Below are 49,968 nucleotides of genomic sequence, written 5' to 3'. Positions count from 1 at the left end.
CCTCGCCCATTGCGCCTCGGTCAGCTCATATCGCTTCGCCGCCATCATCTGCTCCGTGTCGAATCACGGAACTCTATGAATCAGCGATCAAACCACTTGGGAATCCTGAATGTCGATCGGCCCTAGGATTCGATGGAGATGGCGGCTGCCGTTTCGCGCAGTGGTGCGACGAAACCGGCGACGGCTTCGTCGAGCGACAGCGCCGATCGGATCCAGATGATCGAGATGCAGCCGAACACGATTTCACCGCGGACGATCGGCACGGCAATCGAGGCCGTCTTCGGATTGTATTCGCCTTCGCTGCGGATCGCGTAACCACGCGCGGCGGTCTCGGCGATCATCCGGTCGAGGCGGCCCTGGTCGAGGAAGGGACGGTCGTCGGCTTCGTCGATCCGTCGCAGATGGCTGACGATGAGGTCGCGCTCGCGCGCCGGGCAGGCGGCGAGATAGGCGCGGCCCGCGGAGGTCCGCAGCATCGGCAGACGCTTGCCGATCATGCCGCGGTCGATCGAGAGCGGGCTGCGGGAATGGGTGGTCTCCTGCACCACCATCGCCGCGTTCTCGTAAGTGCAGAGATCGACCGGCCAGACCAGGGTCTTGCTGAGTTCGGCAAGATATGGCGCCGCCGCCTGGCAGATCACCACGCCGGGATCATAGCCGTCGCCGAGGCTCAGCGCCCGCCGGGTGACGCGAAAGCGGTCGTCGCTGGCGCTGCGCGCGACATAGCCGAGTTCCTCCAGCGTTTCGAGCAGGCGGTAGACGGTCGGGCGGGGCAGGTCGAGCGCGCGGGCGACGTCGCCGGCGCGGATGCCGCCGGAGCGGTTGACCTCCTGGAGTACGTCCAGCCCGCGCTTGAAGGCGCGGACGCCCTCCGACTGCCGCGGCTGTCCGTTCCGCGTCCGCTCCTTGGACACTTCGCATTTCCTCCCTTGTGGCAGATCGCGGCGCGACTATCGTCCTTGCGAACGCGAAGCGATTGCGGGACGCCACCGTAGGATCGTGCGCGGCCGGTATCAAGTTCGCCGCATTGCGGCACACGCGATGCCTTCGGGAGGAATTCGATGGAAATCACCGCGCTTGGCTATATCGGAATCAATTCGTCCGCGATCGACCAATGGAGCCGGATGGCGACCGGGCTGCTCGGCCTGCAGCAGGTCGATCGTGGCGGCAAGATGCGCGCGTTTCGTATGGACGATCGCAAGCAGCGGCTGATCGTGGACGGCAGCAGCGATGACGGCCTGGCGGTGATGGGGTGGGAAGTCCCTTCGACCGTCGAACTCGACCAGTTGGCCGGGCGGTTGGAAGGCCATGGCGTCAGGGTGACGCGTGGCCCACGCGCACTTGCCGATGAACGACATGTCACCGAGCTGATCATTTTCGCCGATCCCGCCGGCAACCGGCTGGAGGCCTTCTGCAAGCCGGAGCTTGCGACCGAGCCGTTCAGGCCGGGCCGTCCGATCTCGGGTTTTCGCACCGGCGCGCTCGGCATGGGGCATGTCGTGCTCAATGTCGAGGATGTCGAGCCGCTGTTGCCGTTCTATCGCGACGTGCTCGGCTTCCACGTCTCCGATTTCGGGCTGAAGCCCTACGGGCTCTATTTCTTCCACGTCAACGGCCGCCACCACTCCTTCGCGATGGTCGGTTCGGGGCGCAGGGCGATGCATCATTTCATGGTCGAGCTCGGCAGCCTCGATGATGTCGGGCAGGGCTACGACCTCGCGCAGCTGGACGACGGCCGCATTGCCTACACGCTGGGCCGTCACACCAACGATCACATGACCTCGTTCTATGTGAACACGCCGTCCGGCTTCTTCATCGAATATGGCTGGGGCGGGCGCGTGATCGATCCCGAGACCTGGCAGCCGCACGAGACCTTTGACGGCCCGTCGCTGTGGGGCCATGAGCGGCTGAACATGCCGGAGGAGCAGCGCAAGCGACTGCGCGACATGCGGCTGGATGCTGCGGCGCGCGGCGTGCGCGTGGCCGATCCGCGCGTGCCGCCGCTCAACTGCGCATGGCTGGATTCCGTGGTCGCGCGCGAATGATCCGCGGCCACGCGCCTCAGGCCTCGCCGAGATCGACCTCGGTCAACAGCCCCTGGCGCAGCGCCAGCCGGACCAGCTCGATGTCGGAGCCGACATCGAGCTTGTCCTTGATGAGGGAATGCAGGTTCGCCACCGTCTTCGGGCTGACATGCAGCGTTGCGGCGATCTCCTCCGTCGTCTTCTCCGCGAGCAGCAGCCGCAGCACCTCGAACTCGCGCGCGGTGAGGACATCGGCGGCGGAGGCTTCGCCGCCGAGCCGGCTCAGCGCGAGCTCATGGTCGATGTCGGGACTGATCGCGATCTTGCCGGCGAGGACGTCCATCACCGCGCGCACAAGGGTCTCAGGCGGGCTGGTCTTGGTGACGTAACCCCTGGCGCCGGCGCGGATCGCCTGCACGGCGAAGCCGGCGTTCTGGTGCATGGTGAAGACGAGGATTCTCGCGCCCTTGTCCCATTGCCTGATGCGCCTGACGGCCTCGATGCCGCCGACGCCGGGCATGCTCAGATCCATGATGACGAGATCGGGCGCCTCGGATTTGAAGAGACGGTAGGCCTCCGCGCCGTCGGCCGCCTCGGCGATGACGCGCAGGCCCGGCTGCTTCTGGAGCACGGAGCGGTAGCCCTCGCGGACCACGGAATGGTCGTCGACCAGCAAGATGGTCGCATCGGCCGCGCTCATGCCGCCTGCTCCAGCACCTGCCGATCGGCGGCCGTGAGCGGGATGACGACGCGCAGTGCGGTACCGCCATTCGGTCCGGTCTCGAAGCTGAGCCGGCCGCGCAGGGCCGCGACGCGCTCGCGCATGCCGAGCAGGCCCATGCCGGATTTGACGGCCGCATCGTTGGGCCGGCCATCGTCCTCGATGGCGAGCGCGATCTCGTTTGCGGCCATCGTCAGATGCAGGCTGACCCTCGTGGCGCCGGCGTGCTTGGCTGCGTTGGTCAGCGCCTCCTGCACGATGCGATAGAGATTGGCGCTGATGGAAGCGGGCAGGTTCTCGACCGCGCCCTCGAAGCGGATGTCGAAGCGGGTCTGGCCGCGGCTGCGGCCGTTCCACCCCGATACCAGGCCTTCGAGGCTCGCAACGAGGCCGAGTTCGTCGACATCGGGCGGCCGCAACCGGAACAGCGCACCGCGCAGCGTCTCCATCATGCCGGTCGCGGTCCGGGCAATGCTGTCGCACTCTCCCAGCAGTTCGGGGCAGTCCTGCGCCGCAGTCTGGCGGGCGGATGCGGCGAGCGCGCGGATCGCGGCCAGCGACTGGCCGAACTCGTCGTGCAGCTCGCGCGCGAGATGGCGGCGCTCCTCGTCCTGGAGCGCGATCAGTTTTCGCGTCAGCTCGCTGCGTTCGGCCAGCGCGGTGTCGAGGCTCTCGGCGAGATGGTTGAAGACGTCGCGGATGGCGGACAGCTCGGCCAGATCGAACGGCGGCAGCCGTGCCGTGAGATCGTTGGCGGCGATGCGCTCCAGGCCGGCGCGGATCATGTGCGTCGGGCGCAGCGCGCGCGCCAGCGCGGCATAGACCAGAGCGCATAACAGCGGCAGCGCGATCGCAAGCGCGATCATCAGGCGGCCGGCCTCGTGCCAGGCCTCGGCCGTCTGCACGGCCGGATCGACCCAGACCACGGCGTCGCCGAGCTTCGCTCCGCGTGCGATCACGGGCCGTACCGCCTCGCGGCCGGGGTCGAACAGGCTGCGATAGAACGCCGCGAACACCTGCGGCGGCGGGTTTGCCGGAGTAGGCGCGCCGCTGCAGAATCGCTGGAGCATGTCGCCGTTCACGCCGCGGACTGCCAGACACAGGCCGGGCGTCATCACGTACGCCGAAACGGGGTCGAGGTTCGGAAAGTCCGAGCGCGGGCTAGCCACCCACTGGACCTTGCCCTGCTGCAGCTCCAGCGACTTCGCCACGATGGCGGCGACACTGTCGATGCGCGCATGTGCCTCGCGGTCAGCGGTCACCAGGAAATAGGCGGAGATCGCGGCGAAGCAGGCGGCCGATATTGCGGCGACGCGCAACGTCAGACGGACCTTGAGATCGAATCTCGGGCGGTTCCACATCGGGGCACCTGGCGCGAACGGAATTGTCGCTCGCGCATTAAACGGCAGATCGCGGGCGGCGGAAAGCCGCTACGGGCCACCGCAGTGCAACGTCGTGAAATTTTCCCGGCACTCGCCGGGACGGGTGCTGCTGCATGGCTTGATATGGCCATCCAGATTTGGGGGCTCCTCCATGACATGAGGCCGGCTGATGCCCCGCTGCCGCTCGATCCTTTCTGCTCTTCTCCTCTTTCTATTCTCGGCATTTCATGCGCCGGCCGGTGCCGAGCCCGCCGTCGGCGTAGCCATGGACGACTTCAGCTATACCGATACGTCGGCCGAGCCGGCCAACCAGACCGCTGCCCACGAGCGGCGGCTGTCGGCGTTCATGGCCGCGCTCAGACGGGACATTGGCGCGGACCGGCGCTACCGCCTGGTGACGTCGGCTCAGGACGGCGCGGCATTCAAGGTCATCGGCGGCATCCAGAAGACGAGCACGCTGGTGCAGTGGGCCAAGGTCGCCGTGATCGACGTTGGCGCCAGGAAGATGGTGATGGACAAGCTCTACACCTTCCGCGGCGACAATGATGAATCATGGGAGCGCGCCGAGATCTTCGTGTCGCGCGAGGTGATGGCGGCGCTCGGAACGCCTGCGCCGATCGCGCTGGCAGTGTTCGATTTCGAGCTCGAGGACACGACCGCCGCTTTGGCGGGCGCTTCAGCCAGCTCGGACGCGTCATACCTCGCCGAGGTCACCGCCAGTGTGCGCGAGGCGCTGGGCCAATCCGGCCGCTACCGCATCGTGGACGTCGGTGGCGCAAGCGGCGAGACGGCGAAGCCCCTGCGGGACTGCAACGGCTGCGAGGCAGCGATGGCGCAAAAGCTCGGTGCGGATCAGTCGCTGATCGGCGTGGTGCGGCGGGTCAGCCGCACCGAATACACGCTCGGCTTCCAGGTTCGCGACGCCAGGACCGGCGCGGTGCTGGCGCGCGCCGACAGCGGCCTGCGCCTGGGCGCAGACTATTCCTGGAAGCGCGGAGCCGTACGGCTGGTCAGCGACCGGCTGATCGAGAGCCAGCAGGCCGCCGACGCGCCTAAAAGGTAAGCTGCACCTTCATCGACTGCGAGCGGTCGCTGGCGAGCTCGAAGGCGGCGACCGCGTTCTCGAACGGCATGGTCGCCGTGATCAGCGGCTTGACGTCGATCAGGCCTTCGCCCATCAGCCGCACCGCGAGCTCGAACTCGGGGTCGAAGCGGAAGGTACCGCGGAGCTGCAACTCCTTGGCGACGATGGCGTTGATCGGCAGCGTCATCTCGCCGCCGAGGCCGAGCTGCACCAGCGTTGCGCCGGGCCGCAGCACGTCCAGCGCGGTGCGAAGCGCAGCCTGATTGCCGGAGGCTTCGAACAGCGTGTCGAACACGCCCTTGCCGGCGCGCCACGGGTCGAGCGCTGTGGGGTTCGTTGCGACGTTGATGGCGTGACTGGCGCCGAGCTTCCGGGCGACCGCGAGCGGCGCCTCGGCAACGTCGGTCACCACGATCTCGGCGGCGCCGCCGAAACGGGACACAAGAATCATCAGCGCGCCGATCGGGCCGCAGCCGGTGATGAGCACACGCTTGCCGAGCAGGGGGCCGGCCTGCCTGCCGGCATGCAGGCACACCGCGAGCGGTTCAGCGACCGCAGCTTCCGCCAGCGAAAGCTTGTCGGCGATCGGCACGGCCTGCGTCGCGTCGACCGTGATGAATTCGCGAAAACCGCCCTGCACATGCGGAAAGCGCATCGCGCTGCCGAGGAAGCGCATGTCGAGGCACTGGTTGCGCATGCCCTCCTGGCAATGCAGGCACTGGCCGCACGGCCTGCTCGGATTGACCGCAACCCGCGTGCCTGCCTTCACGCCGGTGACGCCGTCACCGACATCGGCGACCACGCCGGCGATCTCGTGGCCCAGCGCCATCGGCTGCTGGATGCGGACGACGCCGAAGCCACCGTGATGGTAGTAATGCAGGTCGGAGCCGCAGATGCCGCCATTGGCGATCTTGACGCGGACTTCGCCCGGGCCGGGCGCGGCGTCCGGATAGAGGTCGATCCGCAGGTCCTTCGGTGCGTGAATGACGACGGCGCGCATGGCTGCTGTTCCCCTGTTCGCGATCACATCGCGGCGATCATGCCGCCATCGACATAGATGATCTGGCCGTTGACGTAAGTGGAGGCGTCGGAGGCGAGGAAGATCGCCGCGCCCACCAGCTCGTCCGGCTTGCCCCAGCGCTTCGAGGGGACGCGGCCCATCAGCCAGTTGTTGAAATCGGTGTTGTTGACCAGCGCTTCGTTCATGTCGGTCAGCATGTAGCCAGGGCCGATCGCGTTGGCCTGGATGCCGTGCTGAGCCCATTCCACCGCCATCGAGCGGGTGAGATTCTTGATGCCGCCCTTGGCTGCGGTGTAGGGGGCGATGGTCGGGCGGGCGAGCTCGCTGCCGAGCGAGCCGATATTGATGATCTTGCCGTGCTTGCGCGGGATCATCCGCTTGGCCGCCTCGCGGCCGATCACGAAGGCGCTGGTGAGGTTGGTCTCGATCACCTTGCGCCACTCGTCGGTGGTGAATTCCACCAGCGGCTTGCGGTGCTGGATGCCGGCATTGTTGACGACGATGTCGACGGCGATGCCCTTCTTGTCGAAGTCGTTGAACGCCGCGACGATGGCGGGCTCGTCGGTGACGTTGAACGCTGCGCCTTCGGCCTGATGCCCGGCGGCGCGAAATTCGGCCACGGCCTGCTCGACGCGCTTGGGATCGACGCCGTTGACGATGATCCTGGCGCCGGCCTTCGCCATGCCCTCGGCGATGGCGCGGCCGAGGCCCCGGGAGGAGCCGGTCACCAGCGCGGTGCGGCCGGAGAGATCGAAAAGGGAGGTGCTCATCTCGGGAAATCCTCAAGCGTTGGAGCGGCGCACGATCAGATCGGAGCGCTCGAATACGGCGGGCAGAAGGTCGACGCCAAGGCCGGGACCCTCCATCGGGAAGACGTAGCCGTCCTTGATGACGGGCATCGTGGTGACGAGCTCGTTGTACCAGCCCTTGTAGAAGGCGCGTACCGATTCCTGGATCAGCGTGTTGGGCTGGCTGAACGACATGTGGATGGCCGCGATGAAGCCGATCGGGCCGATGCAGTCGTGCGGCGCGAACGGCCGGTGATAGGTCTCCGCCATTGCGGCGATCTTGCGGCCCTCGGTGAGGCCGCCGGTCCAGCACAGATCTGCCATCACCACATGCATGGCGTCGCGGTCGAGCATGTCCTTGTAGGGGAAGCGCGAACCCAGCGTCTCGCTGGCGCAGACCCAGACGTCGGTCGAGCGGGCATATTCGGCCAGCGCCTGCGGCGAGTTCATGCGGATCGGATCTTCGTACCAGGTCGGCTTGTAAGGCTCGAGCGCGCGCGCGATCTGCTTGGCGGTCGGCAGGTTCCACAGCGAGTGGAGCTCGACCATGATCTCCATCTTGTCGCCGACCGCTTTGCGGATCTTCTCGAACGGCTCGATCGCCTGCTTCATCTGGGCGGCGGTGATGTAGAGGCCCTTGTTCTCCTGCGCCGCCGGATCGAACGGCCAGATCTTCATCGCGGAGATGCCGCTCTCCAGCAGGCTTTCGGCCAGCGCATCGGCGTGGTTCATGAAGCCATCGAGGTCTTCATAGGGGCCCTTGGAGGCCCCGAGATTCCAGTTCGCGACCGGGCTGATGTTGGTCGAGCGGACATATTGCGTGCCGGCGCAGGTGTTGTAGATGCGCTGCTTGTCGCGGCAGAGGCCGCCGAGCATCTGGTGCACCGGCTGATTGCAGACCTTGCCGAACAGATCCCACAGCGCGATGTCGATCGCGGAGGCTGCGCGATACTCGACGCCGGTGGAGGACTGCGCCATCGGCAGGTTCAGCATGTCGCGATGGATGGCTTCGATGTGCAGGGGATTGCGGCCGAGCAGGCGGCCGGCAAACGTGTCGTGGATCTGCGCCTCGACCGCGCCTGCGCCATAGAAGGTCTCGCCGAGACCGATCATGCCCGTGTCGGTGTGGACGCGCACCCAGATGACGTTGGAGAATTCCTCGGTGCGCAGTGTCTCGATCGACGTGATCTTCACGGCAATTGCCTCCCATCACAGGCGCATTGCGCCGGCTTGTTTTCATTTCGCGCTGCAACATGTTGCAGGTCGTGCGGAAGTCTTACGCCCGCTTGTAATATATCACAACATGTTTTAAGGGTGCCACAAACAAAGCGCCACCCTGCAACGAGAGCGCGGGCTGACGGGAGAGGACAACATGGCACGGCGCAAGCGAGCGCTCGAGGTGGTGAGAAACGATGACGACGGCGAGGGCAAGCCCTCGCGGCGCAATCGGCTCAACTTCTTCGAGCTAGCCTATCAGAAGATCGAAGAGCTCCTCGTTCATTGCGAGCTCAAGCCCGGTCAGTTCATGACCATGCTGGAGTTGCAGCAGATCACCGGCTTCGGCCGCACGCCTGTGCATCACGCCGTCAATCGTCTCTCCGCCGACACGCTCATCATCATCCGCCCGCGCCACGGCCTGCACATCGCGCCGATCGATCTGGCGCGCGAGCGCATGCTGCTCGGCCTGCGCCGCGACATGGAGCGTTTCGTGATCCGCCTCGCGGCCGATCGCGCCAGCCTCTCGCATCGCAATCAGGCGCTGCATATCGAGCGTCTGCTGCGCGAGCGCCGCGCCAGCCTCACGCTCGACGAATTCAATCATATCGACCGCCGCATCGACGCGCTGGTGCTGGAGGCGGCCGGCGAGCCGTTCCTGGTGCACACGCTGCGGCCGCTGCACACGCTGTACCGCCGCATCGGCTACATCCATCACCGCTTCATGCCGGGCCAGGCGGATCTGTCAGGCACGATCGATCACCATCTCGCCATTCTCAATGCCGTCGCCAGCCGCCGCGTCGACGAGGCAGTGAAGGCGAGCGATGCACTGATCGACTACATGGGCGAAATGTTCACAGGCATGGAGGCGGGGATCGACCCGCGCCTGCTCGATTGCAGCATCGAGCCGCTGCTCGGCACGTAGAGAGTTTTTGAAGAGAGGACCAGAGATGTCAACGATGGCGATGCCACAACCGACCGTGAACGAAGCCGCGGTCCGCTACCTCATCACGAACTACAGTCCCAAGGGCAACAAGGTCGGCTGGCTGATGATGGCCTCGATCCTGGTCGAAGCCTGGGACCTCTATTCGATCGCCTTCGTGCTGATCTTCATCAAGGAGCAGTACAATCCCACGGCCCTGATGCTCGGCCTTGCCGCAGCGGGCACGCAAGGTGGCGCCCTGATCGGCGCGATCCTCGGCGGCTGGCTGTCCGACAAGATCGGACGCCGCGTCATGTTCCTGGTGACGATGGTGATGTTCATCGTGCTGGCGCTGGCGCAGGCCTTCGTGCCTGACGTCACCTGGCTCATCGTGATCCGCTTCCTGCTCGGCATTCCGCTCGGCTCCGACATCTCGACCGGCTACACCTACATCATGGAATCCATGGCGAAGGGCGAGCGCGAGGTCATGGGCAACCGCTGGCAGTTCATGTTCGCCGTCGGCGAGGTCATGACCATCGGCGTCATCGTGATCTTCCTCTTGATCGACATGCAGCACGAGATGCTGTGGCGCGTGACACTCGGGCTCGGCGCGGTGCCGGCGCTGATCATCCTTCTCATGCGCCACGACGTGCCGGAGACGGCGGTGTGGCTGGTGCAGAAGGGGCGCTATCGCGAGGCCAAGCGGGTCGCGCGCGAGATGTTCAACGACAATCTCGACATGCTGCCGGACCAGGATGTGGTGGTTCCGAAGACCAGCACGCGTGCGTTCCTCGCCGACCTCAAGAAGGATCCGATCCGCTGGCGCGCCACGGTCTACGGCTGGATCGCTTGTTTCACCCAGGCGAGCGAGTTCTCGACCTTCGCGTTCTACCTGCCGGTGCTGTTCGTGATGGTCGGCGTATCGAGCGTGCTCGGCATCAATCTGGTGACGATGGCGCTGTTCTCCTTCGCCGCGCTGTCCGGCTGGGTCGGCCCGCTGCTGACGCCGAAGATCGGTCACCGCGGCATCGCGATCGCCGGCTTCTCGATTGTGATGGCCTCGCTGCTGGTCGCAGCCTTCGCGCTCTACACCGACAACAAGATCCTGCTGCCGTTCGCGGCCGCCGCGATGCTGTGGGGCCATTATTGGGATGCGTCGAACTGCATGACGATCCCGACCATGGTCGCCAAGCCCCAATATCGCGGCACCGCCAGCGGCTTCGCCTACATGTTCGTGAAGCTGCCGTCGTTCCTGGCGATCTTCCTGTTTCCGACGGTGTTCGCCGCGATCGGGCAGGCGAACGCCACGCTGATGGTCGCGATCTTCCCGCTGATCGGATTGCTCGCCGCAATCTTCATCCTGCCGGAAGTCTATGGCTACGAGAACGACTGACGATGCGTGACCCGGTCGCGGCCGTCATGGCCGCGACCGAGGCCTCCTTGGGACGAGCCGCGCCGGCGGCTACGGGCTCAGGAAGGTCGGGTCGATTCCGACGCCATGACCGAGCAGGCCGATCGCCTGCAGCTGGGCGGCGTGGAGGTCGATCTGAACGATGGCGAACAGGACGAGCAGCGCCACTGCGGAATAGACCAGCAGGGGATGGGACGTCTCGGCCCGGTTCTGGTTCGGCGTGGTGAAGCCCTGAATCGCGCGGCGCAGGGAGAAGCCCCGCGGCAATGCTCTCGATTGAATCTGCATGATGAACCTTCCTTGCCGCGCCATATCCGTCTGACCTGCGCGACAATGGAATTCTAGCCGTGGCGTCGCCGGCGGCATTGATGCACCGCAAATAACTGCGCTTGATCTCGAAGGCTGGCTCGGCAGTCGCTACCTGATCGCCGCCGCCAGCGCCGCGATCAAAGCGGGCGGCGTCACCAGCAGGCCGAGCTTGAGGAACGGCCAGGCGCTGACCTCGATCTTCTCCCGCCGGAGCGCGACGAGCCAGAGGATGGTGGCGAGCGAGCCTGTTACCGACAGATTGGGTCCGAGGGTGACGCCGATCAGGATCGCGCTGACGACGGGGGCGGGCAAATGATCGCTCGCGGCGACCGAGCCGGCGACGAGGCCCACGGGGAGGTTGTTGGCGATGTTGTCGGCGATGGCGGTGGCAATGCCGACGCTCCAGGCAGCTTTCGGGACCGACTGCGCCACCGCCTCGTGCAGCAACGCGCTGAGCCGCCCGATCACGCCGGTCTTCACCAATGCTTCCACCATGACGAAGAGCCCGCCGACCAGCGGCAGCACGCTCCAGGACACGCCGCGCAGCACCGGCCAAGGCGATTGTCGGCTGAGTAACAGCACGATCGCGGCCGTTACGCCGCCGCAGATGAAGGTCGGCAGGCCCAGTGGCTTGTCCAGCGCTGACGCCGTGACCAGCACGATTGCGATCGCGACGATGCCTATGGCCGTCAGCTTGCCGCCACGGCCGAGCTTTGGATGCGGCACGCGGTGCGCAATCGTCTCTTCCTTCAGCGCGCGGTGCTGGGTCAGGCGCAGCACCACGTAAGTGAGCAGGATCGAGGCCGCCGAGGGCAGGGCGAACAGGCGCAGCCATTCGGTGAGCTCGGGCATGCGCGCGCCGAACACGACGAGATTGGCGGGATTGGAGATCGGCAGGACGAAGCTAGCGGCATTCGCAATGAAGGCGCAGACGAAGAGATAAGGCAGCGGCTTTGCGCCGGCCGCACGCGTCGCGGCATAGACGGCGGGCGTCAGCACGATCGCGGTGGCATCGTTGGAGAGCAGCACGGTGACGAGCGTGCCGACGAGATAGATCAGCAGGAACAGCCGCTGCGGCGAGCCGGCCGCGTATTCCACCGCAAGCGCGGCGAGATAGTCGAACAGGCCTTCGAGCCGCGCCAGCTCCGCAATCAGCATCATGCCGATCAGGAAGAGATAGACGTCGACGCCTTTCCCGATGCCTGTGAGCGCATCCTGCCACGGCAGCAGGCCGAGCAGGACGAGGGCGCTCGCACCGATCACGGCCCAGATCGCCTCCGGCAGCCGAAAAGGGCGGATGATGACGCCTGCGGTGGTGGCGACGATGATGCTCCAGGCCCAGAGGGCGTCAGACGGCACGGTCGGCAAGGTGATCTCCAGAAACCGCCCCTGACTACCGTTCCCCGGATCAATCCGCCAGCCTCAAAACTTGACCGCCAGCAGCACCGCGCCGGCGCCGATCATGGCGATGCCGAGCCAGCCTTGGCCCGTCGGACGCTCGCCGAGGAAAGCGAAGGCGAAGAGGGCGACGAGGACGACGCTGAGCTTGTCGATCGGCGCCACCAGCGTGGCGGGTCCGAGCTTCAGCGCCCGGAAATAGCAGAGCCAGGAGGCACCGGTCGCAAGTCCCGACAGCACCAGAAACAGCCAGGTTCTCGACGAGACCGCCGACGGCACCGCGAACTGGCCGGTGAAGAACAGCAGCACCGAGAAGGCGAGCAGCACAACGATTGTGCGGATGAACGTCGCCAGATCCGGATTGATGTTCTCGACGCCGACCTTGGCGAAGATCGCGGTCAACGCGGCAAAGCAGGCGGACAGCAGCGCCCAGGTCTGCCAGGCGGAGAGGAGGGCGGGTTTCATGGGATCCACGTTCCGCTGTCGTCCCGGCGAAGGCCGGGACCCATACTCCGTGGAGAAGTGTGGCTTGAGATGGTCATTGGCAGCCTTCGTCACACATGCATTTGTGGTTATGGGTCCCGGCCCCCCGCGCGCCCTTGCGCGCTAGGCCGGGACGACGCCGTGAGTGCTGCCTGCACTCACCTTACCACCGACAACTTCTCCGTGATCGCCTTGCGCAGAATGCGCGACAGTGCCTCCACCGAATACGGCTTCTGGATCAGCTCGAATCCACGATGCGCGTTTTCGGCGAGCACGTTGCTGTAGCCGGAGGTGAGCACGACGGGCAGACCCGGGTAGCGCTCGCGGATGATGCCGGCGAGCTCGACGCCGTTCATGCCGGGCATGATCACGTCGGAGAACACGAGGTCGACGGCGAATTCGTTCTCGCCGAGGATGGCGAGGGCCGCATTGGCGTCGGCGACGCGGCGGACGACATAGCCGAGATCTTCCAGGAGCTCGGTCGAGAAGCGGCCGACCTCGTCATCGTCCTCGACCACCAGCACGCGATAGCCGCGCCCGGTGGCCGCGGCCTCATAGGTCAGCGCCGCGGCTTCCTTGTCCGTCGCCGGGCTTTGTGCCTGCGGCAGATAGATGGTGAAGGTGGCGCCTTTGCCTTGCGTGCTCGTCACCGCGACGTCGCCCTCGGACTGCTGTGCAAAACCAAAGGCCTGGCTGAGACCGAGGCCAGTGCCCTTGCCCACCTCCTTGGTGGTGAAGAACGGCTCGAAGATCAAGTCGAGATGCTCCGGCGCGATGCCGCTGCCGGTGTCGGTGACCGAAATGGCGACATAGTCGCCGCCGCGTGCCGATTGTGCGCGCAGGCCGGGGATGCCGTGGACCTTGCGCACGGCGATGGTGAGGCGGCCTTCGCCGTCCATGGCATCGCGGGCGTTGATGGCGAGGTTGATCAGCGCGGTCTCGAACTGGGCGACGTCGGCTACCGTGAAACAGTCGGCGTCGTGGACCTCCACCGCGATCTCGATGCGGGCTCCGACCAGCGGCCGGACCAGTTGGGCCACACCTTCGACCTGGCTGCCGACGTTGAAGATCTGCGGCTTCAGCGGCTGGCGCCGCGCGAACGCCAGCAGCTGCGCGGTCAGTTTCGACGCGCGCTCGACGGTGTCGGAGATGGCGTCGACATAGCGGCGGCGGCGTTCTTCCGGCAGCTCGCGGCGGCGCAGGAAGTCGGTGGCCGAGCGGATGATGGTGAGGAGGTTGTTGAAGTCGTGTGCAACGCCGCCGGTAAGCTGGCCGATCGCCTCCATCTTCTGCGACTGCCGCAGCGCTTCTTCGCCGCGGCGACGCTCGGTGATGTCGACGGCCTCGGGCACCGCGCCGGTGATGTTGCCGTGACGGTCGAGCACGGGGCGCATGCCGAACTCGAAATCGCGCTCGCCGACGGGAAGGCGCAGGCGCATCTCCAGCCGCACCGCTTCGCCCTCGAGCACGGTGTGAAAGGCCTCGCGCACCAGTGCGCCCATGCCTTCCGTCGCGCTGAACCACGGCGTCTCCCACAACGGCTTTCCGATCACGTCCGAAGAGCTCGCCCTGATGCCGTCGAGTGCAGTCTTGTTGGCGTAGAGCAGCTCGCCGCTGAGATTGACCAGGCCCTGATACTGGTTGCTGGTCTCCAGGATCGCGCGTAGCCGCGCCTCGTTGGATTCGAGCTCGGCGGTGCGCTGGGCGATGCGTTCTTCCAGCGTCTCGTTGAGCCGCCGGAGCTCGATCTCGGCCTGCTTGGCCACGGTGATGTCGTGGGCAACGCCGATGAATCCGATATGCTTGCCGGTCGGGTCCCAGCGCGGCTGCGATTCCGAGCGCAGCCAGCGCCATTCGCCGCTGGCGTTCTTGTAGCGCGCTTCCAGCACGAACGGTTTTAGCGATGCTTCACCCTGGACGGACTGCTGGAGCACATGCGGCAGGTCGTCCGGATGCAGCACCTTGCGCCAGTCGAAGTCGATGGCCTGATCGTAGGGCAGGCCGACGAAGTCGACGTAGGCCTGGTTGGCGAAGGAACGCTTGCGGTCGAGCTTGGTCACCCAGATCGGCACCGGCGCGCTGTCGGCGATCAGCCGGAAGCGTTCCTCGCTCTCGCGCAGCGTTTCGCGGGCAAGCATCTGGTCGGTGATGTCGAAGTCGGCGCCCACGAGCCGGAGCGCGCGGCCATCCTTGTCGCGCTCGATCTTGGCGACGACGCGGATCCAGCGGGTCTCGCGGTCGTTCGATCGTAGGATGCGGTATTCGTCGGAATAGTCGTAGCTCTCGCTCTTCAGGGTGTCGAAGAGCTGCTTGACCGTCCGCTGGCGATCCTCCGGGTGAATCCTGGCGACCCAATCCTCATAGGTTTCGCCGGTCGCTTCGGGGGGCAGGCCGTGCACCAGCAGATATTCGGGCGAACGGCGGTTCTTGAAGCCTTCGCGGAGGTCGACTTCGAGACCGCCGACCTTGCCGATGCGCTGAATGCGCGCGAGCTCGGCCTCGCGCTCCTGAAGCGCACGATAGGCGTTGTCGCGCTCGCGCGCGACATCTTCGAGGTGTTGGCGCAACCTTTCGGCGGCGATGGTCTCGGGCAAGGGATCGTTCAAGGCGTCGGCCGTCGTGATGCGTGAGCGCACATGCCAATCTGATATTCACACAGACGGAGCGCGATAGCCATCACTCAGAAGGCAATTTGCAGGGAAAGACGGACTGTGCGGGTATCAACGAAACGCCGGGTCTGGCAATTTGTTCCGGATATTGGAACGATGATCCTGCGGACGCGTCTTTGCGAAGCACCGGACATTCTTTCATAAAGCTCCCTTTCCGAAGAGGCTAAACCTTGAAGCTCTTTGTCTGCCAGGCCTGCGGCAACGTCCTCTATTTCGAGAACCGCGCCTGCGAACGCTGCGGCCATCGGGTCGCCTTCCTGCCGGAGAAGGAGACGATGTCGGCGCTCGAGCCCGCTGGCGAGGCTCAAGGTGAGGCCTGGACGTGGACCTGGACTTCGCTCGCCGGCAAGGGCGAGGGGCGCATGCTGTGCCGCAATGCCGAGTACGATTCCTGCAACTGGCTGACGGACTCAGACGACACCACCGGCTATTGCCGCGCCTGCCGCCACAACGGCATCGTGCCGGACCTGTCGGATCCGGCGCAGCTCGCCGGCTGGCGCGAGCTGGAGGTGGCGAAACACCGGCTGTTCTATTCGCTGATCCGCTGGAAGCTGCCGCTCCAGACCCGTCAGGACGATCCCGAGCATGGCCTGATCTTCAACTTCCTCGCCGACGATCCGAACAGCGGGCAGAGGATCATGACCGGCCATGACAACGGCCTGATCACGATCGCGCTCACCGAGGCCGACGACATCGAGCGCGAACGGCGCAGGCTGGAGATGGGCGAGCCCTACCGGACGCTGCTCGGGCATTTCCGCCACGAGGTCGGGCATTATTTCTGGGACGTGCTGGTGCACGATGGCGGCAAGCTCGATGAATTCCGCGCGGTATTCGGCGACGATTCCATCGATTACGGTCAAGCCTTGCAGCGCCACTATGCCGAGGGCGCGCCGGCGGACTGGCAGCAGAACTACGTCTCGGCGTATGCGACCATGCACCCCTGGGAAGACTTCGCCGAGACCTGGGCGCACTATCTCCACATCGTCGATACCCTGGAGATGGCCGCCGAGTTCGGCATGGAGGTGCGACCCAAGGTCGACCGCGACGGGGAGTTGACGGCGCGCATCCGTTTCAACCCCTACGAGGCCAGGGATGTGGAGGCGCTGGTCAGCGCATGGCTGCCCTTCACCTTCGCCATGAACAGCGTCAACCGCGCCATGGGCGTGCGTGACCTCTATCCCTTCATCCTGTCGCCGGCGGTGGTCGCCAAGCTGGGCTTCATTCACGACCTGGTCCGGGGCGTTGCCAGGGACGTGGCCAAGAAGGGGGCCGAGGACACTGCCAAGGCCGGGAAGCCGTAGGGCCACCCGAGGGGGCGGCAGGTCCTTTCGGTCTTGCGCTGGTACGCCAGGAGCGCGGATTTAGACCGTTGCCTCCGGCCTATTTTGATGTACCACGGGACCCACACGGCCCGTCCCATAGGCCCCAACGGCCAGGGAAGGGTCCCGCCCAAGGTCGAGACTCAAGAAAAGCATGTTCAAACGCATTCTGATCGCCAATCGCGGCGAAATCGCCTGCCGGGTCATCAAGACTGCCCGCCGTATGGGAATCCAGACGGTTGCGGTCTATTCCGAGGCCGACCGCGACGCCCTCCATGTCGAGATGGCCGATGAGGCCGTGCTGATCGGCCCGCCCGCCGCGGCCGAGAGCTATCTGGTGATCGAGAAGATCGTCGAGGCCTGCCGCAAGACGGGCGCCGAGGCCGTGCATCCCGGCTACGGCTTCCTGTCCGAGCGCGAGGCGTTTCCGCGCGCGCTGGAGGCCGCGGGCATCGTCTTCATCGGCCCCAACCCCGGCGCGATCGCCGCGATGGGCGACAAGATCGAATCGAAGAAGGCCGCCGCGAAAGCAAAAGTCTCGACCGTGCCCGGCTATCTCGGCGTCATCGAGGACGACAAGCACGCGGTCAGGATCGCCGACGAGATCGGCTATCCCGTGATGATCAAGGCCTCCGCCGGCGGCGGCGGCAAGGGCATGCGCATCGCGCATTCGAAGTCCGAGGTCGCCGAGGGCTTCAACCTCGCCAAGGCCGAGGCCAAGGCCTCGTTCGGCGACGACCGCGTCTTCGTCGAAAAGTTCATCGTCGATCCCCGCCACATCGAGATTCAGGTGCTGGGCGACAAGCACGGCAACGTCATTTATCTCGGCGAGCGCGAATGCTCGATCCAGCGCCGCAACCAGAAGGTCATCGAGGAGGCACCGTCGCCGCTGCTCGACGAGGCCACCCGCCGCAAGATGGGCGAGCAGGCGGTCGCGCTGGCCAAGGCCGTGAACTACGATTCCGCCGGCACCGTCGAATTCGTCGCCGGCCAGGACAAGAGCTTCTACTTCCTGGAGATGAACACGCGTCTCCAGGTCGAGCATCCCGTGACCGAGCTCGTCACCGGCGTCGATCTCGTCGAGCAGATGCTCCGCGTCGCCGCCGGCGAGAAGCTCGCGATCAGCCAGAAGGACGTCGCGCTCACCGGCTGGGCGGTGGAGTCGCGGCTCTACGCCGAAGACCCGTTCCGCAACTTCCTGCCCTCGATCGGGCGACTGGTGAAGTACCGCCCGCCGGCTGAAGTGAGCAAGGACGGCATCACCGTCCGCAACGACACCGGCGTGCAGGAAGGTGGCGAGATCTCGATCCATTACGATCCGATGATCGCCAAGCTAGTCACCCACGCGCCCTCGCGCGCGGCGGCGATCGAAGCGCAGGCGACCGCGCTGGACTCGTTCTATGTCGACGGTATCAGGCACAACATCCCGTTCCTGTCGGCGCTGATGCATCATCCGCGCTGGCGCGAAGGTAATCTCTCGACCGGCTTCATCGCGGAAGAATTTCCCAAGGGCTTTGCGGTGCGCGTGCCGGAAGGCGAGGTCGCGCGGCGGATCGCCGCTGTCGGCGCCGCCATCGACCACGTGCTCGGTGAGCGCAAGCGGCAGATCTCCGGCCAGCTCGGCGGCCGCATCGTGCAGCGCGAGCGCCGCCGCGCGGTCTGGCTCGACCGCCAGGAGATCCAGCTCGAGGTTGGACGCGAGGGCGATGCGATCGCGATCCGCTTCGTCGACGCCGAGGGCAAGGCCGGCAATGCGCATCTGCTGCAGTCGCCGTGGAAGCCGGGCGATCCCGTCTGGCAGGGCACCGTCGACGGCCACTTCGTCGCGGTGCAGGCTCGGCCGGTTCCCAACGGTATCCGCCTCGCGCATCAGGGCGTCGAGGTGCCGGTCTATGTCTGGACCGAGGCGGAAGCGGCCTCGGCGCGGCTGATGCCGGTGACGACGGCCTCCGACACCGGCAAGAAGCTGCTTTGTCCGATGCCCGGGCTCATCGTCTCGATCGCGGTGACCGAGGGGCAGGAGGTCAAGGCCGGCGAAACGCTCGCGGTCGTCGAAGCCATGAAGATGCAGAACGTGCTGCGCGCGGAGCAGGACGGCACCGTGAAGAAGGTCCACGCCAGCGCTGGCGCAACGCTGGCGGTGGACGCGCTGATTTTGGAGTTTGCGTAACGGTGCAACGCTCTCAATGTCGTCCTGGACAAGTGAGCCTTGGCAACGCGTAGCGTTGTCGAGGACGAACGCCGATCCAGGACCCATTACCCCAGGGAGCAGTTGCTGGCGGAGGTCGTAGCCATCACCTTCTGCGACGATGTACAGTCGGGGTAATGGGTCCTGGCTTTCGCCAGGACGACGACGGGATGCATTCGAACTGATCGAGACAGCAGCATGGCCTTTCGTTCCCGCCGCGAGAAACTGCGTTCGATCCTGTCGGGCGGGACTTGCGTCCATCCCGGCTCGGTCTACGACGCGATCTCGATCCGCATTGCCGAGGATCTCGGCTTTCCGCTCGGCATGTTCGGCGGCTCGGTCGCCTCGCTCGCCGTGCTCGGCGACCCTGATGTCACGCTGATCACGCTCACCGAGCTCGCCGAGCAGATGCGGCGGATGTCGCGCGCGGCGGCGCTTCCCGTGCTGGTCGATGCCGATCACGGCTATGGCAATGCGCTCAACGTGAGGCGCACGGTGCAGGAGCTGGAGACCGCGGGCGCCGCGGGCCTCACCATCGAGGACACGCTGCTGCCGGCCGCCTTCGGCGAGGCGAAGACGCAGCTGATCTCGCTGGAAGAGGGCGTCGGCAAGATGAAGGCGGCGCTTGACGGCCGCAGCGATCCCTCGCTCGTCATCATGGGCCGCACGGGAGCCACCTCGATCACCTCGATCGAGGATGCGATCCGCCGCGCCAGGGCGTATGAAGCCACCGGCGTCGATGCGCTGTTCTTCACCGGCATCAAGTCGCGCGCCGAGCTCGAGGCCGTCGCATCGGCGACGCGCCTGCCGATCGTGCTCGGCGGGGCGCCGGAGGAGCTGAGCGCGCCGGACTATCTCGCCACCCAGCGCGTGCGCATCGCGCTCCAGGGCCACGCACCGATCGCGGCCGCGACGCAGGCCGTCCACGACACGCTGAAGGCGCTGCGCGAGGGCACGGCGCCGAAAGCGCTTGGAGGTCTGGCATCGTCGGACCTGACCAGCCGCGTCATGCGCGAGGCCGAGGTCAAGGCGCGCAGCGGCGACTTTCTCGGGCTGAAAAAATGAGCCGCGCGATCCTCCAGGTCATGATCCGAGGGCGTGTGCAGGGCGTCGGCTATCGGGCCTGGGTCGAGTACCAGGCGACGGCGAGCGGTCTCGAAGGCTGGGTCCGCAACCGCCGCGACGGCAGCGTCGAAGCGCTGTTCGCGGGAGCGCCGAAGCACGTCGCCGACATGGTCGCACTGTGCCGCCACGGCCCGCCGTCCTCGCGCGTCGACAGCGTGACGAGCGAGACCGCCACCGCCGACGAGTTGGACCTGCGCAGGGCAGGGGAGGCGTTCTCGGTGTTGCCGACGGTGTGAAGGCCAACTGTCGTTCCGGGCGAGCGGTGCGCTCCCTCACCCCGTTCTTACGGGGCCGCGACGAGCTTCGCTCGCACTGTGAGGGCTGGGGTGAGGGGCCTCTCTCCACATGTGAGATGGCCGCGGGACCTGTACCCCCTCACCCGGAATCCGCGCTTTGCGCGTATTCCGACCTCCCCCGCAAGCGGGGAGAGGTGAGGAGCCGATCCTCACCTTGGCAGCTTCGAAATCGCCTCGCTCAGCTCGTGGATCTCGTAGGGCTTGCGCAGGATCGGGAAATCGCCGCGCACGCCGGCGGCAACGTCGCTGTAGCCGGTGGCGAGCAGGATCGGCAGGCCGGGGCGGATCTGGCGCAGGTGATGGGCAAGGCTGAGCCCGTCCATCTTGCCGGGCATGACGATGTCCGAGAACACGAAGTCGACGCCGTTCTTCTCGATCTCGCGCAATGCGGCCTCGGCGTCGGCGACCCGGCGGACGCGGTAGCCGAGCTGCTCCAGAAGGCCGATGCTGACGATCGCAACGTCGGGATTGTCCTCGACCAGCAGCACCGTGCCGCTGCCGCGGAACGACGGTTCTCCGGTCGCCTCGCGCGATGGTGTGTCTGCCGCGCGCGGCAGGAGGATGGTGAACGTCGTTGCCTTGCCGAGCTCGCTCGCGACCCTCACGGTGCCGCCGGCCTGATGGGCGAAGCCATGCACCTGGGAGAGGCCGAGGCCGGTGCCCTTGCCGATCGGCTTGGTCGTGAAGAACGGTTCGAAGACCTTGTCGAGAACGTCGCTGGGAATGCCGAGCCCGGTGTCCGTGACATCGATCGCGACGAAGTCGCCGGCCAGAGGCGGCTCGTCGAGCACCGTGTTGCGAGCGGCGATCGTCACCGTGCCGCCGTCGGGCATTGCATCGCGGGCGTTGATGACGAGGTTGAGCAGCGCGGTCTCAAGCTCGGAGACGTCGGTGCTAACAGGCCAGACGTTACGGCTGATATCGAAGACAAGGCGTACGGAACTGCCGACGCCGGCATCGAGCACGTCGCGGATCGCCGCGATGCGTTGGGCGAAATCGATCGCCTGCGGATTGACGCTCTGCCGCCGCGCGAAGGTGAGGAGCTGGTTGGTCAGCGCCGCGCCGCGTCTCGTGGCGGTCTCGATGGCCGAGATCGCGCGCTGGAGCTTGGCCTCGTCGTCGGCTCCCCGCTTCAGCATGTGGAGGCTGCCGCTGATGATCATCAGCAGGTTGTTGAAATCGTGGGCGACCCCGCCGGTGAGCTGGCCGAGCGCATCGAACTTCTGGGACTCGGCGAGCTGCTTCTGCATCGCCTCGAGCTTGATCTGCGTATTGCGACGTTCTGTGATGTCGCGCGTGATCTTGGCAAAGCCGACCAGCTCGCCGTCCTCGTAGATCGGATCGATCACGACGCTGGCCCAGAAGAAGGTGCCGTCTTTGCGGACGCGCCAGCCTTCCTCCTCGTAGCGGCCCTTTTCCCGCGCGATGCCGAGCGCCCGGGCGGGCCTGCCATTGGCGCGGTCCGCCTCGGTGTAGAAGCGCGAAAAATGCCGGCCGAGGATTTCCTCGGGCGAATAGCCCTTGATGCGCTCGCCGCCGATGTTCCAGCTGGTGATGATCCCGGTGGGATCGAGCATGTAGAGGGCGTAATCCGCAACCCCCTCAACCAACAGCCGGAAACTGCGCTCGCTCTCGAACAAGTCTCTCTGTTGACTCAACTTTCCGACCATTCCGAGGGCCCTGATGAACCCGGGCAAACGTCGCAGCCGGCGGATTGTTCCCGCTGTATGGGACATTTTTAGGCAAATGTCGCCGGCCGGTATGCAGGTTAAATCGGCTTGACGGGGTGCCGGTTTTGTCAGATATTTCTGTTATGACAGAAATAACCGGAAAGAAGAAACTCCCCGCCGCCATCGAGCGCTTCATCCTGCATTGGGGCGACATGGGGGACGGGTGGGGCGTCAACCGCTCGGTGAGCCAGATCCACGGACTGCTGTATCTGGCCGAGGCGCCGATGACGGCCGAGGACATCGCCGACACGCTCGGCATGGCGCGCTCCAACGTCTCCAACTCGCTGAAGGAGCTGCTCGCCTGGAACCTGATCCGGCGGGTGCCGATCCTCGGCGACCGCCGCGACCATTACGAGGCCGAGACCGACATCTGGGAAGTCGCAGCCAGGATCGCGGCGCGGCGCAAGGAGCGGGAGCTCGATCCGGCAATCACGGCGCTCAGGGCCTGCGTGTCCGATGCCGCCGAGGATCCGACCATCAATCCGGTCGCGAGCAAACGGCTCAAGGAGATGCTCGCCTTCACCGAGCTCGCCGACCACTGGTTCATGCAGATGCTGAAGGTGCCGCGGCCGCGGCTGGTCGCCTTGATGCGGCTTGGCGAAAAGATCGCCAACCTGCTGCCGCTGGGCAAGGCCAAATAGCGTTGAGGAGGGTACGATGACGTCGGCTCGAATATCTGGCTCCCACGCATCGACCTCCGCTCACGTCAAGCTGCTCGACGACCGCCGCTTCCGCACGTTGCTGTCGGACGAGGATTGGGGCCGCCTGCCGCTGGCGACCTGGCGGCGCTTTTCGAAGCGCGTCGCCGACGGCGACAGCGTCGTCTATGTCGGTGTCGTCGAGGAGGTCGGCTTCAGCGACCTCGGCTGGTGGTTCGCGCAAGCCGCGCGTCTGATCGGCGGGCCGCTGCCGACCGGCCGCGACACCGGCGTGCCCATGATCGTGACCGTCACCGAGGACGGCGCGACCGGCGGCCAGACCTGGACCCGCATCTGCGCACGCAAGCGCGGCTTTCCGCAAGTGATCCATTCCGCAAAGCGTTTTGCGGGGCCGACCGGGCTCGAAGAGTATGTCGGTTTCGGCGTCTCGATGGCCCTGCGTATCGCGGTCGAAGGCGAGATGCTGACGTTCCGCAGTGCCGGCTATGGCCTGCAACTCGGACGCTTGTGGATCCCGCTGCCGCAATGGCTGACGCCCGGCGATCTCACGGTGACGCACAGCGACCTCGGCGAGGGCGCCTTCCGCTTCACCCTCGATGTCATTCATCCGCGTTACGGCGCGCTGATCCACCAGTCCGCCGTCTTCAGGGAGGCCGTGTCATGACGCCGCTATTGTGGACGCTCATCGCTATCCAGATCGTGATGGGCGTGTTCGACACCTTCTATCACCACGAATTCACCGAGCGCCTGGCCTGGCGTCCGTCGCAGCGTTTCGAATTGAAGCTGCACGGCATCCGCAACATGCTCTACGCGCTGCTGTTCCTGCTGCTCGGCTGGCTCGAGGTCTACGGCGTGCTGGCGCTGTTGGTCGTCGCGGTGCTGGTCGCCGAGATCGTCATCACGCTGATGGATTTCGTCGAGGAAGATCTGAGCCGAAAACTGCCGCCGAGCGAGCGGATCAATCATACGCTGCTCGCGATCAACTACGGCGCCATCCTGGTGTTGCTGCTGCCGGTCCTGATCGATTGGGCGATGCAGTCCTTTGGCGTGACGGTCGTATATCAGGGCCTGCTCAGCATCGCCGCGACCGCCTGCGCGGTCGGGGCGGCGCTCTGCGGCATCAGGGATTTTGCGGCGATGCGCCGGCTCGGCCGCATGCGAAGCGTTCCGGCGGCCGGACTCGTCGAAAAGCTCCCCGGCCGCAAGACCGTGCTGATATCAGGCGCCACCGGCTTCATCGGCAGCCGCCTCGCGGCGAGCCTCGGCGGGGCAGGGCACCACGTCATCGCGCTGATCCGCAACCCCGCCAAGGCCGAGATGTTGCCGCCGCCGGTGACGCTGATCACCAGCCTCGATCAGCTTGCCGCGGACACCCCAATCGACGCCATCGTCAATCTCGCCGGCGAGCCGATCGGCAACGGCCTGTGGACCGAGGCGAAGCGCGCCAAGATCATCGGCTCGCGCGTCGAGATGACGGAAGACGTCGTGAAGCTGATCGCGCGGCTCGCACGCAAGCCCGAGGTGCTCGTCAGCGGCTCCGCGATCGGCTGGTACGGGCTGTGGGCCGACCAGGTGTTGACGGAGTCGGCGAAGTCGCACGCCTGCTTCAGCCACGAGCTGTGCGCAGCCTGGGAGAAGGCGGCGCGGCCGGCGGAGGAACTTGGTGTGCGCGTGATCAATTTGCGCATCGGCCTCGTGCTGGGCACGGAGGGCGGCTTCATCACGCGCATGCTGACGCCGTTCGAATTCGGCCTCGGCGGTCCCATCGGCACCGGGCGGCAGTGGATGTCCTGGATTGAGCGCGACGATTTGATCCGGCTGATCGCCTATGTGATGGCGACACCCGATCTCGCAGGTCCCGTCAACGCCACCGCGCCGATCCCGGTCACCAACGCAAAGTTCACCGAAGAGCTCGGCCGCCGCCTGCATCGCCCCGCGGTGTTCCGCATTCCCGGCGGCCTCCTGCGCCGGATCGGCGGTGGCTTTGCCGACGAACTCCTGCTCGGCGGTCAGCGCGTGCTGCCGAACAAGGCGCTGAGCCGCGGTTTTGTATTTCGGCACGAGACGCTGCGCAGCGCATTCGAGGCGATCTTGTGAGGTGATGTCATGTCCTGCGAGACTTGCTTTCGAGCGACGCGAGGCTGGTTGGGCGGATGTCTGACGGCTACCGCTGTTATCGAGCTGTTTCTCCTGCTCGTCCTGGCACTGCCGCGCGTCGACCGTTTTGCTGTGCCGTCCGTGGCCGATTTCGGTGTGGCGATCCTGATTGGCGTGCCGGCTGTGCTGGTGTTCGTTTGCGTGCTTAGCGGCATTCCGTCAGCGGTTGCAATATGGCTCAGCGAACGGTTCTGCATCCGGTCACTGCTCTTCTTCGTCTTTGCCGGTGGGTTGGCCGGAGCCGTGAGCCAGACCGTGCTGTTCGGAAGGGTCGACAGATTGAGCTGGCTCTTTGTCGTGGCGGGGTGCCTGGCCGGACTGGTCTATTGGCAAATCGCGGGACGATACGCGGGCGAGGAGCGTCGGCGAACCCTGGACTAGCTTGCCGCCACGCTCCGAAACGTCGCCGCGACCGCGCGCAGCGCTGCGAGCTTGGCGGGATCGCTGACCTTCGAATGCAGCATCACCTTCGAGCTGCCCAGCTTCGGCAGCTTGTGCGCAGGCCCGATGTCGACCAAGCCGGGAGGCGCGATCCGCCGTGCGAGCGGCGCAATCGCGAGTCCGGCAAGCGCGGCTGCCACCACCGCGGTGACGCCGCCGCCGACAAAGCGCTCGCGCCAGGCGATGCCGGCCTTGTCGAGCGCGCGCACGGCGACGGCGCGGACGCCGCAGGGCGGGGCGAGTGTTGCAAGCGGCAGCGGCTCGCCCTTCGGCAGGGTGAAGCGTCGTGCGGCGAACCAGCCGAACTCGTCCTCGGTCAGCTTCTCGCCGCCGCGGCGGCTGCCTTCCTGGCGCACGATCACCGCATCGAGTTCGCCCGCGTCGTAAGCATCCTGCATCTCGCGCGAGAATCCGATGGTGACGGCGAGCGTCAGGTTCGCCGACATCGCGTGCAGCCGTTCGAGCAGCGGCACCAGCTCGGGGCCGGCGGCGTGATCGGAGATGCCGAGCGAAAGCGATTGCGCGGCCGGGGCCTTGCCCGACAGCGCGCGGTCATGTGCCGCCATCAGCGCGCGGGCGCGATCGAGGAAGCTGGCGCCGTCGGCGGTGAGCCGGACCGCGCGCGGTGAGCGTTCGACGAGACGTTTGCCGAGCAGCGTCTCCAGCCGCTGCAGCTTGAGACTGACCGCCGCCTGCGTCGTGCCCAGCGCCTCGGCAGCACGCGTAAAACTCTGGAGGTCGGCGACCAGCAGGAAGGCCTGGACGGTGGCGATGTCGAGTGTCGCGGTCATTATGAATGGTTATCACTGGTATCAACAGAGATAAGATACCAAAATGGCAGGGGAAGGTCTAGCTTCTCACCAACGCCGCGCAAACAGCGCGACATCTTGAGGAGAACGACAATGCCCTTGATCACCGTGTCCTACACTTCGTCCCGCCAGTCGCCCTCGCTGAAGGCCGACATCGCAAATTCCGTGTCAGAGCTCACCGCAAAAATCCTGCACAAGGATCCCAAGGTGACCGCCATCATCGTCAAGTCCGTGGACGCGGATGACTGGTTCGCCGGCGGCAGGTCGCTCGCCGAGCAAAAGCTCGCCAGCTACTGGATCGACATCCATGTCAGCGAAGGCACCAACACCAAGGACGAGAAGGCGGCCTATCTCGCCGCGATGTTCAAGCGCATGGCCGAGATTTTGGGCCCGCTGCATCCGGAGACCTATTTGCATGTCGACGAGGTCAAGGGTGACGCCTACGGCTTTGGCGGCCTGACCCAGGAGCGGCGATACATCGCCGGCAAGCTCGAGGTTGCGCTGAAGGCGGCATGACGTTGCAAGCCGCGGGTGAACAATCTCACCCGCGGCCTGAAGCCATCAGCTCGCCGCGCGGAACTGCACTTCGGCGTTGTTGATGAAGCACGTCTTGTCGAACAGCTGCAGGTCCAGCGGGTTCGGCAAGCGGACATCGCTGAGGTCGGGGCAGGGTTTGACTGTGGGATTGTAGGATCGGTCGATCTGCGAGATGAAGACGACGATCAGCCCCTTGTCACGCGCGAATGATTTCAGCGCGCGCACCTGAACGGTGAGGTCGGGGTTTTCACGTCTCTGGTCGAGCAGCTGCAGGTAGTCGATTACGACGATGGTGCCGGGGGGAGCCGTGGCCATCTGCTTCACGACGTAATCGGCGCTGATGACGTCGGAGCAGCCCTCGAACAGCTTGTCGAACTGCGCCGGCTCCACGCCGATCGCGCGGAGGCGGTCCAACACATCTCGCTCGGTATATTCCAGCGAGAAGAACGCAGCGCGATGGCCCGACTTCATGGCTTCGACGGCAAGTTCGAGGCTCATCAGCGTCTTGCCCTGGCCGGGGCGCGCCCCGACCAGCACCAAATCGCCCGGCCGAAATTGCGGGAACAGCTTGTTGGCGGGCGTCAGCGCAGCGGCTTTCGCCGCGAGCATGCTCCAGGCGGAAAAACCTTCCGTCGTGGCGATGCGATCAAGCGCGTCGTGGAGCGGAATGCCTTGCTCGCGCGACAGGCGCTTTGCCTTTCGCTTCAGATGATAGATCGGGGCAGAAAGCTTCATCGTCAAACCTCCCGTTGCGAGCAGAAAGCGCAATCCCTCCTTATGCCTGGCGCTCGAACAGTCGGTCCGATGATCGATCGCCCGGCATGATCTGTACTTTCCCGGCGGAGGGGGAGGCGTGGGCGGCACCTGAAACAAGCATAGCCGATTCCGCCGCGGGCGGAGAACACGCGCGGCGGGGCTCGAACAGAAAAAGTATTAGACGGCCGCTTCCGGCAGCAGCGCGCGGGTCGGGCCAAACAATTCTTCGAACGCCTGCCGGAGCGCGACATCGACGTCGGCCATGGACACGAGCTGGCCGAGATCGACCAGCGAGGTCACGCCGTAGCGGGGATCTGCGACGCCGCAGGGCACGATGCCGGAGAAATGCGATAGCTCCGGCTCGACATTGATGGCGATGCCGTGAAACGACACCCAGCGCTTCAAGCGCACGCCAATCGCTGCGATCTTGTCCTCGTGCTCGGGCCCCTTGTCGGGCCGTTTCACCCAGACCCCGACGCGGTCCTCGCGCCGCTCGCCGCGGACGTTGAAGGCGGCGAGCGTCTTCAGGATCAGTTCCTCCAGGCTCGCGACATAGGCCCGGACATCCGGCCGGCGGCGCTTGAGGTCGAGCATGATGTAGGCCACCCGCTGGCCCGGACCGTGATAGGTGAGCTGCCCGCCGCGTCCGGTGGCAAAGGTCGGGAATCGGGCATCGAGCAGGTCGCTTTCCTTGCCCGAGGTGCCAGAGGTGTAGAGCGGGGGGTGTTCGAGCAGCCAGACCAGCTCCGGGGCCTCGCCTGCCGCAATCGCTGCGACCCGCGCCTCCATGGCAGCCACCGCGTCCGGATAGGGCACGGGGGCATCCGAAATCCGCCACTCGACAGGCTCGCCGCCGGCGGCGGAAAACGACGTCAAATCGAGCTCTTGACGTTGGTTTTGGCGGGGGTTTTGAGATGAATTAACCATTGGCTAACCATAACGTGGTGATGATTGCAGGCGCAAATGCCAAGTCACTAATGCGAAGTCCCTGATGCCAAGTCCTTTGGCGTGAGTCCCAAGTTGCGGCGGTCCTGACAGTGCCCACTCTCGATAAAGTCACCGTGGATCTCATGGTCGTCCTCGGCACGACCACCATGCCGATCCATCAAGTATTACGTCTTTCCCGCGGCGCCATCATCGAGCTGGACGCAACCGAGGCCGACGAGGTCAAGGTTTTGGCCAATAATCTGCCGGTTGCCTCCGGCGTCGTGCTGGTCGACCGCAACCGGATCGCGGTCGAGGTCAAGCAGATGCTGCCGCGCACGCCGGGGACCCGGTAGGGCGGGGGGCGGACCGGACCCCCGATAGCGGCCGATTCGGGGGAACGGCCGGAACTTTCTGCAAAGCTTGTGGAATTCAGGGCCTTTGCAGGCTTGTACCCCTCTGATGGATTTGTTAGATCGGCGCCGTTGATCCGGCCGGCCCTTCAAGCCTCAAGCCGGCATCCCCAAAGCGCTCGTGGCGGAATTGGTAGACGCGCTGCCTTGAGGTGGCAGTGAGTAAAATCGTGGGGGTTCGAGTCCCTCCGAGCGCACCATCTCTTCAAGACACATTTGAAATTAAAGGGGCTTTTGCCCCGAATGATCCCACTTTGGGTCGTGGAGGCCGTGGGCGGCTTCATCCGGGACGCTGGCAAAACAACCTCGCCCCGAAAGGCATTGCCATGCTCTCACCTCGTCGACGCCGACAGAAGGCCGTGGAGGGACGGAGGGTCTGGTCGCACTTGCGGTTGATGGCGATGCCGAACTGAGCACCGAGCAGCTGACTGATCACTGCGGCATGAACAGCAGCCAGGCGCCCCCGGCCACAGATGCAATGCCGGCCGCACGCGCGATCCACCGTCCGACCGGCGTAACTTTCTCCAGAAGGACAAGCAGCGCCAGAAGCGCAATCCAGAGCACGTTCATCACCCCGCCCACGAACAGGAGCGCCATCAAGACCCAGCAGCAGCCGACGCAATAGCCTCCGTGCCGAAATCCCAGCAGCAGGCAGCCTCGCAGGTCGGCGCGAAAGCCTCCGTGGCGCAACAGGAACAGAAACGGAGACTGGCATTGCGCCAGACAGACGTCCTTGAGCGGCGTCCATTGATAGACGCCCGCCGCGATCAGCACGATGGCGCCGAGCAGGTTGCCGGCGATCGTCATCCGGGAATCCAGCAGGGCTGCCCGCTCGATCACCCATTGGAGAAAGGTAGCGGCCAGCGAAAAGCCGCTCCAGGCGAGGAGATAACCGGTGGCAAACCAGCCGGTCGCGGCGAACGGCTTGTTCTGCGCTTTCCCTTGTCTGCCTACGCGGGCGTACATGAGGATCATGGGCGCTGCCGAGGGGGCCATCATTCCCACCATCATCACCGCCCACATCAGGAACACGTACGCGAACTCGATCGCTCGCCATGGCTCGTTGGCCGGCAGCATGATTCCGATTCCGGCCGGGATCATGCGGAGCCCGGTCATGTCCATGCCGCCCATGTCCATGTCGTTGGCGAGCCAGAGCACATAGCTCCAAGCCAGCGCGACGATGATGCCGATCGCGCCGCCGACAAGCCAGCGATCGCGCCGCAGCACGGTTTCAAGGGGGCTGTCGATCATTTGCGATTGACGTTGCCGGCCTTGCCGCGGGGCCGGTATCGGGAAGTCGCATCAAGCCTGGTTCGACCAGCGGATCGGCGCATAAAGGCCGTTCTTGCCGGAATTATCCCAGCGCATGCCATGATCGCTGAACGTATTGCCGGAAGCGCCGACCGCCAACACCATGCCGTCGGGGCTGACCGGATGGCCGATGTTCGCCCACATTTCCCCGCTCGGGTGCATGGTCGGCAACGGATCGACCGACATGTGCAGAATGCCCGGGATTTCCGCGGACCGCGTCTTGCCTTCGATCCGGAATGCGATCGGGACCTTGCGCACCCCAAGGTTCTTGCTGATCAGCGGCGTGAACGCGGCCATCGGACCGCCGGCGGCGCCGGTGAAGATCGCAGCGAGAGCCTCAGTCTGCTCATCGTTGGCGCGCTCATCGATATAGGCGGCCACCGACCAATCCCCGTCTGCCATGACTCCAGGTGCGTGGAGGACGACCAGGACATTCAGTCCATCGAGCGCGAGGTCGCCATAGCGGCCACTCTCGACGTGGAAAATCAGCGGCACGTTGCAGAAGCCCTCGGTCGGTCGCGAGGTCAATGGGGCGGCCGCCGACACGAGGCAGGGACACACGATGCTGCAACTGCAATTCTCGAAATAGTCACCGGACAGGTGCCATGAGACGTCCGCCATTGCGCTTCTCCCGCTAGGCCGAACCCGACAGATTGCTTTCGATTGAGCGACGTGAACTTGAAAATTATGCCGCGCGGGGAGGTATCGCAAGCCATTTCCACGATCGAACGACGCCGGCGGCTCCGTCATCGCAGGAACTTTCGCCGGCTTCATGTGACCGCGAACCGACCGCGCTGAACGCGGGCTCATGCGGGCGGCTATCGCATGGCCGCGGAACCAAAGCCTTTGCGTCCGCATTCAGTCGCACAGTTCGCAAAACTTCCGCGGTCGTGACGGTGGAGGACGATGAGGGACAGCACCTCGGACATTGCCGACATCAGGGATGCCGTTCACCTCTGCATCGACATGCAGAACATCTTCGCCCCCGGCGGTCTCTGGGCAACACCCTGGATGGAACGGGTCTTGCCGACGATTGCCTCGATCGTTTCGAAGCATCGGGCCAGAACCATCTTCACGCGCTTCATCACGCCGGAAGATCCGGAAGATCGTCCCGGACAATGGCAGAGCTACTTTCATCGCTGGCGCAAGGCGACGCGCAAACATCTTCCGCCATCCGCTCTCGAACTCGTGCCGCCTTTGGGCCGGTTCGTTCCGCCGGCTGCAATCATCGACAAGCCGGCCTATTCCGCATTCAGCAATCCCGGCCTCGCGAGCCTGCTGGCGGACAAGAACGTCGGCACGGTCGTGATGTCAGGGGCCGAGACTGATGTCTGCGTCCTGTCCACGGTGCTGAGCGCGATCGATCTCGGCTTCAGGGTCGTCATCGTCGAGGACGCGATGTGCAGCTCGTCCGACGTCGGGCACGATGCGCTCATGACGATGTACCGCACCCGCTTTCACGGTCAGGTCGATCTGGTGACCGCGGAAGAACTTGCGGAGTTTTGGCGGGAGTAGGACCGCGCGGACGTCGCGCCGAACAGGATGCTGGCCGGGTAGCATCGCAAGGCCGGGCACGGCGAAGTCGTGGGCTGCCTTTATTGCAATTTCCGCGGAGCAGGCCGCCAATTCGTCGGAGCAGAGACAAACGAGCACGCCGATTCACATAGCCTAATGCGCAGTGTCTCCGATGCGGCCAAACTGTGTCGGCTGGAAACAAGAGGGGGCTGTGATGGCGATGGATCGCATCGAACAGGCCTTTGTCGCAACCGCAATCACGGGGTTTCTCGTGATGACGGCTGCAATCGTCTGGATGATGGTGAGCTGACGCGGAAAGGCCTGCTGTCTTGCGCGTCGCGCTACCTTATGCCGCTGTCGTCCTGTGCCTGGCGGTGACCGTCTGGCTCGCCTTCGCGCATCTGTTCTGATCCTGGGCGCGGCGTCCCTCCGCAAGTCAGCGGTTGTTTCCGGATGTCTGGCCGTTCCGGCGTGCCTTCGCGCGGCGTTCCTGCTCCAGCTTCTCGCGCAGGCGCTGCGTGCGCACCAGGTGATCGCTCCTGCGCAGCAGCGTCATGGCCTCGCGAACCAGCGCGTGCGAATGGTTCAGGAGTTGCTTATCGACGGCGGTGTTGGGTGTGTAGATCATCGAATATCACTCTCGTTTCGCAAGACGCGGTGGAGGTGACGCGCCGCGTTGCGCATCAGACCGTTGACCGCCGACGAGATTCGCCAGGTTCTGCGCCATGGCCACGACATCAATCGGCTTTTCCCAGAGCTGCACGTCCTGGAATTCGGCCTCGATGCTGATCCTGTCATACCCCGTCGTGAACACGAAGGGCACGTGGCGCGCCCGGAGCTCCTTGGCGATCGGAAAGATCGTCGCGGCGCGGATGTTCACGTCGAGCACCGCGGCATCGAGAACGCCGCCATTGTGCAGCATCTCGATCGCATCCTCAATGTGACCGACGGGCCCGGCGATCTCCGCGCCGAGGGTGCGCAGCGCCTTGCCGATGTCATCGGCGAGAAAATATTCGTCCTCGACCACGAGGATCCGGCGACCGGTCAGCGGCGCGCGCTGACGAGACGACGTGGGCGACATGGACATGATTCCTCCAGCAAGCCCTTGGAATGGATAGGAACATAAGGCCGGGGGCCGCCTTGGTGCAAACGATGCAATCGGAAACGGGTTCCATGAGCAACCGCGACATCATCGTCATCGGGGGTTCGGCCGGAGCCACCCAACCCCTGAAGCAGCTCTTGGGCGGTCTGCCTGCAGACCTGCCGGCCGCCGTCTTCATCGTCCTGCACATCCCCGCACAGGGAATCGGCATCCTCTCGACCGTCGCCAGCAGTGCCGGCCCGCTTCCGGTCCGGCAGGCCGAAAACGGCATGAAGATCGAGCCGGGCCAGGTGTATCTGGCCCCGCCGGACCACCATCTGCTGCTGGCGGCGGACCGCATTTTGCTCGGCCGCGGCCCGCGCGAGAACATGGTCCGCCCCGCGATCGACGCCTTGTTCCGCTCCGCGGCCCTTTCTCATGGGCCGCGCGTGATTGGCGTGCTCCTGAGCGGCCTGTTGTCCGACGGGGCGGCCGGCCTGAATGCCATCAAGTGCTGTGGCGGGATGGCCGTGGTCCAGGATCCCCAGGACGCCATTTCCGCCGAGATGCCGCGGCGCGCCATGGAGGCGACCACCGTCGATCTCTGCGTTTCCGGCGCCACCATGGGCGACCTCTTGTCCGAACTCGTCAGGGAGCAGGCCGGAGCTGTGTTGCCGATCCCGCCCGAGATCAGGCTCGAGGTCGAGATTGCGGCTGGCGACCGCATCGGAAGCGATAAGCTCGTCTCGATGGCCGATCCGGTCGCGCTGACCTGTCCGGCCTGCGGCGGCGTCATGTCCGAGGTCAAGGAATCGCGTCCCATGCGGTTCCGCTGTCAGGTCGGACATGCCTATACGGTCGATGCGCTCGCCAAGGAGCAGGAGGGGCGGGTGGACGAAGCGCTGCGGGTTGCACTGCGCATCATCGAGGAGCGGGCCGAATTGGTGCAGCGCATGGCCTCGGACGGCCGGCGCAGCGGCCGGCCTGCCGTCGCCGAGATGTACGAGGCGCGTGCGGTCGAATATCGGGAATATGCCGACATGATCCGGCGCGTGGTGCTACAATCACTCGACCCTCCGCTACGCAAGCGGGAGGCTTGAAGGCTCAGCCATGGCCGTCTCCCTTGCCGAACGCACCGCGCAGCTCAAGGCCGAGCAGCGCCTCCTGGTGAAGGCCGACCAGGACATCGATGAGGGCTGGCAGCGCATCCGCAACCAGGAAGACCGGGTGCGTGAGCTCATGGCCGGCGGTCACGACACGCGCCAGGCCGAACGGCTGGTTGGTCTGCTCAAGGAGACCCTGGTGGAATGGGAGCGCCACCGCGTCCTGATCGAGCAGCGGGTCGAGTATCTCCGGCACGAGGTCGCGCTGGGATAGCGGGGGGGGGGGGGACGGCCGGCCTCCTGAACGTTGCGCTCAGCTCGAACATCGCATCGAGCTGCCGCTCCACGTAGCGCCGCCAGCGGTCGTTCTCGGCAAGCAGGCGGCGGGCGTCCGCGGTAGCGCGCTCGGCGCGCCTCTGATCAGAGCGGCGAGTTCCTCGGAGATTGGCATAGCGGTTCCTCCGCTGCCGGCGGAGTATGGACCTGCCAACCGGGGCTGACAACGCTCAGGCCGGCAGATCGAAACAGCTTCGGGACATTTTGCCCTTTGATCTGTTGGGGTAATATCGATTCCTGCTATTTGCAGGGACCGGGCCCCCCGTTGGTCCCGGTCAGTAACGAAAGCTGCCAGAGCCATGCATGAAGTCGGCGACCAGCCGGTCGATGGAGAGCGCCAGATCAAGACCCCGCTGATCATTGGCGTGGGCGCCTCACCCGGTGCCCTGGAGAGCATCGAGCGCTTCTTCGCCAAGCTGACAGTCGGGGCGGATCAGGCCATCGTGCTGGCCCTTCAGCATCACGCGGCGTTCGACGAGCCGCGGCTGCGCGAGGTTGTGCGGAATTCCAACGGCGGCAAGGTCGCCGAGATCGGCGATGGCCATGCGATCGAGGGCGGCACGATCTATCTGTGCCCGCCGGCGATGATCACCACGATCCAGGGCGGCCGGTTCGCGATCCGCAAGGCCGAGCAGGCGCCGGGCGAGCGCGCCACCATCGACAGCTTCCTGGTGTCGCTGGCGGAGGAACGCGCGGAGCAATCCATCGGCGTCCTCCTCGCCGGCACCGGCGGCGACGGCACGCTCGGCACCGCGACGCTGAAGGATCACGGTGGCCTTGCCATCGCCGAAAAGGTTCCAGGCGCGGAGGGGGCCGACCATCTGCTCGACGGCAACACGCCCGCCGCCATCGCCGACTACGTGCTGCCGCCGGAGGACATCCCGGAACACATCCAGGTCTATGCCCGTCATCTGCGGCGCCTGGACGATAAGCAGGGTTTCGACGAGGTGCTCGCGGCGGCGGCGACCTCGCTGTCGCGCATCGCCGACATCCTGCGCAACAAGACCGGCAACGATTTCCACGGCTACAAGCAGAACACCTTCCTGCGCCGCGTGCAGCGGCGCATGCAGGTGGTGCAGATCGACGAGATTCCCGCCTATGTCGATTTCTTGCGGAACGACAAGGACGAGGCGCAGAACCTCTTCAACGATCTCCTGATCGGCGTCACGGAATTCTTCCGCGACAAGCGCGAGTTCGAGGTGCTGGAGACGCAGATCGTCCCGAAGATCTTCGAGGGCAAGGGCGCGGGCCAGCAGGTGCGCGTCTGGGTGCTCGGTTGCGCCACCGGCGAGGAGGCCTATTCGATCGGCATTCTCCTGCGCGAGCACGTCGCGCGGATGGATTCCGCGCCGCAGGTCCAGATCTTCGCGACCGACATTGACGGCCGCGCGCTGGCGGCCGCGCGTGTCGGCCGCTATCGCACCAATATCGAGGCCGACATGACCGGCGAGCGCCTGGCGCGCTGGTTCGTACGCGAGGGCGATACCTATTGCGTGGTGAAGGAGCTGCGCGAGATGTGCATCTTCTCGCAGCACAACGTCATCAAGGACGCGCCGTTCTCCAAGCTCGACCTCGTCTCCTGCCGCAACCTGCTCATCTACCTCAATGCCGAATTGCAGAACCGGGTCATCCCGCTGTTCCATTTCGCACTGCTGGCGGAGCGCTATCTGTTCCTCGGCAATTCCGAGAACGTGACGCGGCACCCGAAGCTGTTTGCGCCTATCGACCGCCGCGCCCGCATCTTCAGGAAGCTCGAAACCGGGACGCGGCTGCCGCCGGAATTTCCGATCACGACCGCGACCGGCCGTGTGCCGGTCGAAGTGCCGGCGGCGCGCTCCTTCGGCCCCGATGTCGGGCTGGAGCGGCGCGCGCAGCGCGTCGCGGAGCGTTATGCGCCGGCCTACGTCATCACCGACGACAATTTCCAGATCCTGCATTTCTCGGGGCGTACCGGCCGCTACATCGAGCCGACGGCGGGGACGGCGACGCTCGACCTGCTCCAGCTCGTGCACCGCGACCTCAGGCTCGAGTTGCGCACCGCGCTCAGCCGCGCCGCAGAGACCAGCGAGCCCGCCCATGCCGAACAGGTGCAACTGGGAGTGAACGGCCACCCCGTGCTGGTCGACATCACCGTCGAGCCGATCCAGGAGGGCGCCGGCGGCCACCGCAATTTCGTCGTCCTGTTCAAGGACGGTCCGGTCCGCACCATCGAGGCCGACCAGAGCAGTCCCAACGCCCTGGTGCGCACCGAGCATGTCGAGCGGCTCGAAAGCGAGCTGCGCGCCACGCGCGAACGCCTCCAGGCGACCATCGAGGAGCTCGAAAGCACCAATGAGGAGCTGAAATCCTCCAACGAGGAATACCAGTCGCTCAACGAGGAGCTGCAGTCGGCCAATGAGGAGCTTGAGACCTCGCGCGAGGAATTGCAGTCGGTCAACGAGGAGCTGACCACCGTCAACGGCGAGCTGGCGCACCGCGTCCAGGAGTTGACGCGCGCCACCAGCGACCTCAAGAATTTCCTCGAGAGCACGCAGATTGCCACCGTATTCCTCGACAACGATCTGCGGGTAATGAACTTCACGCCGGCCGTCACCCAGGTCCTGCATCTCGTCGAAACCGACACCGGCCGTCCCATTGCCCACATCAAGGCCCGCATTCCGATCGAGGAGCTCTATGACGACGTCCGCCGCGTGCTGCGCACGCTTGCCAGCGCCGAGCGCGAGCTGAGCGCGCCGGACAGCGGGACGCGTTACATCGTGCGCATCCTGCCCTATCGCAGCATCGACAATTTCATCGCCGGCGTCGTCATCACCTTCATCGACGTCACCGCGATCACCCGCGCCGAGGAGCGGCAACGCCTGCTGCTGGCCGAGCTCCAGCACCGCGTCCGCAACACGCTCGGCGTGGTGCGCTCGATCGCGCGCCGGTCGGCTGAATCCAGCACGACCGTCGAGGACTACGCTTCCCATCTCGACGGTCGGCTCAATGCCTTCGCCCGTACACAGGCGATGGTGACCCGCGATCCCGAAGGCGGCGTCGACCTCGAATATCTCGTCATCGAGGAGCTCGCGGCCTACAACGCCCGCGAAGGCGAGCAGGTGCGGGTCTCCGGTCCCAAGGTGCGCTTCCATCCCAAGGCCGCCGAAACCTTCGCGCTCGCGATCCACGAGCTCGCGACCAACGCGTTGAAATACGGTGCCTTGAGCCAGCCGAGCGGACGCATCGAAATCTCCTGGCGCCTCGACGAGAGCGCCGAGCCTGCCGAACTGCTGTTCGAATGGCGTGAGCGGGGCGGGCCACAGGTCAAGCCGCCGCCGCGAAGGGGTTTTGGCGCGGAGCTTGTGGAGCGCACGCTGGCATTCGAGTTCAAGGGGCAGACCAGATTGGCCTTCAACCCTGCGGGGCTGCATTGCACGATCACGATTCCCCTCAGCAAGCGCGCATTCCATACACCGGTGGTGGCTGGCTGATGCCATTGTCGACGTCCGATCGCAGTCTGCTGGAGCCGGCTATTCGCCGGCTGGGCGCGTTGAGACCGTTGTCGGCGGAAGCGCGCGCGTCGCTCGAATACGCGATGCTCGAAGGGCTCCAGCGCGCCGGATCCGGCGAGGACCTGATCTCGGAGGGTGATCCCGTCGACAGTGTGCGTGTCGTGCTGTCGGGCTGGCTCTGTCGCTACAAGACGCTCGAGGACGGCCGGCGCCAGATCGTCAATTTCATCTTTCCGGGCGAGACCTGCGACGCGCATGCGTTCCTGCTCGGGGTCATGGACCATTCCATCGCGACGCTGACACCGGTGGCCTACGCGGAAATCCGGCGGGCCCGTTTCGAGATGCTGATGGCGAGCGACCGTTCGCTCGCCGAAGCGTTCTGGTGCGAGACCCTGGTCAACACTGCCGTCCAGCGCGAATGGGCCATCAATCTCGGGCGCCGCACGGCGCTTGAACGCGTGGCGCATCTGTTCTGCGAGACATTCGAGCGGCTTCGTCCGGTCGGGATGGTCGACGGCAATTCCTGCATCATGCCCGTCACGCAGATGGATCTCGCCGACGCCACCGGGCTGTCGGTGGTGCATCTCAATCGCACCGTGCAGGAGCTGCGTGCCTCCGGCCTGATCGTGCTGCGCGAGCGCACGCTGACCATCAACGATCTCGATGCGCTCAAGGACGCGGCGTTGTTCTCGTCGAGCTATCTGCAACTCTATCGGCGCGGTTCATAGTGCGAGCCTGTGAGGGTGCGTAACCGGAGCGCACGGGCCGGGACGAAGATTTTCGAGCGAACGGCGCCTTTTGAGTAACCTGCGTAAATGCGTATGTGCGTCGGTCCTCCCATAATGGGCCGATGCACGATGCCCTTTTTGCCCGCGCTGCACGCGCGATTGAAGCGAGCCGCTCTCTCCGCGCACAGCACAGGCTGGTTGCCGATCAGCACGACAAGGCGAAGGACGATTTGCGCCTGGCGGTGATGGAAAGCGCCATGGTTCGTTCGGAGATCAATGCCTACCGCGATGACCCGGGAAGAGTGAGGGGCAGACGGCCTTCAAGCGGTTGGCGGGCTGAGGCGCATCGCTAGGAACAAAGCAGCGCGTCGCGTCTTTGCAACGTGGACGGTCTGTCACACCGATTGGGCTGTGACATCCACTCATGACGCGAACGCAACGGCGCGCTCCGCCCTGAAAGAGGGAGAACGTTACATGTCGATGCGGCGTCGTTTCAAGCAAATTGACACCCTGGAGGCGCGGCTCGGCGCTGAAGCGGAGCGGCTGCGCGAGCAGGCCGGCTCGCTTCCGCCCGGCGCGGCGCGTGACGAGATGTTGCGCAAGGCGCGTCAGGCGGAAACAGGATCTCAGATGAGCGAGTGGCTGCGCTCGCCCGGCTTGCAGCCGCCGGACTAGCCGCCGGTCGCGCCGTTCTCGGCGCAAAATCGCGCGGCGTTAACTTATTGAAATGCCGGAACCGGCCGTTGCGGCGGAAGCTGCAGTCACTGCCGGGCTGGGCCGCCTCAACCGGCAGAGACTCAAGGCCCCGGCGCCTTGACCCTCGCCGGGGCCGATTTCCGTCCAACCGAAATCATCCGCGAAAGTCCAATGACCGCCAAACGTAACCGCAGGAAACAGACCGAGTCGCTCCAGCAGCGACTGGCCGTATTCGCCGAGAACGCCCGCGAGCGCGCGCGTGTCCTGCCGCCCGGCAAGGAGCGCGAGATGCTGCTGCGACGCGCCAAGCAGAACGAAGTGACCTCGAGCCTGACCGACTGGCTGACCACGCCGGTCTATCCGAGACGAGGAGGATGACCATGCGGAGCATCAAGCACTATCGTGCCTTCCAGATCGACCCGGACGGGCACGTCTTCGGATGCATCAATCTCGTCTGCGACAATGACGAGCAGGCCAAGCGCGAGGCCGCTTCGCTCGTGCTGGTCCACCGCATCGAGCTGTGGCGGCTGGATCATCGCATCGCGCGTTTCGACCTGCCGCAGGAGGTCGTTCGCCAGTAGAGCTGGGAACTGCGCGCTGCGCCCCGTGTTGGTCGGAGGTTGCCGACTGCGCGAGGAGCCAGCATGACGGAAGTCGACGTTCGCAAGGGGATGTCGCCCGTCAGGCTGTCGCGCGAGGAGTTCGAACGGCGCTACAAGGCGCAGTTCGTCGATCCCGTCTTTGCGCCGCTGCAACGGGAGCTCGATGCCATCGTCGGTGCGGCCTGGGATGCCTACAGCCATTCACGCAAGGCGCCGTTGACGCGGAAGGCCGGCGCGGGTTTCTCCGATCCCGACTACGACATCGCTATCGACTGGCTCGATGCGCGCGCGAAAATCCTGGAAGCGCAGCGGCGGCATGACGATGCGCAGGAGACGCCGCGCATCTTGATCGTCAACGGCTCGGCGCGCAGCGAGCACACCTGTCCCGGCGAGATGTCCAAGACCTGGCGCATGGTCAAGCTCGCCGAGCCCGTCTTCACCGGGATGGGCTTTGCCGTCGACATCCTCGACCTGTCGCGCCTCGCCTCGGAATTCGGCAGGACCATCCATCCCTGCAAGTCCTGCGTCGGAACCGCGATGCCGCTCTGCCACTGGCCGTGCAGCTGCTATCCGAACCATTCGCTGGGGCAGGGCAGCGACTGGATGAACGAGATCTATCCGCTCTGGGTCGCGGCGCACGGCATCCTGATCGTGACGCCGGTGAACTGGTATCACGTGCCGGCCGGGCTCAAGGCGATGATGGACCGCATGGTCTGCGCCGACGGCGGCAATCCCGATCCGACCTCGACCCACGGCAAGAAGGCCGCCGAGGCCAAGGCATTGGAGCTGAAGGGCTGGCCCTATCCGCGCCATCTCTCCGGCCGCCACTTCGGGCTCGTCGTTCACGGCGATGCGGTCGGTGCCGAGGGCGTGCGCCGCGCCTTGTCCGACTGGCTGACCGACATGCAGCTGATCTCGGCGGGTCGCTTTGCCGAGCTCGACGGCTATGTCGGCTACATGGAGCCATACGCCACCGCGCACCGCGAGCTCGACGACGACAGCGAATTCCAGCAGGAGGTGCGGAACGCGGCACGCGCGCTCGGCAGCGCCGTTCGGCTGGCGCGGAGCGGGCGGCTCGAGGAGCCCGGCGCCGGTCTCGCGGATCCCAACCCAAAATGACGAACGCACAGCTTGATTGCCTGGTCGTCGGCGGTGGTCCGGCCGGGCTGATGGCCGCAATCTATCTGGCGCGCTTTCGCCGCAGCGTCTGTGTCGTGGACACCGGCGCGAGCCGGGCCGCGCTGATCCCACGCAGTCACAACGTTCCGGGCTTCGTTCACGGCCTGTCCGGCGCGGAATTGATCGCGCGCATGTCGGCGCAGCTGGGCGAACTCGCTGTGATGCGCGTGGAGGCCGAGGTCACCGCGTTGCAGCGGCGCGCCGACGGCTTCGAGGCGAGCTGGAACGGCTGCGCGCAGGCGGCCTCAACCGTCGTTCTCGCCTGCGGCATTGTCGACACCCATCCGCCGTTCGAGGACTGGCGCGCCGCGGTCGCCGACGGGCTGCTGCGCTACTGTCCCGTCTGCGACGCCTTCGAGGCGATCGGCCGTCGCATCGGTGTCGTCGGCCCGCTTGGCCGTGCCGCTGGCAAGGCGCTTTTCCTGCGCGGCTACTCGCGCGAGGTGACGCTGCTGGCGACCGGCCAAGATGACGAGGAGGCAGCCGCAAGGTCGCGGCTGGCTGAAGCCGGCGTCGAAATCCTGTTCGCGCCCGGCCTGCGTTTGCAACGGAGAGACGACAGCGTCGAAGCTGTCCTCGCCGACGGCGGGACGATGCAATTCGACATGGTCTATCCCGTGATGGGTGCGAAGGTGCGCTCGCAGCTGGCGGTGTCGCTCGGCGCCGGGCATACCGGGGAGGGCTATCTGAAGGTCGACGACCATCAGCGCACCTCGATCGGTGGGCTCTACGGCATCGGCGACGTCGTCACCGACCTTCACCAGATCTCGGTCGCGTTCGGCCACGCCGCAATTGCCGCCTGCGCCATTCACCACAGCCTGCCGACGCGTCTGGCCTGAGTGGGCCAGGGTACCGCGAGCCTCACGCAAGCCATCGCCCCGGGAACGATGGGCGTCGCCTGGCCTTGATGCAGGTTGGGGCGCCCGACATCGACGCACAATACCGGCTTGAAGGATGAGCCCATGCTGGAAGAGAAACTGAAAGAAGCTATCGTCGGCGAGCTGCAGCGGCAGGCCGCCAATCGGCCGCAATCGCTGGAGGTCCAACGCCGGGACGCGTTGAAGGACCCGGAGGAACTCACCGTCAACGGCAAGATCGATCTTGGCGCGCTGGTCATGGTGATCGCGGGATCGGTCGCGGGCGGGCCTTGAGCTCGATCGTCAGCCGCCTCGTTCAGCCATATTCCTCGCCGATGCCGTATTCCCGGTAGATCTCCAGCGGATCGAGGTCGGGAAACAGCCGGCATTTGGCCTGGGCGAGGTGCAGGCTCACCGCCGCCGGCTCCTTGCCGTTGGAGAGCATCTTGCGGATGTCGTCCATATGCGCGTTCGGCTGGTGCTTCGGCTCGAGCTGCTCCAGCGCGACCAGCGCGGTCGCGAGCGCCTCGGTCAGAACCCAGTCGTCGTGGCCCGTGATTCCCTTCTTCGGCATCGGCAGACCCCAGATGGCGCGGCAACCCAGTCTTAAGGCCAGTGTATCGCGACTTCCGCCAAATCTCCATTGAGCCGTTGCGGGAGGCAGGCGCGCCCCTTGCATTATGGCGGCGCGTGGCTAAAAGGCGGCAAGTTTCAGGACCGTGGTATCTTTGTTGAAACAATGTTGGCGTAGACGGGCGCCTGCAGGAATCCGGCCGGCAGTTCCGGCCTGGGCCCCTGATCCCGCATTCGCAGCACGATCCGGTTGCGCACCCTCAAGGCTCGAGCCCGCATGGTCTTTCTTAGCTTCGTCTACCGCTTCGTCACCAACTTCGCGTTCATGGCGATGGTCTATTTCAGCCTGAACTTCATGGAGAAATATCAGAACCGGGCGATCATCGCGATCCTGGTGCTGGTCTATGCCGGCATGCGCGCGGCCTCGACGCTGCGGGCGTTCTACTTTTTCCAGAAGATCGAGAAGCTGGAAGCCGAGACAAAGCGCCTTCAGGGTCCGATCAATGACGGCTCCGGAGGAACGAGCGCGCGCAAGCAGGTCGTGGCCGACGTTGCCCGGCTGCGCCGCGACGGCGAGCTCAAGTCCTATATGGACCTGTTTTTCCTGGCGCTGATCGTGCTGCTCTGCGTCGCCGCCATCATGCGGCAGTAAAAGCTAGGCGCGCTTCTTGAGGCTGGCCACGCGGGTCGGATGCGGCGCGGCGCCCTTGGCTGCATTGCTCTTGGGAGCGCCGGTGGCATGCGCCGTCCGCCGTCCCTGCGACTTCGCCTGTGACTTGGCCTGTAACTTGGCCTGCGGTTTGGCCGCCTTGCCCTTGGCCGCATGAGGCGGCTCGGCCGCCATCGCCAGCCGCGTCGCGGCGCGCCGCGACAATGTCGTCGACAGCAGCACTTCGATCGAGCCTTCCGGGATTGCGAACAGATCGCCGCCGGGCACGGGCAGGGTGGATGCGACATCGACCTGCGCCCTGGTCCGGCGCGGCAGCAGCGGCTGGTGCTCGGCCTGCGCGTTGAGGTCGGCAAGCGCGGGCGCCGGTAGCGTCCGCGTCTGCGTGAACACGAAGTTCGGAACGGCGGGCCAGCGCGCGATCGGCGTCGTCTCGGTCGGCGGATGCAGCAGCCATTCCACCGGCGTGGTCGGCGTCGCCGGCCGCTCGGCGGTCGCGGGCACCACATGCACGATGCGATAGCCGCGCGCCTTGAGGTCGCGGATGATCTTCGGCAGCGCCGCCACTGTGCGGGCCTGGATGTCGTGCAGCAGCAGGATGCCCTTGCCCTTGGCCTCCAGCCGCTGCATCGCGAGCTGGTAGACGCGATCGGACGACACGTGCCGCCAGTCGTCGGCCGGGAAGTCGGCGCTCCAGACCTGGATGCCGCGTGAGATCAGATAGTTCTCGACGCCCTCGGCGCGCATCAGGCCGGGAATGCGGAAGAACGGCGCCAGCTTTGACGGATCGGTCATCGCGGCCGAGGTCCACTCGATGCCGCCGTTGATCTCGGGCTCGAACTTCTCGATCGGCATGCGGTCGAAGGTCAGCGGATGGTTCATGCTGTGCGTGCCGACGGTGTGGCCCGCCGCAACCAGCTTGCGCACCCCTTCCGGGTTCGCCTTGGCCTGGCCGCCGATGATGAAGAAGGTCGCCTTGATGCACTCGTCGTCGAGCATCTTGAGGACCTGGTTCGAATATTTCGGCAGCGGACCATCGTCGAAGGTCAGGACGACCTCGTGGTCCTTCAAGGGCAGCGTCTCGCGGTACTGCATGGTGCCGATGCGCGGATGCTCGCGCGGATCGACCACCAGGGTGCGGGAGGTTCCGAGCGCGTCGGGATGGCCGGGGCAGTCGGCTGCATGGGCCGCCGGTGCGCCGGCGGTCAGCAATCCGAAACATAGGACGATCCACGATCGCGTCCGAGGAACAACGCTACTTCCGATCATGAACCTCGTCTGCCCTCATACGCGGTTGCCGCCATAAGTAGGTCGGAGACATCAGGAAACGGTTCAGGCACGAGAACCTTCCCCATGACGAGTCCACCTCAATACTTGCACGGCGTAGCATGAACAGAGTGTTAATAGGGCCAAAATCACCCCAATTTGCGCCCGCGTGACATTCCGGCATCAACGTGCGTCGGCGCTCTTCTGTGATGCGCCCGCCGGTACGATGTGGACGACGCGATAGCCGTTCTCCCGCAAATACCGCAGGAAGGCCGGCATGATCGCCGCCGTGCGCGCCTTGGCGTCGTGGAACAGGATGATGCCCTTGCCGGCGGCGGCGAGCCGCTCGGTGACGAGCTTCAATTCCTGTTCCGGCGTCATCTCGTTCCAGTCGCTGGCCCACAAATCGGCCCCGAACACCACGATGCCGCGCGCCTGGAGCAGGTCGAGCTCGGCTTGCGTGGCCTCGAAATAGGGGAAGCGGAAAAACGGCGTCGAGGGCGTCGTCGTCGAGGTGCCGTGCAGCGCCATCTCGTCGGCCGCGATACCGCGGTCGATCTCGCTCTTCGCCTTGTCGAACGGGATCCTCGCCATGAACGGATGCGACCAGGTGTGGTGACCGATGGTGTGGCCCTCGCGGGCGATGCGCTTGACCAAGTCAGGATGTTCGGCGGCGTGCAGGCCGATCAGGAAGAAGGTCGCGCGCGCGCATTCCTGCGCCAGCGCCGCCAGCACCTTCGACGTCGTCGGCGGATGCGGCCCGTCGTCGAAGGTCAGCACGACCTCGTGATCGGCCAGCGGCAGCGTCTGCGGAAAGCTCTTCAGGCCCACGCGCGGCGTGGTCTTCGCATCGACGCTCAGAAGGCGCGAGGTGCCGAGCGCGTCCTTGCGCGGGCACTCGGCGGCTTCCGTCGAGGCGACACCGGTGAAGGCCGCGAGGACCGCGCCCAGCGACATCGAGGTCCACCGCAGTCGAAGCATCTTTGTCATTGCGCTCTGAGTTGCCTTGTGGGTATTGCCTGACCGTCAGCCCAGACCACCTGATCCAACCTGTCAAACGGCGAGGCACACCATGGATGAACATATGGACGGTGCCTCATCCGCTGCGGATTCGGTACTCGACCACGTGCCGATGCGCAATGAAGACGGCGAAATTCGTCACGAATTCGTCGAGGAAATTGCCCGTGCGATCGAGGCCGGCGACAGTGCCGCGCTGCGCGCCTGCGTCGCCGAGCTGCACGAGGCCGATCTCGGCGATCTCATCGGAGCTCTCGAGCCCGACGACCGTGTCCGTCTGGTCGAGCTGACCGGCCGCGACTTCGACTTCTCCGCGCTGAACGAGGTCGACGAGGCCGTGCGCGAGGAGATCCTCGAGGAGCTGCCGCCGGAGACCGTCGCCGAGGGCGTCCGCGAACTCGAATCCGACGACGCGGTCGAGCTGCTGGAAACCCTCGACCAGGAAGACCAGGAGGAGATCCTCGAGAAGCTGCCGCTCAAGGAGCGCGTCGCGCTCGAGCGCAGCCTGCTGTATCCCGAGAATTCCGCGGGCCGCCGGATGCAGACCGAGTTCATCGCGGTGCCCCAGGATTTCACGGTGGGGCAGGCGATCGACTACATGCGCGAGACGCCGGATCTGCCGGACCGCTTCTACGAGATCTACGTCGTGGACAAGGACCAGCACTGGCAGGGTGCGGTCTCGCTCGACGTGCTGCTGCGGGCGCGCCGCCCGGTGCCGCTCGCCGAGCTGACCGACGAGGACCGCCGCCGCGTCTCCGTCCTGGAGGACCAGGAGGAGGTGGCGCGCATGTTCGGCAAGTACAACCTCGTCGCAGCACCGGTGCTTGACACCCAGGACCGCCTCGTCGGCGTCATCACCGTCGACGACGTCGTCGACGTCATCGAGGAGGAGGCGGAGGAGGACCTCAAGGCGCTCGGCGGCGTCACCAGCGACGAAGAGCTTTCCGACACCGTGTTCACCATTGCGCGCGCGCGGTTCAACTGGTTGCTGGTCAATCTTGCGACCGCCTTCCTGGCGTCCTCCGTGCTCGGCCTGTTCGAGGGACAGCTGGAGAAGATGGTGGCGCTCGCGGTGCTGGCGCCGATCGTGGCAAGCCAGGGCGGCAATGCCGCGACCCAGACCATGACGGTCGCGGTGCGCGCGCTGGCGACCCGCGAGCTCGGCTCCTCCAATGCCTGGCGCGTGGTGATGCGCGAAGGCCTGGTCGGCCTCGTCAACGGTCTTGCCTTCGCCGTGATCACGGGGATCGCGGCGGTGGCCTGGTTCAAGATCCCAGGCCTCGGCATCGTCATCGGGCTTGCGATCATCTGCAACCTCTTTGCCGGCGCGCTCGGCGGCATCCTGATCCCGATGGCGCTCGAACGTGTCAGGGCCGATCCGGCGGTCGCCTCCGGCACGTTCGTCACCACCGTGACCGACGTCGTCGGCTTCTTCTCCTTCCTCGGCATCGCCACGCTCTGGTTCGGGCTGAAGTAGGGAGCGGCTTGGGGCGCATCTCTCTCTTCTCGTCATTGCGAGCGCAGCGAAGCAATCCAGAGTCTCTCCGCGGTGGCAGTCTGGATTGCTTCGTCGCAAGAGCTCCTCGCAATGACGGGGTGGGCAACGGCGGCCCCTCACTCTCGTGTCCCGGGCGCGCTGCGCCGCGTCCGGGGCACGAGACCTCGCTATCTTTAATCCGAACTTAAGCGACCTGCCGCATCATCGCCTTGCTTGGGGGAATGGACATGCGGTTGCGGCTGAAGGCGGACGGACGGGTCGTTGAGTTGCGGGACGGGCAAGAGTTTCCGGTCCAGCCGTCTGCGGTCCAGCCTGCGACCGCCAATGCGCCGGCCGAGGCCGGCTCGCTCGCGGTGCGCGATTTGCGCCGCCGCGCCTGCCTCACCCAGATGGAGTTCGCCGCCAAGCTCGGCGTTCCCGTCGAGACCATCCGCAACTGGGAGCAGGGCAAGCGTGCCCCGCGGGGACCTGCCCGCGCGCTGCTGGCGGTGATCGCGCATGCCCCGGATACCGTGTTCCAGGCGCTCGCCAAAGCCTGACAACAGGCTGGCTTGCGCGAACCTCCCGTTAGCATTGCGCACAATCTCCGGCTGAACTGCCGCAGCGTCCGTTGGCAGCGTCATGGGCCGGGTCCATAATGTCATCAGGGGCTGCCGCAACAGAGAGGATTCCTCATGCTGTTCGTCGAGGCCAATGGCGCAAGGATCCCGGCGATCGGGCTCGGGACCTGGGAGTTGGACGGGCGGCCATGCGCGCGCGTGGTCGAGCAGGCGCTGCGGCTCGGCTATCGCCACATCGACACCGCGCAGGTCTATGACAATGAACGCGAGGTCGGCGACGGCTTGCGCGCCTCCGGCGTGCGCCGCGACGACATCTTCCTCACCACCAAGGTCTGGACCAACCATTTCGCGCCCCACGATCTCGAACGGTCGGTCAAGGAGAGCCTGGCGCGGATGCGGCTTCCGTCCGTCGATCTCTTGCTGCTGCACTGGCCCAATCCGCATGTGCCGCTGGCGGAGACGCTGGGGGCGCTGTCGCATGCCAAGCGCATGGGCCTGACCCGCCACATCGGCGTCTCCAATTTCACGGTCGCCCTGATCGAGCAGGCGATGGCTCTCTCTGCGGAGCCGCTCGTCTGCAACCAGGTCGAATACCATCCTTATCTGGACCAGGCGAAGGTGAGGGCGGCCTGCGACCAGCACGGCCTTGCGCTGGTCGCCTACAGCCCGGTCGCCAAGGGGCGCATCAAGGCCGACCAGACGCTCGCCGAGATCGGGCGTGCGCATCGCAAGACGCCGGCGCAAATCTGCCTGCGCTGGCTGGTGCAGCAGAATGTCGCTGCGATCCCGCGCACCTCGCGCGTCGAACGTCTGTCAGAGAACATCGAGATCTTCGATTTCGAGCTTTCGGGCGAGGAAATGGACCGGATCGCCGCGCTCGCCAGTCCCAAGGGGCGCCTGACCGATTTCGGCTTCGCGCCGAAATGGGATTGAGAGGGGGCTGCCGTATGCTAGGACCTGCGTGGCAACCCGAAGTCAGGCGATGGAACTGCGGAAGATCATACGGACGGACATTGCGGCGTCGGCGATTGCGCATCTGACGCTGGTGGCGCTGATCATCGTGATCAGCGAAGTCCATCCGTTTCACGCCGCCGCGCCCGAGACCGTTTCGGTCGATATCGTCACGCCGGAGCAGGTGAAGCAGGAGGAGGTCAAGGCGGAGGAGAAGGCTCAAGAGAAGGCTGAGGAGAAGACCAAGGAGACGCTGCCGGACCTGAAGCTGCCGAAGCTGGATTTCACCGACAAGGCGCCCGCGCCGGACAAGCCTGCGGCCAAGCAGCAGGCCGCGACGCCATCGCCGTCACCGGCGCCCCAGGCTTCGCCCGAACCGCAACGTCCTCCGCAACAGCAACAATCGCAGCAGCCTTCGCCGCCGCCCAAGCCGCGCGAGGCCAACGCGCAGCCGCAACAACCGCTACAGCAACCCCAGCCTCAGCCGATGCAGCAACCGCCGCCTCAGGCGATGACGCAGCCACCGGCACAGCAGCCGCCGCCACAGGCGATGCAGCAGCCAGAGGCGGCGCCGCCACCGGCCTATCAGGCTCCGGAGCCCGACGTCACCGTCAAATACGGTGTCATGCTGGGCCTGCCGCCTGAATTGCCGACGGAGCTGCCGAAAGACGCCCCCAAGGACGACGGCGGCGATGCCAAGGATTCAGTTGCAGCCAAGCTGCCGCCCGAAGTCATCGCCGCGCTTCGTCGCCACTTGAGGAACTGCGCCAAACTGCCGGCCGGGCTCGACCCGACCGACAACGTCCACATTAAGCTCCGCACCGTGTTCGCCACCGACGGCACGCTGGCGCGCGAGCCGATCCTGATCGAAGCCCCGCCGTCCGCGAAGGGCGTGGCCCTCGTGAAGTCGGCAATGAGCGCGCTCCAGAACTGCCAGCCCTACAAGATGCTGCCGGCCGACAAGTACGGAGAGTGGAAGGTGTTGGACCTGCCGTTCACGCCGCGGGATTTGGGCGGCGGGTAAGGGGCCTGCTCGCGTTATCCGTTCGCGGCGAGGCAGGCGCGGACCTTGTCGGCGGGACCTCTCGGCACGGCATGGGCTCGCCATTGCTCGATCGTGGCACCGGCGGAGGCGAGGCATCGCCGGATGTTTCGGTCATATGTCGAACGAGACATGCTGTCACGCTTGGCCTGGCAGGACGGATCGCCATGGCACTCGTAGAGCGGAGCTGCCTTCGCCATCGATAGCCCCAGAACCGTCGCGACAGCAGCAATCAAAACCTTATTCATTTTGTCCCCTGAAAAACCAAAAACCAAAGGTCGTTTCCCGCGCCCTGCACCTCGTAGCTCTGCCGGGACGATATCGGGAAACGGAGAACACAATGACAACCAGAGATCAAACAGTCCAGCCATCGACTACCCGCTTCATGCGATTTTTCCAGACGGCAGCCGGCACACCTGACGTTTTCTGTGGATGTCACTGTCAAGCCGTTCCGTCAAAAATATTCCTCTTTACCGAAATTCGGATTTGACGTAGATGTTGCGCATCCTGGCTCATCCTTGAGGGGCGATCATGTGGTCGTCATTTTCGCGAGCCGGGCTTGCGGTGGACGCGGCAGCGTCGGGCGAGAAAGTTAAGGGCAGGGCGGATTGCTCTCCGTGAGCCCGAGGCTTCGCGCTGGATGAGCGGCGCTGCTAGGCTTCGTCTCGTCTGTAAGTTTCCGGCTCTGTCGACAGGGTCGGGAAAACTGCGGCG

52 protein-coding genes and 1 tRNA gene are annotated in these 49,968 nt (G+C 65.5%); 31 read left to right on the top strand and 22 right to left on the bottom strand.

The genetic code is table 11. From position 1 onward, the window contains the following. Positions 1-122: 122 nt before the first annotated feature. Positions 123-914: a DNA-binding transcriptional regulator gene (locus RAD15_RS40055; protein WP_458184209.1), complete on the bottom strand. Its 792-nt coding sequence runs from the start codon at positions 912-914 to the stop codon at positions 123-125. Between the two features lie 147 nt (positions 915-1,061). Between RAD15_RS40055 and RAD15_RS40050 the strand changes: the two genes are divergently transcribed. Continuing rightward, on the top strand, positions 1,062-2,045 hold the full coding sequence (locus RAD15_RS40050) for a VOC family protein (RefSeq protein WP_458184208.1): 984 nt from the start codon (positions 1,062-1,064) through the stop codon (positions 2,043-2,045). A 16-nt stretch (positions 2,046-2,061) separates the two neighbouring features. On the opposite strand, the gene RAD15_RS40045 is transcribed toward RAD15_RS40050, so the two are convergent. After that, positions 2,062-2,724, bottom strand: a complete 663-nt coding sequence (locus tag RAD15_RS40045) for a response regulator (RefSeq protein WP_458184207.1) — start codon at positions 2,722-2,724, stop codon at positions 2,062-2,064. Then, complete coding sequence (locus RAD15_RS40040; RefSeq protein WP_458184206.1) at positions 2,721-4,106, bottom strand: histidine kinase; 1,386 nt, start codon at positions 4,104-4,106, stop codon at positions 2,721-2,723. The genes RAD15_RS40045 and RAD15_RS40040 overlap by 4 nt, the downstream gene beginning before the upstream one ends. Before the next feature lie 190 nt (positions 4,107-4,296). Between RAD15_RS40040 and RAD15_RS40035 the strand changes: the two genes are divergently transcribed. Beyond that, entirely contained in the window at positions 4,297-5,190 is an 894-nt protein-coding gene (locus RAD15_RS40035) for a DUF3280 domain-containing protein (RefSeq protein ID WP_458184205.1), read from the top strand. Here RAD15_RS40035 and RAD15_RS40030 read toward each other — a convergent pair. The 3 genes from RAD15_RS40030 to RAD15_RS40020 are packed head-to-tail and all read right to left on the bottom strand — an operon-like array spanning position 5,180 to position 8,214. Beyond that, positions 5,180-6,211, bottom strand: a complete 1,032-nt coding sequence (locus RAD15_RS40030; RefSeq protein ID WP_458184204.1) for an L-idonate 5-dehydrogenase — start codon at positions 6,209-6,211, stop codon at positions 5,180-5,182. The genes RAD15_RS40035 and RAD15_RS40030 overlap by 11 nt on opposite strands. A 23-nt stretch (positions 6,212-6,234) precedes the next feature. Next, on the bottom strand, positions 6,235-7,002 hold the full coding sequence (locus RAD15_RS40025; RefSeq protein WP_458184203.1) for an SDR family oxidoreductase: 768 nt from the start codon (positions 7,000-7,002) through the stop codon (positions 6,235-6,237). A 12-nt stretch (positions 7,003-7,014) separates the two neighbouring features. Beyond that, on the bottom strand, positions 7,015-8,214 hold the full coding sequence (locus RAD15_RS40020; protein ID WP_458184202.1) for a mandelate racemase/muconate lactonizing enzyme family protein: 1,200 nt from the start codon (positions 8,212-8,214) through the stop codon (positions 7,015-7,017). A 178-nt stretch (positions 8,215-8,392) separates the two neighbouring features. Here RAD15_RS40020 and RAD15_RS40015 point away from each other — a divergent pair, with 178 nt between their 5' ends. Together RAD15_RS40015 and RAD15_RS40010 are read left to right on the top strand one after the other, a co-directional pair. After that, on the top strand, positions 8,393-9,160 hold the full coding sequence (locus RAD15_RS40015) for a GntR family transcriptional regulator (protein ID WP_458184201.1): 768 nt from the start codon (positions 8,393-8,395) through the stop codon (positions 9,158-9,160). A gap of 25 nt (positions 9,161-9,185) precedes the next feature. Then, the gene (locus tag RAD15_RS40010) at positions 9,186-10,550 is read left to right on the top strand and encodes an MFS transporter (protein ID WP_458184200.1); all 1,365 of its coding nucleotides are present in this window, start codon (positions 9,186-9,188) and stop codon (positions 10,548-10,550) included. A 69-nt stretch (positions 10,551-10,619) separates the two neighbouring features. Here the strand turns inward: RAD15_RS40010 and RAD15_RS40005 are convergent, their stop codons facing one another. From RAD15_RS40005 to RAD15_RS39990, 4 genes are all read right to left on the bottom strand, one after another. Beyond that, on the bottom strand, positions 10,620-10,856 hold the full coding sequence (locus RAD15_RS40005) for a hypothetical protein (protein WP_458184199.1): 237 nt from the start codon (positions 10,854-10,856) through the stop codon (positions 10,620-10,622). A 129-nt stretch (positions 10,857-10,985) separates the two neighbouring features. Then, on the bottom strand, positions 10,986-12,236 hold the full coding sequence (locus RAD15_RS40000) for an arsenic transporter (RefSeq protein WP_458184211.1): 1,251 nt from the start codon (positions 12,234-12,236) through the stop codon (positions 10,986-10,988). A gap of 63 nt (positions 12,237-12,299) precedes the next feature. Continuing rightward, positions 12,300-12,740: an EamA family transporter gene (locus RAD15_RS39995; protein ID WP_458184198.1), complete on the bottom strand. Its 441-nt coding sequence runs from the start codon at positions 12,738-12,740 to the stop codon at positions 12,300-12,302. A gap of 176 nt (positions 12,741-12,916) precedes the next feature. Then, positions 12,917-15,394, bottom strand: coding sequence for a PAS domain S-box protein (locus RAD15_RS39990; RefSeq protein ID WP_458184197.1), 2,478 nt, complete (start codon positions 15,392-15,394; stop codon positions 12,917-12,919). Between the two features lie 203 nt (positions 15,395-15,597). Between RAD15_RS39990 and RAD15_RS39985 the strand changes: the two genes are divergently transcribed. The 4 genes from RAD15_RS39985 (at position 15,598) to RAD15_RS39970 (ending at position 20,295) form a co-directional block, all read left to right on the top strand. After that, the gene (locus tag RAD15_RS39985; RefSeq protein WP_458184196.1) at positions 15,598-16,728 is read left to right on the top strand and encodes a zinc-binding metallopeptidase family protein; all 1,131 of its coding nucleotides are present in this window, start codon (positions 15,598-15,600) and stop codon (positions 16,726-16,728) included. 172 nt (positions 16,729-16,900) lie between these two features. Continuing rightward, positions 16,901-18,916 carry an acetyl-CoA carboxylase biotin carboxylase subunit gene (locus tag RAD15_RS39980; protein WP_458184195.1) on the top strand — a complete coding sequence of 672 codons (2,016 nt, stop codon included), beginning with the start codon at positions 16,901-16,903 and terminating at the stop codon, positions 18,914-18,916. A 216-nt stretch (positions 18,917-19,132) separates the two neighbouring features. Beyond that, positions 19,133-19,999: an isocitrate lyase/PEP mutase family protein gene (locus RAD15_RS39975; RefSeq protein WP_458184194.1), complete on the top strand. Its 867-nt coding sequence runs from the start codon at positions 19,133-19,135 to the stop codon at positions 19,997-19,999. After that, a complete protein-coding gene (locus RAD15_RS39970; RefSeq protein ID WP_458184193.1) occupies positions 19,996-20,295 on the top strand; it encodes an acylphosphatase in 300 nt (99 codons plus the stop codon). Before RAD15_RS39975 ends, RAD15_RS39970 begins: the two co-directional genes overlap by 4 nt. Before the next feature lie 209 nt (positions 20,296-20,504). Here the strand turns inward: RAD15_RS39970 and RAD15_RS39965 are convergent, their stop codons facing one another. Next, positions 20,505-22,025, bottom strand: coding sequence for an ATP-binding protein (locus RAD15_RS39965; RefSeq protein WP_458184192.1), 1,521 nt, complete (start codon positions 22,023-22,025; stop codon positions 20,505-20,507). Between the two features lie 143 nt (positions 22,026-22,168). Between RAD15_RS39965 and RAD15_RS39960 the strand changes: the two genes are divergently transcribed. From RAD15_RS39960 to RAD15_RS39945, 4 genes are read left to right on the top strand one after another with little or no spacing between them, the layout of a single operon-like run. Continuing rightward, positions 22,169-22,726 carry a GbsR/MarR family transcriptional regulator gene (locus RAD15_RS39960; RefSeq protein ID WP_458184191.1) on the top strand — a complete coding sequence of 186 codons (558 nt, stop codon included), beginning with the start codon at positions 22,169-22,171 and terminating at the stop codon, positions 22,724-22,726. 16 nt (positions 22,727-22,742) lie between these two features. Further along, the gene (locus RAD15_RS39955; protein ID WP_458184190.1) at positions 22,743-23,408 is read left to right on the top strand and encodes a DUF4166 domain-containing protein; all 666 of its coding nucleotides are present in this window, start codon (positions 22,743-22,745) and stop codon (positions 23,406-23,408) included. Beyond that, the gene (locus RAD15_RS39950; protein WP_458184189.1) at positions 23,405-24,841 is read left to right on the top strand and encodes a TIGR01777 family oxidoreductase; all 1,437 of its coding nucleotides are present in this window, start codon (positions 23,405-23,407) and stop codon (positions 24,839-24,841) included. Before RAD15_RS39955 ends, RAD15_RS39950 begins: the two co-directional genes overlap by 4 nt. Positions 24,842-24,889: 48 nt before the next feature. Then, the gene (locus tag RAD15_RS39945; protein ID WP_458184188.1) at positions 24,890-25,282 is read left to right on the top strand and encodes a hypothetical protein; all 393 of its coding nucleotides are present in this window, start codon (positions 24,890-24,892) and stop codon (positions 25,280-25,282) included. Here RAD15_RS39945 and RAD15_RS39940 read toward each other — a convergent pair. Then, positions 25,279-26,133, bottom strand: a complete 855-nt coding sequence (locus RAD15_RS39940; protein ID WP_458184187.1) for a LysR family transcriptional regulator — start codon at positions 26,131-26,133, stop codon at positions 25,279-25,281. The genes RAD15_RS39945 and RAD15_RS39940 overlap by 4 nt on opposite strands. 111 nt (positions 26,134-26,244) lie before the next feature. On the opposite strand from RAD15_RS39940, the gene RAD15_RS39935 reads away from it, so the two are divergent. Next, entirely contained in the window at positions 26,245-26,667 is a 423-nt protein-coding gene (locus tag RAD15_RS39935) for a tautomerase family protein (protein WP_458184186.1), read from the top strand. A gap of 45 nt (positions 26,668-26,712) precedes the next feature. Here the strand turns inward: RAD15_RS39935 and RAD15_RS39930 are convergent, their stop codons facing one another. Beyond that, on the bottom strand, positions 26,713-27,423 hold the full coding sequence (locus RAD15_RS39930; protein ID WP_458184185.1) for a DNA helicase: 711 nt from the start codon (positions 27,421-27,423) through the stop codon (positions 26,713-26,715). Between the two features lie 198 nt (positions 27,424-27,621). After that, a complete protein-coding gene (gene lipB, locus RAD15_RS39925; protein ID WP_458184184.1) occupies positions 27,622-28,371 on the bottom strand; it encodes a lipoyl(octanoyl) transferase LipB in 750 nt (249 codons plus the stop codon). 110 nt (positions 28,372-28,481) lie between these two features. Between lipB and RAD15_RS39920 the strand changes: the two genes are divergently transcribed. Next, a complete protein-coding gene (locus tag RAD15_RS39920) occupies positions 28,482-28,724 on the top strand; it encodes a FliM/FliN family flagellar motor switch protein (RefSeq protein WP_011088012.1) in 243 nt (80 codons plus the stop codon). Positions 28,725-28,896: 172 nt separating this feature from the next. Next, positions 28,897-28,981 (top strand) — tRNA-Leu (locus RAD15_RS39915). Positions 28,982-29,213: 232 nt separating this feature from the next. Here RAD15_RS39915 and RAD15_RS39910 read toward each other — a convergent pair. Together RAD15_RS39910 and RAD15_RS39905 are read right to left on the bottom strand one after the other, a co-directional pair. Continuing rightward, positions 29,214-30,032, bottom strand: coding sequence for a DUF2182 domain-containing protein (locus RAD15_RS39910; RefSeq protein ID WP_458184183.1), 819 nt, complete (start codon positions 30,030-30,032; stop codon positions 29,214-29,216). 51 nt (positions 30,033-30,083) lie between these two features. Then, complete coding sequence (locus RAD15_RS39905; protein WP_458184182.1) at positions 30,084-30,713, bottom strand: DUF1326 domain-containing protein; 630 nt, start codon at positions 30,711-30,713, stop codon at positions 30,084-30,086. A 285-nt stretch (positions 30,714-30,998) separates the two neighbouring features. Between RAD15_RS39905 and RAD15_RS39900 the strand changes: the two genes are divergently transcribed. Continuing rightward, the gene (locus RAD15_RS39900) at positions 30,999-31,607 is read left to right on the top strand and encodes a cysteine hydrolase family protein (protein WP_458184181.1); all 609 of its coding nucleotides are present in this window, start codon (positions 30,999-31,001) and stop codon (positions 31,605-31,607) included. A 436-nt stretch (positions 31,608-32,043) separates the two neighbouring features. Here the strand turns inward: RAD15_RS39900 and RAD15_RS39895 are convergent, their stop codons facing one another. Together RAD15_RS39895 and RAD15_RS39890 are read right to left on the bottom strand one after the other, a co-directional pair. Then, positions 32,044-32,235: a hypothetical protein gene (locus tag RAD15_RS39895; RefSeq protein WP_458184180.1), complete on the bottom strand. Its 192-nt coding sequence runs from the start codon at positions 32,233-32,235 to the stop codon at positions 32,044-32,046. A 6-nt stretch (positions 32,236-32,241) separates the two neighbouring features. Continuing rightward, positions 32,242-32,694 carry a response regulator gene (locus RAD15_RS39890; protein ID WP_458184179.1) on the bottom strand — a complete coding sequence of 151 codons (453 nt, stop codon included), beginning with the start codon at positions 32,692-32,694 and terminating at the stop codon, positions 32,242-32,244. Positions 32,695-32,780: 86 nt separating this feature from the next. Here RAD15_RS39890 and RAD15_RS39885 point away from each other — a divergent pair, with 86 nt between their 5' ends. The 10 genes from RAD15_RS39885 to RAD15_RS39840 all read left to right on the top strand — a co-directional run bounded on the left by RAD15_RS39885 (position 32,781) and on the right by RAD15_RS39840 (position 41,974). Then, positions 32,781-33,788, top strand: coding sequence for a chemotaxis protein CheB (locus RAD15_RS39885; RefSeq protein ID WP_458184178.1), 1,008 nt, complete (start codon positions 32,781-32,783; stop codon positions 33,786-33,788). A 10-nt stretch (positions 33,789-33,798) separates the two neighbouring features. Continuing rightward, the gene (locus RAD15_RS39880; RefSeq protein ID WP_458184177.1) at positions 33,799-34,065 is read left to right on the top strand and encodes a hypothetical protein; all 267 of its coding nucleotides are present in this window, start codon (positions 33,799-33,801) and stop codon (positions 34,063-34,065) included. A gap of 361 nt (positions 34,066-34,426) precedes the next feature. Then, a complete protein-coding gene (locus tag RAD15_RS39875) occupies positions 34,427-37,597 on the top strand; it encodes a CheR family methyltransferase (RefSeq protein ID WP_458184176.1) in 3,171 nt (1,056 codons plus the stop codon). After that, positions 37,597-38,346 (top strand): Crp/Fnr family transcriptional regulator, encoded by a 750-nt coding sequence (locus tag RAD15_RS39870; RefSeq protein WP_458184175.1) that lies wholly within the window; start codon positions 37,597-37,599, stop codon positions 38,344-38,346. The genes RAD15_RS39875 and RAD15_RS39870 overlap by 1 nt, the downstream gene beginning before the upstream one ends. A gap of 474 nt (positions 38,347-38,820) precedes the next feature. Beyond that, entirely contained in the window at positions 38,821-39,021 is a 201-nt protein-coding gene (locus tag RAD15_RS39865) for a hypothetical protein (RefSeq protein ID WP_458184174.1), read from the top strand. A gap of 192 nt (positions 39,022-39,213) precedes the next feature. Next, positions 39,214-39,420 (top strand): hypothetical protein, encoded by a 207-nt coding sequence (locus RAD15_RS39860; protein ID WP_458184173.1) that lies wholly within the window; start codon positions 39,214-39,216, stop codon positions 39,418-39,420. A 2-nt stretch (positions 39,421-39,422) separates the two neighbouring features. Continuing rightward, entirely contained in the window at positions 39,423-39,623 is a 201-nt protein-coding gene (locus tag RAD15_RS39855) for a hypothetical protein (RefSeq protein WP_458184172.1), read from the top strand. A gap of 63 nt (positions 39,624-39,686) precedes the next feature. Beyond that, a complete protein-coding gene (locus RAD15_RS39850; protein WP_458184171.1) occupies positions 39,687-40,763 on the top strand; it encodes a flavodoxin family protein in 1,077 nt (358 codons plus the stop codon). Next, positions 40,760-41,662, top strand: coding sequence for an NAD(P)/FAD-dependent oxidoreductase (locus tag RAD15_RS39845; RefSeq protein ID WP_458184170.1), 903 nt, complete (start codon positions 40,760-40,762; stop codon positions 41,660-41,662). Before RAD15_RS39850 ends, RAD15_RS39845 begins: the two co-directional genes overlap by 4 nt. A gap of 123 nt (positions 41,663-41,785) precedes the next feature. Continuing rightward, positions 41,786-41,974 carry a hypothetical protein gene (locus RAD15_RS39840; protein WP_458184169.1) on the top strand — a complete coding sequence of 63 codons (189 nt, stop codon included), beginning with the start codon at positions 41,786-41,788 and terminating at the stop codon, positions 41,972-41,974. Positions 41,975-41,996: 22 nt separating this feature from the next. Here RAD15_RS39840 and RAD15_RS39835 read toward each other — a convergent pair whose 3' ends face one another. Next, the gene (locus RAD15_RS39835) at positions 41,997-42,254 is read right to left on the bottom strand and encodes a hypothetical protein (RefSeq protein ID WP_246932461.1); all 258 of its coding nucleotides are present in this window, start codon (positions 42,252-42,254) and stop codon (positions 41,997-41,999) included. Between the two features lie 276 nt (positions 42,255-42,530). Here RAD15_RS39835 and RAD15_RS39830 point away from each other — a divergent pair, with 276 nt between their 5' ends. After that, complete coding sequence (locus tag RAD15_RS39830) at positions 42,531-42,905, top strand: hypothetical protein (RefSeq protein ID WP_458184168.1); 375 nt, start codon at positions 42,531-42,533, stop codon at positions 42,903-42,905. Between the two features lie 3 nt (positions 42,906-42,908). Here RAD15_RS39830 and RAD15_RS39825 read toward each other — a convergent pair whose 3' ends face one another. Beyond that, positions 42,909-44,189, bottom strand: coding sequence for a polysaccharide deacetylase family protein (locus RAD15_RS39825; RefSeq protein ID WP_458184167.1), 1,281 nt, complete (start codon positions 44,187-44,189; stop codon positions 42,909-42,911). 180 nt (positions 44,190-44,369) lie between these two features. Beyond that, complete coding sequence (locus tag RAD15_RS39820; RefSeq protein ID WP_458184210.1) at positions 44,370-45,143, bottom strand: polysaccharide deacetylase family protein; 774 nt, start codon at positions 45,141-45,143, stop codon at positions 44,370-44,372. Between the two features lie 115 nt (positions 45,144-45,258). Here RAD15_RS39820 and mgtE point away from each other — a divergent pair, with 115 nt between their 5' ends. The 4 genes from mgtE (at position 45,259) to RAD15_RS39800 (ending at position 49,236) form a co-directional block, all read left to right on the top strand. After that, positions 45,259-46,680 (top strand): magnesium transporter, encoded by a 1,422-nt coding sequence (gene mgtE, locus RAD15_RS39815; protein ID WP_458184166.1) that lies wholly within the window; start codon positions 45,259-45,261, stop codon positions 46,678-46,680. A 242-nt stretch (positions 46,681-46,922) separates the two neighbouring features. Then, entirely contained in the window at positions 46,923-47,240 is a 318-nt protein-coding gene (locus tag RAD15_RS39810; protein ID WP_458184165.1) for a helix-turn-helix domain-containing protein, read from the top strand. A gap of 135 nt (positions 47,241-47,375) precedes the next feature. Further along, complete coding sequence (locus RAD15_RS39805; RefSeq protein ID WP_458184164.1) at positions 47,376-48,194, top strand: aldo/keto reductase; 819 nt, start codon at positions 47,376-47,378, stop codon at positions 48,192-48,194. A 49-nt stretch (positions 48,195-48,243) separates the two neighbouring features. Then, positions 48,244-49,236, top strand: a complete 993-nt coding sequence (locus tag RAD15_RS39800; RefSeq protein ID WP_458184163.1) for a hypothetical protein — start codon at positions 48,244-48,246, stop codon at positions 49,234-49,236. A 14-nt stretch (positions 49,237-49,250) separates the two neighbouring features. Here RAD15_RS39800 and RAD15_RS39795 read toward each other — a convergent pair whose 3' ends face one another. Continuing rightward, positions 49,251-49,625, bottom strand: a complete 375-nt coding sequence (locus RAD15_RS39795; protein ID WP_458184162.1) for a hypothetical protein — start codon at positions 49,623-49,625, stop codon at positions 49,251-49,253. Between the last annotated feature and the right edge of the window lie 343 nt (positions 49,626-49,968).

Source organism: Bradyrhizobium sp. 14AA (assembly GCF_054185205.1).
Note: the sequence above shows the minus strand (reverse complement) of the source record. Positions and strands in the feature narration are given on the sequence as shown.

Excerpts from the sequence above, each read along its gene's own strand:
- RAD15_RS39810 (WP_458184165.1), top strand. The coding sequence starts at position 46,923 with ATGGACATGCGGTTGCGGCTGAAGGCGGACGGACGGGTCGTTGAGTTG.
- RAD15_RS39890 (WP_458184179.1), bottom strand. The coding sequence starts at position 32,694 with ATGTCCATGTCGCCCACGTCGTCTCGTCAGCGCGCGCCGCTGACCGGT.
- RAD15_RS39955 (WP_458184190.1), top strand. The coding sequence starts at position 22,743 with ATGACGTCGGCTCGAATATCTGGCTCCCACGCATCGACCTCCGCTCAC.
- RAD15_RS40025 (WP_458184203.1), bottom strand. The coding sequence starts at position 7,002 with ATGAGCACCTCCCTTTTCGATCTCTCCGGCCGCACCGCGCTGGTGACC.
- RAD15_RS39895 (WP_458184180.1), bottom strand. The coding sequence starts at position 32,235 with ATGATCTACACACCCAACACCGCCGTCGATAAGCAACTCCTGAACCAT.
- RAD15_RS39975 (WP_458184194.1), top strand. The coding sequence starts at position 19,133 with ATGGCCTTTCGTTCCCGCCGCGAGAAACTGCGTTCGATCCTGTCGGGC.
- RAD15_RS39900 (WP_458184181.1), top strand. The coding sequence starts at position 30,999 with ATGAGGGACAGCACCTCGGACATTGCCGACATCAGGGATGCCGTTCAC.
- RAD15_RS39850 (WP_458184171.1), top strand. The coding sequence starts at position 39,687 with ATGACGGAAGTCGACGTTCGCAAGGGGATGTCGCCCGTCAGGCTGTCG.
- RAD15_RS39930 (WP_458184185.1), bottom strand. The coding sequence starts at position 27,423 with ATGAAGCTTTCTGCCCCGATCTATCATCTGAAGCGAAAGGCAAAGCGC.
- RAD15_RS39795 (WP_458184162.1), bottom strand. The coding sequence starts at position 49,625 with ATGGCTGGACTGTTTGATCTCTGGTTGTCATTGTGTTCTCCGTTTCCC.
- RAD15_RS40010 (WP_458184200.1), top strand. The coding sequence starts at position 9,186 with ATGTCAACGATGGCGATGCCACAACCGACCGTGAACGAAGCCGCGGTC.
- RAD15_RS40050 (WP_458184208.1), top strand. The coding sequence starts at position 1,062 with ATGGAAATCACCGCGCTTGGCTATATCGGAATCAATTCGTCCGCGATC.
- RAD15_RS40005 (WP_458184199.1), bottom strand. The coding sequence starts at position 10,856 with ATGCAGATTCAATCGAGAGCATTGCCGCGGGGCTTCTCCCTGCGCCGC.
- RAD15_RS39800 (WP_458184163.1), top strand. The coding sequence starts at position 48,244 with ATGGAACTGCGGAAGATCATACGGACGGACATTGCGGCGTCGGCGATT.
- RAD15_RS39905 (WP_458184182.1), bottom strand. The coding sequence starts at position 30,713 with ATGGCGGACGTCTCATGGCACCTGTCCGGTGACTATTTCGAGAATTGC.
- RAD15_RS40030 (WP_458184204.1), bottom strand. The coding sequence starts at position 6,211 with ATGCGCGCCGTCGTCATTCACGCACCGAAGGACCTGCGGATCGACCTC.
- RAD15_RS39825 (WP_458184167.1), bottom strand. The coding sequence starts at position 44,189 with ATGATCGGAAGTAGCGTTGTTCCTCGGACGCGATCGTGGATCGTCCTA.
- RAD15_RS39855 (WP_458184172.1), top strand. The coding sequence starts at position 39,423 with ATGCGGAGCATCAAGCACTATCGTGCCTTCCAGATCGACCCGGACGGG.
- lipB (WP_458184184.1), bottom strand. The coding sequence starts at position 28,371 with ATGGTTAATTCATCTCAAAACCCCCGCCAAAACCAACGTCAAGAGCTC.
- mgtE (WP_458184166.1), top strand. The coding sequence starts at position 45,259 with ATGGATGAACATATGGACGGTGCCTCATCCGCTGCGGATTCGGTACTC.
- RAD15_RS39960 (WP_458184191.1), top strand. The coding sequence starts at position 22,169 with ATGACAGAAATAACCGGAAAGAAGAAACTCCCCGCCGCCATCGAGCGC.
- RAD15_RS39820 (WP_458184210.1), bottom strand. The coding sequence starts at position 45,143 with ATGTCGCTGGGCGCGGTCCTCGCGGCCTTCACCGGTGTCGCCTCGACG.
- RAD15_RS39970 (WP_458184193.1), top strand. The coding sequence starts at position 19,996 with ATGAGCCGCGCGATCCTCCAGGTCATGATCCGAGGGCGTGTGCAGGGC.
- RAD15_RS39950 (WP_458184189.1), top strand. The coding sequence starts at position 23,405 with ATGACGCCGCTATTGTGGACGCTCATCGCTATCCAGATCGTGATGGGC.
- RAD15_RS39910 (WP_458184183.1), bottom strand. The coding sequence starts at position 30,032 with ATGATCGACAGCCCCCTTGAAACCGTGCTGCGGCGCGATCGCTGGCTT.
- RAD15_RS39835 (WP_246932461.1), bottom strand. The coding sequence starts at position 42,254 with ATGCCGAAGAAGGGAATCACGGGCCACGACGACTGGGTTCTGACCGAG.
- RAD15_RS39845 (WP_458184170.1), top strand. The coding sequence starts at position 40,760 with ATGACGAACGCACAGCTTGATTGCCTGGTCGTCGGCGGTGGTCCGGCC.
- RAD15_RS40040 (WP_458184206.1), bottom strand. The coding sequence starts at position 4,106 with ATGTGGAACCGCCCGAGATTCGATCTCAAGGTCCGTCTGACGTTGCGC.
- RAD15_RS39875 (WP_458184176.1), top strand. The coding sequence starts at position 34,427 with ATGCATGAAGTCGGCGACCAGCCGGTCGATGGAGAGCGCCAGATCAAG.
- RAD15_RS39885 (WP_458184178.1), top strand. The coding sequence starts at position 32,781 with ATGAGCAACCGCGACATCATCGTCATCGGGGGTTCGGCCGGAGCCACC.
- RAD15_RS40045 (WP_458184207.1), bottom strand. The coding sequence starts at position 2,724 with ATGAGCGCGGCCGATGCGACCATCTTGCTGGTCGACGACCATTCCGTG.
- RAD15_RS39935 (WP_458184186.1), top strand. The coding sequence starts at position 26,245 with ATGCCCTTGATCACCGTGTCCTACACTTCGTCCCGCCAGTCGCCCTCG.
- RAD15_RS39830 (WP_458184168.1), top strand. The coding sequence starts at position 42,531 with ATGGTCTTTCTTAGCTTCGTCTACCGCTTCGTCACCAACTTCGCGTTC.
- RAD15_RS39880 (WP_458184177.1), top strand. The coding sequence starts at position 33,799 with ATGGCCGTCTCCCTTGCCGAACGCACCGCGCAGCTCAAGGCCGAGCAG.
- RAD15_RS40015 (WP_458184201.1), top strand. The coding sequence starts at position 8,393 with ATGGCACGGCGCAAGCGAGCGCTCGAGGTGGTGAGAAACGATGACGAC.
- RAD15_RS39840 (WP_458184169.1), top strand. The coding sequence starts at position 41,786 with ATGCTGGAAGAGAAACTGAAAGAAGCTATCGTCGGCGAGCTGCAGCGG.
- RAD15_RS39995 (WP_458184198.1), bottom strand. The coding sequence starts at position 12,740 with ATGAAACCCGCCCTCCTCTCCGCCTGGCAGACCTGGGCGCTGCTGTCC.
- RAD15_RS39870 (WP_458184175.1), top strand. The coding sequence starts at position 37,597 with ATGCCATTGTCGACGTCCGATCGCAGTCTGCTGGAGCCGGCTATTCGC.
- RAD15_RS39865 (WP_458184174.1), top strand. The coding sequence starts at position 38,821 with ATGTCGATGCGGCGTCGTTTCAAGCAAATTGACACCCTGGAGGCGCGG.
- RAD15_RS39940 (WP_458184187.1), bottom strand. The coding sequence starts at position 26,133 with ATGACCGCGACACTCGACATCGCCACCGTCCAGGCCTTCCTGCTGGTC.
- RAD15_RS40035 (WP_458184205.1), top strand. The coding sequence starts at position 4,297 with ATGCCCCGCTGCCGCTCGATCCTTTCTGCTCTTCTCCTCTTTCTATTC.
- RAD15_RS39965 (WP_458184192.1), bottom strand. The coding sequence starts at position 22,025 with ATGGTCGGAAAGTTGAGTCAACAGAGAGACTTGTTCGAGAGCGAGCGC.
- RAD15_RS39860 (WP_458184173.1), top strand. The coding sequence starts at position 39,214 with ATGACCGCCAAACGTAACCGCAGGAAACAGACCGAGTCGCTCCAGCAG.
- RAD15_RS39980 (WP_458184195.1), top strand. The coding sequence starts at position 16,901 with ATGTTCAAACGCATTCTGATCGCCAATCGCGGCGAAATCGCCTGCCGG.
- RAD15_RS39805 (WP_458184164.1), top strand. The coding sequence starts at position 47,376 with ATGCTGTTCGTCGAGGCCAATGGCGCAAGGATCCCGGCGATCGGGCTC.